Source organism: Saprospiraceae bacterium (assembly GCA_016713025.1).
GTDB lineage: Bacteria > Bacteroidota > Bacteroidia > Chitinophagales > Saprospiraceae > OLB9.
In genome coordinates this window covers 1-57,671 of the sequence record JADJPZ010000002.1, presented here as the reverse complement: position 1 = coordinate 57,671, position 57,671 = coordinate 1, and the positions used below count along the sequence as shown (strand labels likewise).

The window sequence follows — 57,671 nt, the reverse complement described above, 5'->3', positions numbered from 1 at the left end:
ATACATCATTTACGGCAATAGACCAACCTGTGGAAGCCTACAAAAACCGATTGGGTCTCAGTTATTTCGGAGGTCTCTTTATCACAAGAAGTATTGACAGAGTGGGCAAATTTTATATTGCATTAAGAGGCAGATACATGCCGAATAGCTTTTCATCAGAATTTAACAGAATCAGGCAATCATATCATATTTTAGGATTGAATGCCGGATATGTGTACTCGTTTTGAGCCGATTTGCAGATAAATTAGCCTAAGTTATCTGAGAAAAAGAATTCCTGATTTTGATTTATCAGGATTACATGGTTTATTTCCTACTTTTGAGCCTGAAATAATATCAAATCCATCTTTGAGATACTTTGTCAGACTTTCTTATTGCGGGACAGCGTATAATGGATGGCAAAACCAACCACATGCCGGTACTGTGACCGTACAGGATGTCCTGGAAAAAGCCATGTCCACTTATCTCCGCACCACAATCCAACTTACAGGTTGTGGACGCACAGATACAGGTGTGCACGCACGCGACTACTATGCACATTTTGATGTAGAAGCGCAAATCACAGATATAAAACTTTTTGTATACCGCATCAATAAGATATTGCCAGCAGATATTGCAGTACACGATACCTTTGTGGTACAGGATGATGCACATGCCAGATTTGATGCCATATCCAGGTCATATGAATACCATCTGCATACATCCAAATCTCCTTTTCTTGTTCACTCTATGTACTATCATTATGACATCAATGACTTTGATCTGTTAAATCAGGCAGCAGCATTGATCAGTGAGTATCAGGATTTTACCACTTTTTGCAAATTGCATAGTGATGCGAAGACGATGGACTGCAATATAACTGAAAGCACATGGATAAAAAACGAAAATACGTATATTTACAGAATCACTTCAGACAGGTTTTTGCGTGGGATGATACGCCTTATCGTAGGTATGTGTCTGAATGTATCATCGGGAAAACTGACGATTGATGAAGTCAGAGAAGCTATGGAGGCCCGTAAAAGAACCGGCCATGACTGGAGTGTGCCTGCGGTAGGACTTGTGCTTTGTGATATTAAGTATCCTTATTTGATGTGAATGGAAAGCTATTTTTCATCCATATCTATTAAATCTCCAGCAGTTCAGCATAGTGGAAAACATCCTTTTCGGGAAATAAAACTAAAATTCTAATGTAAAAAATCAGAAATGTAAATTAAATGCTTTATTTTTACAAAACATATCAGCGATATAGAACTAAACTATTGTATATGAAATGGAGATCGCCGATAAAAATTTAATCATTTGAATAATTGAAAAGTTATGAAATTAACATTAAAGTATTTAGACAAGGTTAGGAGTGTTTTCTGAATTCACTCCTTAATAAAAATCAGTCAAACTACGATACTAAATTTATTTTGTAAAAAAAAACATAATGATGAAAAATTTAACTCCGATAATTATTATCATGCTTATTGCATTGACCCATTCATACTCTCAGGTATTTACACGACACTTGTCTGAAGAACAAAATATAAAAGACTTCGTACCATATCCATTGGATAAAGAAATTGAATACTATCGTCAACCCGATATCGATTTTAATCGGGTACTAGAAGATGACAGAAAAAATGGGATAACATTACTGAGAGTTGCTGTAAAAGTAAACAAAAACTACACTGTAGATGATGGAATTTGGACCCAATATGGTGATATCATGATATGGCAGATAGGGTTTTCAGCCCCTAAGGCCAGATCGCTTAATTTTTTGATAAGTGAGCTCAACTTACCAACGGGCTCTGAGATGTATATGATCTCCAAAGACAAAAACATAGTACATGGGCCCATCTTGCCATAGATGATATACGAAAAATTTTACGCATCAGATATTATACAATCGACAGATGTAAGTATCATGGTCAAAACTGATAAAGTGAATATGCAACTATTTACCATCCTCATCGACGCAGTATGTCAGGGAATCAAATATGGATCGGGTGATCGAAACGGGTTTGGATCTGCTGCTTCCTGCAATTATGATGTAAATTGTCCATATGGGATAACGCGACAGCCTGAAATTGATGCCGCTGTTTTAACATTAGTAGATGGTGCGTTCCATTGTTCAGCAACATTATTAAACAATCAGTGCCAGGATTTTAAACCATTTGTACTGACTGCTGATCACTGTGTGGCTCACCCAAGTTGGCAACAATATCATTTATGGACATTTAGATTTAAATACGAGTCGGGAAATCCATTATGTCCGGGAAAACAATCAGTTTATGGAAACCAGGGTACATGGTTTACTATGAGTGGTTCACAACTAAGAGCACGATATGCACCTACGGATTGTGCATTATTGGAAATAAACGGTAGTTTGCCACAAAGACCAGACATTTCGCTAGCAGGGTGGGACAGGAGTGGAATCACACCTACTTTTGGCTTTGGTATCCATCACCCTGTCAGTGATGCAAAAAAAATTAGTTTAGAAATTAATCCGTTCACACCATATGACCGTTTCAACATAGGCATACAAGACCATTGGAGAGTGGTGTTTGACTATGGTATTATTCAAAATGGATCTTCAGGCTCTGGATTATTTGATAATAACAAAAGGATAGTTGGTAATTTACGAGGTAACCCAAATAACCCATGTCCTCAAGGAAGCCCATCGTTTTTTGATGACAACTGTTGGTGTGTAAATAATCCATCTGTAGGAGCTTATGGCAGGTTTGACTATTCTTGGGAGGGCGGTGGCTCTAATAGTACACGACTTAGAAATTGGCTTAATAATTCAAACTCGTTAATGACTTTAAATACAATACGCACTTCGTGGATAAGCCCTTATGTGCCCAATAATGGGGTTGAATATGTTTGTACGACAAATAAACTATTTACACTGAATGATCAGATACCCGGCAGCACGGTATCCTGGTCGGTATCCAATCCATCTCTGTTTGCAATTTCAGGAGGGGCAGCTACCTCAGGCACTGGTTTTAATGCCACACTTAGAGCTGCGTCACCTCATGTATTTGGTAGTGCGATATTAACATTTACCATGGCTAATACTGGATGTAACAATACTTTAATTGTAACCCGGCAAATTTGGGTTGGCAAACCAGGTCTACCTATAACATCCCCTACAGGAATTCCAGCTGTTGAACTAATAGTGGGTAATACACATACAGTCTATCTCAGCTCTGCACCTGGAGCTACTACATTTACTGCAGACTGGTTTGGAGGTGGTGCAGTTTCCAGGGTCGATGGAGGGACGTACACTATGTCTGCTACTTTTCAGGGCAACTATGTTGGTAGTGGTAGATGGCAGGTAGTCACATCCAATTCTTGTGGTACCAAGATCAATACTGGTCAATACAATGTGGTACAAACGTGCCAAATATGTCCCAGGATAAATTTAAATAATCCAGTACAAAATGTATTGACGGCTATGGTGCCTGAAACTTATATAACTAAAGATGCCTCAGGTAATAGATTAAACATAGAAGGTGATTTTATCCTAATGGATCAAAATGGGTTGACGGTCAGATCAGAAAAATTTCAGGATGATCGGCATACTACTGATGTATCAAGTATAAAATCAGGTTTGTACATATTGAGGATGAAGACTCAAGACTATGATCTTACAGAAAAAGTAGTCATCATCAAATAAGTAAAACATTACAGAACCGGGGCAGGTTATTTAAACAAAGCCTGTTCCTGTTCTATATTGTTCTTTTCTTAAAAATTTTAAATACTCATCACCATGCAAAAAATCATAAATACCTTAGTCTTTTTTATGGTCATAATTTTTTTCATGACAACTTGTGACAAGGATGGACCCGTGGAAGATATACCTGTTATACCTGAAGATACCACTTTTTGCGGATATATCCATGCAGAAAAATTTGATAGTACTTATCGATTTTTAAATCAAATTTTGTCCAAAATTCCATTTGATGAAGACTCTATGAAAAAATTTGAAAAACGTCTTATTGAAGAAAATTGTGTAGTAGAAGTAGAGTGGATATGTAATTCATGTTTATTCTCGTTGCCGGCACAAAGTGAGGTACTCGTTAGAATCAAAACAAATCAAGGATTTATCCGTGTAGTAATTAGAGTTGTCATGATGGAACCTATGAAATCTAATGGAATGTATAAGCTGTAGCTTTATGAAATTGCAATTATCATTATGTACTGATAACTTCGATCGTCGCAGTTTGCAACTGCGATGCACTATTTTATGAATCTTTGATTCAATACGCACCTCACAAAAAATAAAGCACAAAACTATTTGCTTCTAGATTTTGTGCTTTATTGTATTAATATTTGTGTTGACGAATTTAAAATTCTTAAAAAATAGGATCGAAGTTGCAAACTTCGACCATCGTCTCCGAGCTTGGCTGAGTAAGAGTAGGTCTGGGCGGCATACTTCGGCAATCGGGGTTACAAACTTCGACCATCGGGGTATATAGACAGTTAATTTTGAATTTTAGAAAATAAACGATCGTCGCAGTAACGCCACGGCGTCACAAGTTATGCAACTGCGATGCACTATTTTATGAATCTTTGATTCAATACGCATCCGATCGTCGCAATTTGCAACTGCGATGCACTATTTCAAGCATTTTTAATGCGTTATCCACTAATTTCAATCGTTGCAGTGTCGCAACGGCGTCAACGATGCTAAGTTTTGTGCTTTATTGTATTATTATTTGTGGTGACGAATTTAAAAACTTGTCCAGCTTTAGCGGGATTCTTAAATAATAGGATCGAAGTTGCAAACTTCGACCATCGTCCGCTGCTGGCGCAAGTTTGTAACTTGTGCCTTTACTCTACACCTATCAATAACTAAACACATAACCTTCAAGACTCATAGGTCTTTCTAAAATCTCTACATCCAAAACACCATTTATTCCTAAATAATCTCTTGCACTACTATGTAAATAATGGTCGGGTTCGCTCACTATACCTGCCACAACAGGGTTATTATGCACATAATCTATCTTTTGAAACGTAACAGCAGGACTAAAAAGTTCAATAGGGTGATTGTCTTGTTGCCAAAATTGATATACCTTATTGTTGCTTTTGTTTTGACCAGCGTTTCTGAAAATGCTCATCATCCACTCTTTTCTACTTTCAGATGGATTGTTTTCAATAGCTTCGATAAGGTTTTTAGAAGTAAATTTTTTGAGATCACGTAAAATATCTGAATGACTATATTGACCTGATCTAGAAAATACCAAATGTGCATGATTGCTCATCAAGCACCAAGCATGGAGATTTAATCCTTTGTTTTGTTGACAATATCTTACACTCTCAATAAATATTTCCATATAGGTGAGCCTGGTAAAAACATCTACCCATGATACCGTTGCAAAACTTACAAAGTATATACCATTAGTATCTATAAACTTGTACTTAGTACTCACTCTCTTTTATAATTAGGCCGTATATAGAGATTATCAAAATTCTTACCAAAAAAGTTTATGGCACGAGTTGCAAACTCGCGCCAGCAGGGGATTTATCGATGTTTTTTGAATTCCATGTTTAGTTTTTACATCACAAATTGCCCAGGGAAATATTTCCATCTCATTATGTTCACTGTCATATATTTTATTTTAAAAAGATGAGCTTAATCACAAAAAAACAATAATTGGAAACCACCATTTTGCCTTCCTATGAAGTTTGTATTTAGGTTTAAAATTTATTGGTTTGGTCTCAAAAGCTTTAGTATCAATTGTACCAGTTAGGAAAAACTCATTAATCACTTTTCTATAATTTTCAGGCTGAGCATTTGACACATCTGAATGAGACATGTTTTTAAGAACAATTTGTTTTGAGTTGGTCATGTAAGGCAAGAGCTCTTTGTTTGTATAATCAACAGGTGTTGATACATCTAATTCGCCATTAAGAATCAAAGTTTCAGTTTCAGAGATCCGTAATTTTTGATATTCTATTGGGATCGATTCAGTATCCAAAGTCCCTGAGCTACCAAAGACTAGCAAGGAAACGTTTGCACCTAAAATAGTTTTATTATCAAAAGACCGAAGATATTCCCGATACTTTACTTCATTATCATAATCAGCACTATGCCCTTTTTGAAAAAAATCTCCCCAAATCATTCGAGGTGAATTAATATCAAATGATTTTTGCATCAAAAAAAGTCCGCTATAATCGGCATCTTCTGCAGCTTTAAAGTATGAATCAAAAGCCATCACTGCCGTTTCGGTAGAAAAAAGTAACAGAAATGTAGCAGCCTTTATTTTATCTTTATCTAGTTTAAAGATTGACCATTTATCAGGCATATTTTTGAATGATTTGTCCATAGCCTCTTTGATAGACCCTTTGTTATTGTTCTTGTAAATGGAATCCCATTTACTGAGAATTTCTTCGGTTTTTTCGGGATACCATAAAAAGTGACCTGGTGGATTTGACCCATTCATTACAGTTCGATGTATGATGCTCGGGTATTTGTAGCTATAAATCAAAGCTACCCTAGTCCCATAACTTTCACTTAACAAATTGATTTTTTTATAGTTTAGTGCTTTTCTTGCATATTCTATATCATCAATAACATTCAATATGGTATAAGAATTTATGTCAATGCCATTGCTCCTTATTTTTTCGAAGTATTCTTTTTTAATCTTTTGAATATTATCAAGCGAAGTATCACTTAGCAATTGATTATTTAGACCTTTCATAGCTTTTGAAAGCTCTTTAGACTTTAACTGTATGGATCCATCTACGCCACGATAACCTATGAACACAAAGTCATGGTTTTTAAGTAAGTCAGTATTAGATATTGTTTTGGGGATATTCGATTCTCCTGGACCACCCGACAATTTAAAGACTGGCTCCGAAGAATTAGAGTTGATAGACTTATAAATGACAACAGGGAGTTGAATTAATCTTGAATTTTTAATATTTCGGTTTTCAGGCACATAGATGCCTCCGGAAATTCGGGTAAACTTTTTATTTTGAATCTTGATTACTTTGGATTGTTCAATCACCATAACAGGCTTATCATTTAATTTTTGGCTATATCCAATATAATATAGGGATTTGCAAAAATTAAAGCGACCCATAATAAGCTAATATGGCTGACTATACTGTTTATTTTTTTTATTTTTGAATTCATGGAATTGATCATTAATGATTTTATTAAACTTTCCCTCCTGCCCAAAGGACAAGGGAAAAATTCTTGAAATACCCCATTTAGGCTTTGAAATTGAAATTAAAATCGCACATTTAAACCCAAACTAAGATAAAATGGCAACTCAGGCTCCGATTTAAAATCTTGAGCGATCACTTTGCCAATAGAAAGTGTCAAATCAAATTTGCTAATCGAAAAACCAGCTTGACCACCATAGTTAAAATTGCCTCCAGTAGCAGGTTCGTACCAGCCATCTTTTACTTCGGCATAGACATCTTTCTTGAATTTGTCACTATGCTTAAAGTGGGTCACAATGGCCTTATCAAAGCCAACGTCTGCAGCAATAAACCAGCTCTTTTTATAATATCCAATATTGCCCTTTAACTCAGAGCCAAAATTTTGAAGGCGCACGAAATCATTTTCATATTTTCGGTATATGCCATTGAATATGATAGCAGCTTTGAAAGAATTTTGATTTAAAAGTAAAACTTGAGCACCAATTTTAGTTTTAAAATCATCGATAATAGTCTCACCTGCAGGCTTTGAAAAATTAGCATTCACAAAGATGGGTATTTTACTATCAAGTTTGTAGGCATAGCCAAGACTATAAGCCACAGAATAATCTAAACCAAAACTTGCATGGGCAATATGTTTGGTGGTTTCTATATTATTCCAGTTTATGCTTTGAGCTCTAAGAGCATTTGATAAAATAAATAGGCTTAACACAAGGAGGATATATTTTGATTGTTTCATATTTTATTTTTTTTAGCATTTAGGAATTTTGGTTTATATTGATTTCAGAAATTGAAGTACTTTTGGTTCTGTAATGGTGATCCAGGTATTTCTTTGGTCAAAAAAGCCAGAGTGGCCCACACCTTGAACTTTGAAGAGTTCTTTGTTGGGGATACCAGAAGATATTTTTTGAGCCCATGAATCCGTATGTGATTTATTTTCACTGCTATAGATGTATAATGTTTTTTTCTTGTATTGCTCTATCCCCGCAGAAAAATCAACCTGGTATTTTTCTCCATTAGCTAATATAGCAGAGTAAACTACAGCACCAGCCCTGGTATTTTTGTAAAACACCGTATTATTACCAATATCCGGAGTTCTCTCGCCCACTATGTCATTTTTGGCAGAAGTTAAGCCCCATTGATAATCCAAGATTTCATGCTGATTTTCTTTCCCTGAAACAATCTGATCCTTAAATGTTATATCATTTAATGTTTCTCCAAAAAATTTAAATGCTATTGAATTTTTAACATAGGTTTCAATATCTGCCCATTTTAAGCCACCTGGTTCACCTACTATCAGACCGTCAATTTCATTAGGATATTTGCCAGCGTAGCCTACAGCCATTATTCCTCCCCATGAGTCGCCTAAGATTACTACTTTCTGTTTTGCATTTTGTTTGTAAAAATTTATTACACCTCTGAGTTCATCATAATAGACTTTGTTAAGTGCTTCAGCCTCAAATTTGGTATAATATTCATAAGGAAATCTTTGAGATAATCCAGATCCAATCTGATCATAAAAAACTACACGATATCCTTTATCTGCCAAGCTTTTACAATTGAGCATATACTTAAAATCACCACCTGGACCTCCATGAAGTATAACTATTATGGTGCTATCTTTATGACCAAAAGCTTGAGCATGAAGTTTTGCTCCATTGATGTTGATTGTAGGTAGACTAGGGTCTTCTACTACTGTTTTTGGTACTAAATTACCACTGTCTTTGATATCACGATCATCTGTGCAAGAAGACATGAGCAAAGAATAAAAAGCAAAAAATAAAATTACGTTTTTGTACATATAAAATATTTAAATTAAAAAAAATTATTTCTGATTATAAAAGTGTTCATCATTATGACAATTAGGCAAATTGCATTTGACTTGTATTTTTTGACCTATTTTGATTGACCCACCATGCAATACCTAGATTTGGTAGCCAAGACATCCACGCAATGATAGAATAAGCTAAAATATATTCAATTTCCAAAGCAAATGAAAGTGGTATATATATTCTTAATGTGACTGCTGCTAAACATGCCGCATAACTATAAGTCATCATATTTTGGTGGGCAACAATCTGTTTATTTCTTATGGTCAGATAACCCTGTAATGTAGTATAAAAGTAGACAATAGCAACAGAGATAAACCCACTTGCAGCTACCCAGCCACCTGTGGCATAAAAGCCTATATAAAGGCCTGAAATAGCACAGAGTAATGCAGCTACTACGTATACTTTACCTATCGTACGGTGCCATTGTGTATATCTGGTTTGCATCTTTTTACTAAATTGCATCCAGCCAATTAAGACAGCGAGAGAACCTGTGGCAATATGGGTATAAAGAAAACCCCACCACGTATTACTTCCTATGACTTCTTTAGATTTGAGTTCTAAAAACCCTTCAGAGACACCGTAAAATAAATACATTGAAGTAACTACTCCAACTAATAAAGCAAGAAGTACGATGAATATCCAAACTACCTTTTTCATGCAAAATTAATATTTTCTGCAAAGGTGATATAGATGGAGACAACTAAAGCTTTTCCTTGTAAGTTGGCACTCTATAAAAGCAAACTGATGGGCCCAACTTATAAGATAGTGACTTTATACAGCTGATTATCAACTGCTTAAAATAATTTAATGCTTTTAAAAATAAAAGGTCAAATTCTTTGAAAAAATGATTACAAGTCTTTTATGTTTTTGATTCCTTGTTCTTTCATATACTCAGTGGGAGATAGGTTAGTATGTTTTTTGAAGATACGATTGAAGGCTGATTTAGAATTAAACCCACATTCATAAGCCAAAGCTATGATTGTATATTTTTGATTTTCAGGTAATAGTAATAATCTTTTAAATTCTTCCACCCTGAGTCCATTGATGTAATCATAAAAATTGACCTCTTCTTTTTCGTTAATCACTTGTGATAGGTAGTTGGGATGAACATTTAAATAATTGGACAATTCGACCAAAGTCAATTCTGCTTCTTGAAAAAGTTGCTTCTCCTGCATTAGGCTTTTTAAGTTTTCATGTAATGAAAAAGCAGCGTCCTCGGTTAATCCTGATTTAGCATACTTTTTCTTTTCTTCTGTAGGTTCAATATCTTCTATTACTTCAGAATTGTTCACAGATTCCAGAGCAACAGAATTATTAGTAAATATACCCACTTGATTAATTCCAAAATAACCAAGCACAACAACATAAATGCTGGATAAGGAGAAAATCCACGGGTCGCTTTCACTGAAAATGATAAATATCCAAATGACAGCCATCATATAAATCAAAATACGCAACCAGTTGAGATTTATATTTTCTTGATTGGAAAACTGAGCCAAAACCCTTTTTTTATGCTCATTGAGCAATTTGAAATTCAAAAACAAGTAAATTAATCCAGAGATGCTCAATAGAATTTGCGATATCAATACGGCATTTTCAAAGCCTTTTCCACTATTTTTAAAAACAAAAATCTTTGCTTCGCTTTCTAACATAAAGAATGGAAGATCCAAAATTAAGATAAAAACAGGAAGAGCAGCATGAGTCAAAAACAACTTTAAATTTAAATCTTGTGGTTTCGTAAGTGTTACAATATAATAAAAGAGTAAAGGGCCATGTAAAAAAGGCATTATCAATGATATTCCCAACAGATGCGGATATTTGTCGATCTGATTATTGATAAATCCAGAAAACATCCAGATATGAAACCCAATCACAAGCAACCAAATACCTAAAATAATATCGGCAGTACTTTTACCCTTTTTCGTAAAGAGCAAAACAGCTAAAAAAAGCGAAACAAATACCCCAAGAATATAATGATTGAAGGAATTATCCATCTAACATGTTTTGATCAAGGACGCAAAGATAGACTTTTTAGTTGCATTTATCTGCCAGTAGGCAGAAACAGCGACGATCGTACGTGCTACGATCATCGGGATTCTATTCAATTTATTGAGCTTTTATTTAAGTGAAACTGCATGCAATTCAAAAGTTATATCCTATATTTAAGCCAGGCTCCGGAAAGATAAATTTTGACCATTTATCATCCAACTGTTTAAAGCCATCAGGTAATTGGGTATGATATGCACGATGTGTCACACAGATCGATGGTTGAAAGAAAAATCTATCATGAAAGAGCTTAATGTGATAACCCACACGGTATGAATTAAAAATTTGGAAACCATTATCTATTTTCTTTTTATTATCATTTACAAAAACTTGATGCGTAGGCATTACATCTAATTGTGTATATAATCCTTTCCACACAAATCGTTGATAAGAGACCGTCACACCATACTCACGTACGTACCCAGGAAACTTTTCTTCTGGCTTTCCATAAGCATCATTAAGAAATGGATGAATGCCGTTGGGCCATGCATATTTCCAGGTTTTTGGCGAAAATCTGATTACATCTTTTCCAGTAAGCCTATAACCTAAATCGAGTTGGACAAAATTGGGAGGATTTCCGCCGTCGGCTATATTACCAATTATGACAAATAGTGAAGTACCTACGAAATATTTTTTGTATTCGCTTTCATTTCCATAATACTGAGCTTTGATGTGGAGAGTACTAGTCATCATCAGAATAAGATTCACCATTAAAAATTTCTTTTGCATTTTTTACAATTTTTTATGATTATATAATGGTGCAAAGGTAAAGGCCCGGTTTAGTACCTAACGTTCACTTAAGTTAATAAAAGGATGTTCTAATAACTGACGTTTTTTGCTATAGAAAATGCAATTTTTATAACCACTTTAAAGATATATTTACTTCTTACTTTTGTCAACTATCCTTGCTCTCATTCTACTCAATGACTGAGGTTTGATACCCAGATAACTTGCTATTTGATGTTGAGGAACTCTTTGTATGAGATCAGGTCTTTTTTCAACTAAATTTAGATATCGTTGTTCCGGGGAAGATGTTTTGAACTCGTCAAAGTTGATTTGTTGCTTTGCCAATAATTCTTCTGAAACTTTTTTGCACATAGTATCAAATTTTGGGAACTTCTGATTCATTTCCATTCCCATTTTTTCATTTGCAATTACCAATAATGAATCTTCCAAGCAAGAAACATAATATTCTGATGGAGTCTTTGTAAGTACGCAAGGTGGATTAAAGCCTTCCATTTCTGTGTAAAAGGCCGTTGTTTTTTCTTCACCATCTATTATGTAGTACACTCTAATACAGCCTTTTAATACAAAAAAACTTCTATCTGTTATTTGACCTTCTCTCAGCAATATCTCGCCCTTTTTGAACAAATGAAATAAGTCTAAAGCTGTAAGTGCATTTTTCTCCTCATCAGTGAGAGTTATGTATGTGGAGATATAATCAAAAAGTAAATTTTGCATTTTTTGGATTAAGGTCTTAAATTCCTACAAAAGTATTTAGTTTTATCATTCTATTTCGAAAAACCCCTACAAATAAAAGATCGATTTTGGAATGATGCTTTGACAAATACAACTTTGGATGCAGAGCACCAACAAAGTGATTTTATATCACTATCATAATCACATTGATATCTTATCATCATCCAGCTAATGAATTCTAAACCTGCCAGGCAATAGGTTGGTTCATAAAATATTGTATTGCAGTTGCATTTATCTGCAAACAAACAGAAATTGTGAGTTTCGGGTGATTATGGCACAAGTTGATTTTATCATGTCTAATGTATATCACTCAGTTTTGATTTGTCTTGAAAAATTGCCATTCCGGATACATCAACGTTAGTAAACAAGCAATAAGTAACACATTAAACTCAATACCATTTCGACCGCCGCCAACTACAAACCAGCCATCAGGCCAATGTACCATAATGATACCTACTACAAGCACTGCAATAGTAATCCATCCCATGACTTTCAAAAATCTATCTGTCAAAATACTGAAGATAAGACCTATATGCGATAGCTTGATCATCCATGCCAGATAGATACCAAAGGGCGCAAAACCCTGCGTATCGAGATACATTTTACCAAAGCCATATACATCGCCTGTATATATGCTTGGGATGGAGTGCATGGCAAAGATGGCGATGAGTGCTAACTTAAGGATGGAGTATTGTTCTAATGATTTCATATTTCTACATTTTATTTTTAATTACTTGCTGATGAGCTATTTTTCTTCTTCAGATTGATGCAAATATAATTTTAAAACCAATATCATCCGTTAATCTTCCACAATAGTAAGCAATTATCAATGTAATGACAACAAATGTCTTTTCAAATGCTGTTTTCGCAATAAAATTACCTATGGTATTTAACCGAGAATTTGCAGTTGAATCTCTACTACAAGCAGAAATGCCTGCAAAGATTGGCACTTTCTCATATTTTTGTCTTCACCATAGCTCTGCTATGTTTGCGGGAAAAATACTCCGAGAGTACCAATCTTTATTGGCATTTCAGCTTTCGCAACGAATCCAACTTCAAAATCTCGGTTTAGGCAAAATATCCCAAAAAACATCCACAATATAATGGTGATAGTCCTTTCACTGAAGAAGTTTTTAACATAACTTCCTTTCTGTAAAAGAATGTAAATGAAGAAAGAATTGACAAGAATCGAAAATGCTTCAAAAACATACATCTCCTGGTCTGTCTTTAATCTTCCACCCCAAGTGATGTCGTAAGGGATGATTTTTAGCAATATCAGCATATGAAAAATTAAGGCCAATGATGTGATGCCTACAAGGATTTTGATATAAGTTGGTTTATTCATTATTTGTACTTAATTACCTTTTACGATCTACATCCTTGATTCAGCAAAATTCTTATTAGTACGGTATTTATGTTTATTGATTTATTTTTTGCTCCCAAATCAGTTTGCCTTCTGTGTTAAAATACTTAATTCCTGTGAAGGATTCCTTGTTCTGCAAGAGCTCTCCTGGTTTTTTAGCCATACCTATGCGAAGACTACCATGCTCATCACCTAAAATGATTGCTTTACTGCCATCTTCAAAAGTAATCATATGTATAGCTTCGCCAGATTCATCATCAACACCAAAGCCTTGTCTTGTTTTACCATTTTCAAGCGTATTTACCCCTGCTCCTATGCGTTCCCAACCTTCTTGGTTATTGACAAGTAGCCCGGAAATTTTATACATCCGGACTCCTACATTTGCATCTGCCAATTCTTCCCCGACAAGGACTTCATCAAAACCCTTATCATTCATAAATACGATGCCATTTGCAGAATTTTTATACTTTCTATACCAACCCATGTATTGGTCAGGATTGTCAAACTGACTTGCCCAATGTTTTCTTACTTTCGCTGTATCTGTTCTGACTCTATCTTTTGAATGTGGTATCGGTGCTCCAATAAGTATTCTATCTTTTCCCTTGACATCTTCAATCACAATGCCTTTTGCTCTGATGATATCAAATCTCTTGATTTCGGAGAATGAAAGGGATAGTATTCCTATGTTGATAATTAAGAAAATACCTAAAGAGACATTCTTAAATCTATGGTAAGACTTTTTTAAGTCTAAAATTTCTTGTTCTAAATTGACTTTCATATTTTTTGATTTAAAAATTTACCCTAAGAATAAAATCATTTATTTTTTTTGCAAATTTCAAATGGAAATTTATAATAATTAACCTTTGTTACTTAATATTGAATTCTCCTATTTCATTAGATGTAAATAGATTTTTTTAAACCTATTTTTTAGACAATATGAGATTTAAAATCTGCTTTTTAAAGGATAAACAAATAATACTATTTTATGCCATTATAAAAATCATAAGTCACTTTCGCTATATCTGCTATGATTTTAGCATTGGTTTCTTCACTCTCCATAGAATCAGTCACCAACACGCTTATCATAAAGTGATCACCATTGGGCAAAAATACAATACCAATATCATTAGTGGCAGGTGTAAGGCCTTCTGCATTTGTGCCCGAAGTGCCAGTCTTGTGCGCTACTACTGTATTTTGTGGCAATGCGCTTTTTAATCTGTCTGCACCTGTAGAAGTTTCCTTCATGGTTTGCCATAGAAAGTCATAACTTGTCTTGGATAGCAATTGGTTCTTATTTTCATAGAACAACTTTAACACTTCACTTGATGCTTTTGGTGTGATCCAGTTTAGAAACATATTCTCCCATTTGGCTTGCATGACTTCTTCGTTCACATTAATAGCAATGTCTGGAATATTCTGTTTCTTAATGTATTCTTCCACTGTTTTAGCTGTTCCTATGAGTCGTATAAGTACATCACATGCCACGTTATCACTTTGTGAAACTGAATATTGTATCAGCTTCGCAATCGTAAAACTGCCGCCATCAGGGTGCTCATCTCTCAGTGGACTATACAAATCAGGTAACATTTCATCTTTTTTGACTTCCACTTTATGGTCTAACGTAAACTTTCCTTTGTCAATTTCAGCTAAAACAGCCAATGCAATGTGAAACTTAAACACACTTTGTAGCGGACAATGCTTATTTCCATTAAATGATATGGTGTCTTTGCCATCATTTCCAATAATGGATATACCGACAGTGGCTTTCTTGTCAGAAATTATTTGTTGTATTTCTTTTCGCAATACATCCGTACTTTTGTCCGACGACTTACAGCCAATAATAAGTATAAAAAACACCGCTAAGTACAATAATCTTCTCATCATAAGTATGTTTTATTTGACCCTGCAAATATGCAACTTCTTTATGTTTTTGATAGGTTTATTCCCTTTTTATCTCCCATAATCAATAACCACAGACAAGTTCCTATTTCACCCAGTGATGCAGGCATGGAAACAAAGCTTGCAATGCCAAGTTTACCATAATCAGCTATCAATAAATCTCCAAATATATTGACACAATAACCAAAACATCCCAGCATTAAAAGGACACCCAACACCTTTGGTAAAAAGCCACTATGATACACCAGCCAGCCAAATGGAAACAACCACAATCCCCAAAAAATCGAAGCCATAGAAATGCCATTTTCATATTTATGAAGCAAGGAGAAAGTCAAATTCATTTTCTCATTTTCAGTATATAAATTTGAAAGTGTTGGGTTGGTCAATAAAGAAATGATATCAAGTTTGTTTGCTAAATTTGAAAAAGTAATGGGTATGCTTACCAGGACTAAAATAACCATTACTGCAGCAAAAGTTTTATGGACAGGTGACAATAGCTTGTATAATATCAAAGGCAGAGCAATGTAGGCTAAGTAGCAAATAATGCTTGTGAAAACACCAATACGAAACAAAGACAAATTATTCGAAATATTTTGATAGGTCAATTGTGGATCTTTCCAGGCTATGAGTTCATTGGGAATGTACATCAGAGTGATGATACCAGAAATTACGATAATGAGATAGCATAAACCTACCAGATGTGTCCATTGTTTCCTTTGATTCATGTTACTATGATTGTGTCTATATTTATTCGAAAATTCTATGTTTAAATAATTCCTTCATTTGGTCAAAATTTTGTTTAGGATTTTTACAAATGTATATTCTTTGATACAGTTCTTCTTCGTTTTCAGAGTATGGATTGTAAATTTCTCTGACCAGGGTTACTTCTTCAAAATAAGGTAAAAAGAAGTCTCCTACTCTATAGCTTAATGCGATAATTGTCCTGGGCATCTCTTCTCCTCTTGGTGCCCATCTGTAAAAACTCCCGTGATAAGAAAATGCTTTTGGCAAATTGTATTCTCTGCCAATCAGATTTACTGCTCCTGCTTGCCCATAATGTTTGCCCCAAATAAGTGTTTTTTCTTTTTCTTTGATTGGTAAACTATCATGCACAGTTTTTAATAATTGCATTGTTTCTTTCCATTTTTCTTTGGTATAATATTCATCATATTTTATTCCATACTTTCCGCCTTCTATGTCTTTTTTTTCAAATTTGTAAACGTATTTTAAATAATCGTCAAATGAATAAACTGGCATCCCGAAAGGTATCAATATTACACCCATAAAGATCAAGGCAAAAACAGGATACATCAACCATTTTCTTTTTTGAATGATCAGCTCTTCCCAAAACAATGCACCAAATGGTAAAATTGTCAAAATAATAGGATAGAAGTAATAGGATTTTCCATTCGTCAGTGATAATAAAGTAGCAGACAAAGAGATAGCAATTATTAGAGGCAGATTTGTTCTATTTTCTTTCCTGAACGAGTAAATGATTGCTGGAATTATTATCATCAGCGTTGTTAATGGGTTGACACTAATGAGGAGATCCTGAATAACTTCCAGACGAGAAAGTTGGTCCAAGTGTTTTTCATAAAGACGACTAAACATTTGAAATACAGGATATTCGTTGGAATATTGCCAAATTAAATTAGGTGTCAACAGTGCAAGGGCAACTATGATCTTTTGCCAAAATCGATGTTGAACCAATGCTTGTCGGGTTTCTTTAAACAAAAAAAGAGCAGATAAACCAAATATATAAAAAACGGCATCATACTTAACCGAAATGCCTAAAACAGCAAGTAATGTTAAGTACCAAAGACTTCTGTTGTCAGGATGTTTTACAAATCTTGTCAGTTGATAAAAACCCAGTACCCAAAATAATTGGCTAAATACAACGGGTTGAAATAGTTGCTGGGAACGTCCAAAGCTTGGAGCTATGATGATAGAAAGCAGAACAAGAATGATGGCCTTTTCTTTACCACCCAACTCTACGGTTATTTTGGCAACATAGATGATGATTATCAAACTTGCTAAATGAGAAAAAATATGGTGCACATATACAGAATTACTTCCAAATAAATTTTGAATAAATGCAAAAAGCCCAATCAATGGTGGAAACTCCATATAACCAAAAGCCAAGTGCTTTCCTGTTTCAATATGTAGCAACTCGTCACCTTGAAAGCCAGAATTACCATCTGCAATCAAATGAAGTGTCAATTTGATAATGCAGAAAATAGTGATAATCAGTATATTCTGTCTGCTCATTTTTGATTAATTTTCTTAACTTTCCGGTGACGCTTCTTTATTATATGTTAAGTAAGTCAATTATCTCCTTTGATCCATGTTTAAGATTCTGTTTGTGGCCAAAGATAAGCTTTTCTCGCAATGAGCGCAGCCAGCACTATTTCAATCGCTGCAAACATCATGTAGAATTTATACCATTCAAAATCCAACGAAGTCAATATGAGCGCTAAAAAAAGTGCAAAAAATACGCCAAATCCAATGTTCAATAATCTATTTATTTTTGGTGGAAGTGATATCGAGAGATAGATCATCATAGATGGGATAGCTAGTAACACCGAAGCTGCAAATAATTTCCAAGGATCGTTCAGCATGCTCGTACCCTCAATGATTTCTGATATTTTGTCAGGGGTATATAGTTCAAAATAATCACAATAGATATAACAAAACATCAGCGATGTCCACATGAAGGCCAATTGGATTCTGATGTCGATAGAGTTGACTTGATTGCTTATCATATTTTGGGATTATTAAATTCCAATGAGTATGACTACAAATCTGTTGATAAGGTTGTAAGAGGGGTGAAGAATTATTAAAATTATGTATAAAAATAGTTAAGTGTACCGATCTTCGCAGTTTCAGACCGTTATAGGTCAGATAAATTTTACCGTTGTTAGGTTAGATAAATGCAACTGCGACGCTTTATTTTAAGTATTTTTAATGCCTTATCTACTAATTACTAAAAAACCGGCTATGTATACTGATCATTTTGCTATTGAATTACAAAATCATAAATACCAAGGATCGCAGTTGCACCTGTCTGCCGAATTAGGCAGAAACTGCGACCATCATCTCCGAGTTTGGCGGTATTAGTGCAATTCGAGTCGGTATGCTTCAGTGATAGGTATTTTGATCTACCTTATGTTAATGGTAACTCAAATTTCCAAAACAAACACCAAATATTAAAAAGCTATCATAATCAAATAATGTATAAATTTGCACAGGTAAATTTTCAAAAGCAGTAAGGATTAAGTACCAATGACATATTTTGAACATATTCCGACAGGACTTTTAAGCAAGTATATCGATAAATTTTGGTATTGTCAGGCAGATGATTTGACGCACACAACCATGACAATTCCGCTGCTATATCACGAATTAGTTTTCAATTTTTCTGACAATTATTCCATTTCACATGTTCCCGGGTATGACAATATCTTAAATAACACTACTTCATGGATTTGTGGCATCCAAAAAAGACCGGTTATCTCAAAAAGTGCTGGCAAACACGAAATGATGGGTGTACTCTTCAAACCTAATGGATTAAAAGCATTTACAAAATATCACGCAAGCGACTTTGCTTACAGTTTTATTGAAGCAGATCTGGTTTTTGATACATCTTTTGCGGGTTTGATCGATCAATTACAAAATGTTACTATTGCTAAAGACAAAATTTCACTTATTGAAAATTATTTGGTAAAAAATCTAAATCCAGACCATACTCCAGCTTATTTGACCAAATCCTTAGATCTTTTTGGAGTCCATAGCGACGAAAAAATTTATGTAAAAGATACTTGCAGTAAAATCTCGATTTCTAAAAACTCGCTAATAAAGTCATATCAAAAACATATAGGTATAAGCCCCGTTAAATATTTACAACTACTATCTATCAATAAAGCTTTAAGTAAATTGTCAATAGATCCGCAACAATCTCTGACAAAATTAGCTTATGACTTAAACTTCTATGATCAGGCACATTTTATTCATTTATTCAAATCCACAACCAACATTACACCTAAACAATATGCAGATTTTGTAGACAAAAATAAAATTGATGCAAGCTCTCCAAACTTTATTTCATTTCAGGGTTAATTTTTTACAATTTTATACTAAAATGGCCTGGTATCTTTGCATTGTTAAAATTAAAAATGAATGCGAACATTTCTATTTTTCATCTCGTTTGTCACCATATTTGGACTTGGATATGCAACAAAAAGCAGTATTTCTCATCACTTTAAAAACAATACTAAAATGAAAAAAGTAACAGGTATCGGTGGTATCTTCTTTAAATGCAAAGACCCCAATAAAATGAAAGAATGGTATAAAGCTCACTTGGGTTTGGACACCGATCAATGGGGTACAAATTTCGAATGGAGGCAAGGTGCGGATAGTACCAAAAAAGGATTTACGCAATGGAGTCCATTTACAGAAAAAACCAAACATTTTGAGCCATCTACAAAAGAGTTTATGATCAATTACAGAGTGGAAAACCTGGAATTGCTTGTAGCGCAACTCAAAAGCGAAGGCGTAACTGTAACTGACCAAATTGAGTCGTTTGAGTATGGAAAATTTGTGCACATCATGGATATTGAAGGCAATAAAATAGAATTGTGGGAACCTAATGACATCGAATATGATAAAATTGTAGAAGGAAGAACGAAGTAAATTTTTCAATATTTTTAAATCCACATAACAAAATCCGGAATGTAAGGCAAATCTTACTTCAATTTTAAAGACACAGCCGATATGCTTCTTGCAGAATTAAACTCTTTGACTAAAAAGTCGTTTGATTAATACTGATTATTAGATAACAATATAAAAGTCAAATGATAAAAGGACTTTTTGAAACTCATTTATTTGTTAAAAATCTGGAACGATCCATAGATTTCTAACCCAATATTTTGGGACTCAAGTTATATCTGTTTGATGAGGAAAACAGCTTCATTGTGTATTTGCAATGATAATGTATGCAGTGTAACTGTAAATGTTTTGGCTTGATTATCTTCAGGTAGGTCGGCATCGCTTTCGAATATTTCTTGAATTAATTTCCTGCGATTATTTTAAGTATTTTTATATACGGGTGTGATTATATTCTTTATGTCTACCAACTAAAAAAAAGAGGGTTTTACCTCATTTCATCTTTATCAATTGGCTTTAATGAATTTAACTGAAACTGATTGTTCAGATTCAATGATTCTCATTAAATAAACACCATTGGGGATACTATTTAAATCAATACTTTTGTCTGATCCTATTAATGTAGTATGTATAACCTCCTTTCCGCCCAGATCATATATAATAATTGAAGGATGCCTGTTTAATGTTGAAGAGATATTAATTGTATTTCGGGCTGGGTTTGGAAACACTTTATACCCGTTTGCTGCAAGTTCGTCTGTTGCAACAGAAATAATCACATTATCCCGTATGTATGTCCAATTGAAATATTCCCAGGCTTGAGCTGTTTTTCTGGTACACGGCATGCCTGTTGTTGCCCCATTTTCTGAAGAAACGTAAAGATTATTAAACCCTTTAAACGAAAGCGCCCCGGATAAATCTTCCATGGTAAATTTTTCCTTTGTTCCAATTGCTGATGCGCTGCAATAAAGGAGATTATCAGAACCAACACTTACAAATTTATTATTACTTCCTTTTAAAGCCACCAAACCATTGCCTGCATCAACTATGGTAAACTCTTCAATAGTACCTTGGGTTGATCCTGTACAGGATATCAGATTGGCAGGACCTGAAAATGTCACATATTTACTGTTGTTTCCTTTAAGACTGATTACTTTTTGAGATGGTGGAATAGTCACTTTTGCGGGTAAAGAAGAGTTCTCAAATACAAAATTGATAGAGTTAACATTAAATTCTCCAATCGTATTAACCATTCTGATTTCCTGCAATCCGGATGTTCGGAAAACTCCGTTAACACTAATAGATGTCCAGGTGCCCCACCCACCCGTCGGTGGAACTGTTGCTGTTGCCAGAAGTTCTGTTCCATCACCATTTTGTATTTGTACTATGCCGTTTTTAGAAAATCCGTTGGCAACCCTGAATTGAAGCTTATAAGTGCCCGCTTCAGCTACGTCTACCGTATATTTTAACCATTCACCTTTATTAAACCATCCCACAGTGTACCCATTTGATCCTGGGTCAAAAGTCCTTTCCAAATCCACGCCATTATTACGGTATACCCAACCATTATTCCAGGCAGTATAAATACCTGTTGTTAATCTCACGTCTTCCCAGGACTGATCTGAATAAGCATATCCATTCATTCCTTTATCATAGTTCGGAGTGAACAATTTACCTGGTATCTGATTGTTTGAAAATGGTTCTGTTTTTCTATTACCAGATTGTGTAAAAACAGATCGCAGTACTTCAGTTTGAATGGTACAATTAGCCAATTTTACATTTTCTGCCAACTGCATTAGTGTATTAAAGGCCTTTGCGGGATCAAGCCCGGGATTAGTCCCTCCCATATAATTCAAAAGTTCGGTATAGCCAACCGGAAATTTTGCATCTGCAAAATCATTTATACTCTCAAATTTTTTCATCGGCCACCAGCCAAAACCAGTACCATTTGCTGTAAATGTTTCAACAATTTTTGTAAAATGATCATTGCTGTTCTCTCCATGTTCTCCGCACCATATTGGCCTGTTTTGTGCATCTCTAAAGTCAGTAATCCATTTTATATCCTCAGTAGTAGCATTCGACCAGTACTTGTGAAAAGAATAAACCATATTTGTATCCCACGCGGGTGTAAGTCCTGTAAAATCATTTGCATACCAGTTTCCTTCAATAAACAAAATATGACTATCGCCCGTTGATCTGATGGCGTCTGTTATCCTTCCATATAGATTTCTCAGGTCTGTCCCATTAGGTAAATTCCATGCAGGTTCGTTTAGTAAATCATAACCTGCTACCCAAACTTCATGCTTGTACCGTTCAGAAAGCCGCCGCCAAAGGTTGATTGTCTTTAATTTGTTGGCCTCACTTTCCCATAAAGAAGGTTTCGTACTGTCATAATCACTGATGGCACCATTACTTTGCCCTCCGGGTGCAGCATGTAAATCAATGATAACATAAACACCTGCAGCAGTGCACCAGGAAATAATATTATCTAAAAGATTAAATCCCTGGTCATCCCAGACATCAGGTGAGCCCGCATTAACAAAATATTCGTAGTGAATAGGTAGCCGTACTGAATTAAATCCCCAGGACTTAATCTGATTGATGTCGGCCTGAGCAACATGATTTGTCAGCCAGGCATTATAAAAAATAGTTGTATTTGAACTTCCGATCAGATTTGTTAACTTATTTTTCCAGGTATGTTGGTCAGGTGCCTGATCGGATGAGTTCATCATGTAGCCTTCCATGACCATCCAGTTTCCAAAATTCACAGCATTCAAGATGACCTCCTGATTAGTCGAAGAGTTTACTATTTTTTTACCGTTTACTTTGAGAAGTTGTGCTTTTGCATTTGTTTGTAACAAAAGGAATATTACTGCTAAGAACAGATTTAGATTAGTTGAATTTTTTTTGATCATTATATTTAATGGCTTTGTTACAGTATATATATGATAAGTCAAATGGATGTAAATGAAGGATTTATACCAAACAGAAAATTGATTGCGAAAATTTACAATCATAATTATTTAATTTACAATACATTATGAATTGGTTTTTTCGCAGAATATTTTCTGTCTACTATAAGTTACCTATTGGTAAAATCTTAGTTCAAATCTCCTTTAACAAAGCTTTTTAATTTAATTTGTTATTAAAATATATAATTGTATCTCCTCAGCAAAAGTATAACAATACTTTTATTTTGCAGTTACTTTTTAACTTCCTTAACTTTGTAGCTTTTAAAGATTTAGGAAGATGGGCTATAAATTCAGAAGTAAATGTCCGTTTACTTCAGCCCTTGACATCCTGAGTGATAGATGAATGTTGGTTATCGTGAAGCAAATACACATCGAAGGCAAAGAAGCTTTTAATGGTATGGTAGCACGTCGATGCGGTTTTTATGACACCAATGGTAAATGAGCAATAGAAGGAGTGGGCATCTCACCCGACATCCTGATCGAACAAACACCAAAAGATGTCACCAATGAAAGGAGCGAAATGATGTAAAAAAATGTTCTTTGCATGCAAACGGAGCTAAAAAATGGCACAACATTAAATATTTTTTTATATTTGACTGTTTGTACAATAAAGTAAAATTCAATATAACCAAATGAAAAAATTAATAATTTGCTTATTTTCCATAATAATGATTCAGGGATGTCATATTCCATTCCCACAGTTCAAAGGTAAATATGTTCAATTTTTGGATAAGGATGAAAAAGAAGTATCTTCAGAATACCACACCGTACTTTCCAAAAAGCCAGATGGAAGTTTCGTTTTCAGACAGTTTTTTCCTGAGACAAATCAAATGACAGTAAAATTTTCTGTATCACCTGATAAAAAATATAAAGTTGGACTATATCAGGAATGGTGGGATGACGGCACGCTCATGGCCGAAGGACAGTTCGAAAATGGAAAAGAGACAGGTGAATGGTATAAACATACATCAGGAAGGGGAAATTACGTAAATGGGAAAATGGAAGGTGAGTGGAAAGAAAGTAACCAGAAAGGTCAGTTGACATCTGTCTATAACTACAAAAATGGAATAAGAGATGGTGCATTCATTAAGTACGATTCTCTGGGTCGAATATACAATGAAGGCATCTACAGAGCCGATACTATTTTTTCTCAATTGGAAGAAAAAAGAGAATTATCCGAAAGTGAAATCATGCCAATGTTAGCTTCATGTACTTCAGATGATCGTAAGGAAAGACAAGAATGCTCAAATTTAGCTCTGCTGAATTATATTTACAAAAACCTTAAGTATCCTCGTATGGCGAGGGAATATGGCGTACAGGGATCAGCAATAGCTAGTTTTGTCATAGATAAAGATGGAAGTATCGCTGATATATATATAAAAAGAGGCCTCTGCCAGGACATTAAAAATGAAATTATAAGACTACTTCATAATATGCCTGTCTGGAATCCCGGCATTCAGAGGGGTAAACCTGTACGGGTTTTATTTACCTTGCCCATTAAGTTTCGGCTGAAAGGTTGAGAATATGGTATACAACGCCATGGCGCATTTGGCAATATCCAACACAACAAGTAAGCTATAGTGGAAAATAAATGCCCAAAAAGTAGTTATAATGGAAAATAAGTGACTATTTTTGTGCATATTTAGTTTATAATGGAAAATAAAAGATTGTTGAAACTTCCGGAAGTAATTTTTCCTGAACAAAACAGTAAGTGGATTTCAAACCTTATGAAAAAGGGGAAAATACGAAAAGTAGCTCCCAGGATCTATACATCCAATTTTGAGGAAGAAGATAGTGAAATAGTTAAAAGAAATATCTGGCAAATTATTGGAAAATTATACCCCGGTGCCCTTTTAAGTCATAGATCAGCTTTGGAATTTAAACCAACGTCAACAGGAAATATTTTTATTACTTACTCTTATACAAAGGCTATAAAACTACCTGGTGTAAATATAAGATTTTTAGAAGGTAAGGATCGTTTGCCTAATGACAATTTGCTAACAGAAGGTCTTTATGTATCCCAACTCGAACGTGCTCTACTCGAAAACTTACAAGTTTCAAGACAAACAGGACCTGATTCCAAAACACTTCCGCTGCCAACCATAGAGGAAAAACTGGAAGAAATTATTAGGATAAAAGGAGATGTGGCCTTAAACGAAATACGAGATAAAGCCAAAACAATTGCTGCAGCTACAGATATGGAAGTTGAATTTCAAAAGCTAAGCAAAATCATCAGCTCAATATTAGGCACAAAACCATCGAAAATTCTTACATCACCACAATCTGTGGCAAGAGCAAAAGGGCTGCCTTATGATCCTGATAGGATTAATTTGTTTCATATCCTTTTCTCTGCATTGCAACAATTGACATTCCCGGATCTGAGAGACCAAAATGTATCGAAACAAGCTATCAGAAATTTTGCGTTTTTTGAAGCTTATTTTTCAAATTATATAGAAGGAACCATTTTTGAAATTGATGAGGCAAAACAAATAATTCAAACAGGCATTCCCATACCTAATAGAAGTGGTGATTCTCACGACATAACAGGAACTTATAAGATCGTATCTGATATAGTAGAAATGAGCATTGTTCCCGAAAGACCACAAGAACTTCTGGATATCATGATGTATCGTCATGCAATCATCATGGGAGGCAGACCAGACAAATTGCCCGGATCGTTTAAAGATAAAAACAACAGAGCAGGCGAGACATTCTTTGTAGACCATACGCTTGTAAAAGGTACATTGATCCAATCTTTTGATTACTATAGAAATCTGGAACATCCGTTGGCTAAAGCCATGTATATCATGTTTGTCATTAGCGAAGTTCATCCATTTTTGGATGGAAATGGCAGGGTAGCCAGGATCATGATGAATGCTGAACTGATGCATAAAGGCCATTCAAAAATAATGATTCCTACTGTGTATCGGGATGACTATATGGGAGCTTTAAGGCGCCTCACTCGTCAGAGAGATACCTTACCTTATACAAAAATGATGAGCCGCATCCACAACTTTAGTTATAGTATTTATGGGGAAGATATAGATGCAATGGAATCAAAACTCAGAGAATGTAATGCCTTTAAAAATCAGGATGAGTCACGTTTGATTTTCTGAAAAAACTTTTATAATGGAAATTAAATGCCTAATAAGTAGTTATAGTGGAAAATAAGTGGCCAATTTAGTCAATAATGGCCGTTATAGTGGAAAATACAGTTTTAGACAATTCAACCCCAGTCGTCAGCAACGCATATTGAAGTGCATCAAACAATCCAACCCAATAGACAGTTAGACAAAGACACAAACAGATATCAATAATGGACGTCCACGATCCGACTACCCGCTCCTACAACATTAGCCGCATCAAAGGCAAAAATACCCAACCGGAGATGTTGGTGAGGAAGTTTTTGTTTTCTTAGGGATACCGATATCGGCTAAATTGGATGTAAGGTGATCAGGGTTAATGAGAGCGCATTGTGACTTATAGTCTGTTGTTTGCAAAATGACTTCTATATACCTTTGTGTGAAAAAAATGATCAACTTTCATCAGGTTTATGATTTATCGGACCAACATACCACTTGCCCAAAATGTTGAATAAGGACTGAAATACTGTTAGAATTGAAATTATTGACGAAAGTAATCCAAATTCATCGATGTATAGGAAAAAATTGTACATTTGAATTCTCAACAGAATACAATATTACAAAAATGACGAGGGATGATTTTATGGCATTCTTTAGAGATACTGATTGTCTCAATATCTTAAGTGTGGATGATAGGATTGAAGTGTTTTCAACTATTTTACTGGGCTCAAGTGACTTTAAAAAATCGTTGCTTGATGAAATATTTTCAGATTATGGAGTGGAACATCTTGAAGTTATAGATCATGGTGGTTGAAGTGGTTTGTGGTGTGATTTTCAGCGACAATAGAGTGCTTTGTGTGCAAAGAAGTGAAAAAATGTCATTGCCCCTTAAATGGGAATTCCCCGGCGGGAAAATTGAAGAGAATGAAACAGCAGAACTTTGTTTACATAGAGAATTAAAGGAAGAGTTAGGTATATCCACTGAAATTATGCAAAAATTATCAATAAGCTACTATGACTACGGGACTTTTGAGATTGTTTTAATTCCATATCTTTGTAAGTATCTTGGAGATGAAATAATTCTAAATGAACATAAAGAATTTCAATGGCTTCTATATTCCCAACTTTTATTGTTGGATTGGGCACCAGCAGATGTACCGATTGTAAAAGAAATTATAAACCTAAAAACAAACTATGATAGAAGGGCTATATGAGCAATTGATTAATAAGTTAGTAATATCAAGATTAAATGAACTTGATAAGAATCATTTTTATATAAAGAATACGATTCTGGATAAATCAGAAGCAGCAAAAATTCTAACTCAATATTTGGCTGATGTTATTAAAATTGGCCTTGGTATTTATTCTGGTGAAGAAACTGTGGAAAAGCAAATAGAACTTTCCAATAAAATCATCTTTTTATTAAGGGATGAACTCAACAATGCCGATTTTAATGATGATATTATCGATACTGAAGGTAAAATATTAACTGCCATCTTTAATAAGGTTGATTCAAGGTTTGGTGATTTTGACAAACACATAAAAGAAATAACACCATACACTAGATTGTCTCACAGTGAATTATTTACTGGAAGTAATGCTGGTATTTCTTTAGAAAGTGAATTGAAAAAGGAAATCCTATCTGCAGATAATATTTATTTTTTGGTTTCATTTATTAAGTGGACAGGTATAAGAATATTTGAAAAAGAACTGTTTGAGTTCACAGAAAATGGTGGAAAATTGAACATCATTACAACTTCATATATGGGAGCAACTGACCTAAAAGCAGTTGAATATCTTTCAACCTTAAAGAACACAGAAATAAAGGTTTCCTATAATACTGAAAATGAGCGATTGCATGCAAAAGCATATTTATTCCACAGGAATACAGGCTATCACACAGGATATATTGGATCTTCAAATATTTCTCGATCTGCACTTACTAGCGGATTAGAATGGAATATGAAAATTACAACTAAAGAAATTAGCCATATTATAGATAAGTTTAAGAAGACATTTGACACATATTGGCAGGATAAAGAATTTGAGTCCTATAATTTAGATAGACATCACGAAAAATTAAAAAGTGCGCTAAAAAGAGGTTCAATTAATAATCAAGGAATTAATACTTATTTTGATTTAAAACCATTCCCATTTCAAGAAGAAATATTAGAAAAATTAGAAGTAGAAAGAACTGTGCACAATCGCCATAAAAATTTGGTAGTTGCAGCTACAGGAACGGGAAAAACAGTCATTTCTGCATTTGATTATAAGAGATTTAAAAGTACAAATACCAGATCAAGAATACTTTTTATAGCTCATAGAAAAGAGATACTGCAACAAGCACAGGCAACTTACCAAGGAGTTTTAAAAGATAATAATTTTGGTGAATTATGGGTAGATGGCATTGAACCGCAAAAATATGACCATGTTTTTGCCTCGGTTCAGACACTTAATAACCAACTTGGAAAACTAAATTTGACCTCGAATTTTTATGATTACATTGTTATTGATGAAGTACATCATATTGCCGCATCAAGCTACAGACCGATAATAAATCAGTTTGAGCCAACAATCCTATTAGGCTTAACTGCTACACCTGAAAGAATGGATGGTGAAGATATATTATCGGATTTTTGCAACACAATTGCAGCTGAAATAAGGCTTCCTGAGGCATTAAATAGAAAATTATTATGCCCTTTTCAATACTTTGGAGTAACTGATAGCATAGACCTAACCAATGTTGATTGGAAAAATGGAAGGTATGTACCAAGTGAATTATCTAAAGTATATACTAAAAGTGATAACAGAGTTAGAGAGATCATTCAAAATCTTGATAAATATTTAAGGGATTATCAAGATGTCAGGGCTTTGGGTTTTTGTATTACTCAAGAGCACGCACAGTTTATGGCTGAAAAATTTTTATTGGCTGGATTGAAGGCAGACTATTTAGTTAGTAATAGAAGTGTGTTGAGAAAGGAAATAAGGGAAAGGCTAACAAATAAAGAAATCAATTATTTATTTGTTGTCGATATTTTTAACGAAGGAGTTGATATTCCAGAGATTGATACTGTATTGTTTCTTAGGCCCACAGAAAGTTTAACTGTTTTCTTGCAGCAGTTGGGAAGAGGCTTGCGACTAGCTGAAGGAAAAGATTGTTTGACTGTCTTAGATTTTGTTGGCAATTCTCGACCAGAATATAATTTTGAAGGTAAGTTTAGAGCATTAATTGGAAAAACCAATACACCAATCCAAAAAGAGATAGAAGATGAGTTTCCTCATTTACCATTGGGATGTAGTATTATTTTAGAGAAGAAAGCTAAAGATTATATTCTTGACAATATCAAGAAAGCAACAAGATTAAATATCAATCAACTCATTGCAAAAATTAGATTTTTTAAAGAACAAACAGCTTTGCCATTAACCCTGAAGAATTTTGTAAAGCTAAATAATATTCCTTTACAGTTAATCTATAAAAAAGATAGCTGGTCTAGACTTTGTGCTCGAGCAGGACAATTGGAAAATTTCTCTGATAGTTATGAAAAAGAGATATTGGGTACGATTAATAATAAATGGTTGTCATGCAGTTCATTTTCATATTTTAGTTTTATTCTTAAGTTAGCCAAACAAGCTTTTCAAATAGATATTGACCGTTTGGATGAAGTTGAAAGGTCAATGTGTTTAATGCTTCACTATGATGTATGGCAAAATGCGGAAGGATTTGATTCTTTGGAAAGTAGCATTAGTAGTATTGGTAAAAACAAAGTTCTTATTCAAGAAATTATTGAAGTTCTTGAATTACTCAGTGACAAAATTGATTTTGAAGAGAAGGAAATATTATTACCATATAAACAACCATTAAAAGTTCACGGTAGGTATACTCGAGATCAAATACTTGCTGCTTTTGGAGATAGTACTTTTAACAAAAAATCCAGCAATAGAGAAGGTAATGCTATTATAAAAGATAAGAATACAGATATTTTGTTTATAACACTGAATAAATCTGAAAAAGACTTTTCTCCTACTACACTTTATGAAGATTTTGCAATAAGCGACACATTATTTCACTGGCAATCTCACAATGCTGTAAGGAGTGATCGTGGGAGAGGATTAGATTACATTCACCATGATGAAATAGGTAGAAAGATCCTTCTATTTGTTCGGGAACAAAATACTGATGAATTCGGCAACACCATGTCTTATGTTTTCATAGGTGAAGGTAAACTTGCAGAACACTATGGTTCAAAACCCATGAGCATAAAATGGGAACTGAACGAGCCGATGCCACCATATCTTTGGAAAGATTCAGCTAAGATGGCGGTTGGATAAAGAATCTTATCTTTTCCAACCATGATCAATAAAGAACCTCGTCAAAAACCTTTCTACTCCCGCACCCAATACACCCGCTCATTCACTCCCAAAGCCGTGACGAGCCCTTTGATATCATGGCTCAATGACGCGATATGTTTATTGTACACCCGTCTGATCGCCTTTGTTTTGCTGCCGTCCATATAGTCGTTTTCCAGATACCAATCCCTGTTTTCCATGATGATGCTCAGGGCAAAGGCATTTTTGATACGTGTCAGTATGGATTTTTCAGGCGATTCTTCCAGTTCTTCCAGTTTTCTTACCATCATACGATAGGCGAGCCGCTCTATGTATGCCCGGCCGGCATCGATCATATGGAGTTGACATTTCAGGAAAGCTTCGTTGGGTTCCATCCTTTTGTCTATGTAGGATTTCATTCGGTCTGCAAGCGCAATGAGCACTTTCTTTTCGCGGTATTTGAGTGCATCGGAGAGAAACTCATCACTCTCCAGGTGTTCCACAGAGGTATTTCTGGTAAATAAAGGATTGTATTCCGATAACCTGAACTGGATCTTTCCGCCTATATATCGCAATACAGCTGTAAATCCGGCCTCATGAAACTCCTGATTAAATTCTGTCAGCAATCCCTTGGCTACCAGCTGCATAAGTACTGTATTATCACCTTCAAAAGTGGTAAAAATATCCGCATCTGCCCTCAGGCGACCGAAGGTATTTTCGCTAAGATAACCCTTGCCACCGCATGCTTCGCGGCAGGTTTGAATGGTTTCTGAACTCAGCCATGTTGCCAGTGATTTCAGTCCGGCGGCTTTGGTTTCTATTTTTCTGATTTCTGATTCATCAGGTTGTGAGGCAAATTCTTCTGCCAGGAAAGACAAGGCATTATGGAAAATAATATTTTTGACCAATTTGGGTATCAGCCGGTGTTGATGCGTCGGATAATCCATAATGACGGTTTCAGGTAATCCATCCTTAGGAGAGAATTGCCTTCTTTTTGTTGCATAGTTGATGGCAATACTCAGGGCAGTTTTTGCGGCACTCAACGCCCCCAATCCCACACATATGCGCCCACCCACGAGCGTACCCAGCATCGTGAAAAATCGTTTGTTGGGATTTTCTATCGGGCTGATGTACTTTCCGGTTTGTGCTATATCACCGAATCTGTTGAGAAGATTTCGTTTGGGGACCGAAACCCGGTCAAACCATATCCGTCCATTATCCACGCCGTTAAGGCCGATTTTATGACCGCAATCCATTACCCTGATGCCCGGAAGGAGATTATTTTGAGCATCTCTGATCTGCACCAATACCGTATGGATGCCATGATTGGTACCATCTACTATCAGTTGGGCAAATACTGCTGCAAAGTGGGCATGAAGTGCGTTGCCTATATATTCTTTACCTGAGCTTTCGGTGGGCGAATGGACGATGATATTTCCGGTGGTATGGTCATATGTGGCTGTAGTCTCCAGATCTTTAACATTGCTGCCATGGCCTGTCTCCGTCATCGCAAAACAACCGAGATATTCGCCAGTGCCCGTTTTCGGCAGGTAGGTATCGTGGTGATATTTTGTACCCAGGTTGAGGATGGCACCACCAAAAAGACCGAACTGTACACCGAATTTGACACTCAGACTCAGGTCATGGTATGCCAGTGTCTCAAAAACTGCCATGTAAGCGCCTATATCATTTCGCCCACCGGTTGCTATCGGGTATGATAAAGCGCCAAATCCCTGTTTTGCCAGTGCCTGAACTCTTTCCAGTGTTTTATCACGTAATACATCCTTGTCTACCAGTGACTCATCAATATTAAACAAAGGATCGAGCAGTAGATTTTTAGTAACTTTTTTGATTTTGAGTTGGTAAGAATTTGTGATATCGTGCAGTTTTGCCGGATCAAATAAGTAATCATGATCGGTGTCTGCTATTTGTGACCATCCTAACTGATTAAATAATCGCTGATGAATGCCCGGATCGTCGATACCCATTGCTTTTTCAAGTGATGTGATGGCTTCTATCATATCCTGCGCATCTGAAGAAGACGCGTTGGGTAACAGCAGCAATGACATCTCTGCTCCGAGTTGTGCGAGACCCGACTTTTCGCGATGACTGAGTTGTGCAGCCTGAGATTTGATGGCGTGAAGCCATTCTTTGTACACTTCCGGTTTGGGTGGATGAGCGGGATTAGTATGTGCTATCAGATATTTGACATCTTCTGCTGTCAGGTGGTCCAGTTTTTTAATCCGCTCGTGGATGAGTTTCATTTCTGAGGGGCTAAGGATGCTGTCTTTCCATCCTACATAAAACAAGGGCAACATGCTGATGACTCCGGGCGAAAAGGTGGGTGGCATAAGGCTTATTTATATATTCAGCACAATTTACAAATTAATTGTTTAATTACTTTTACTTTTGCCATGCCTTACATAAATATACTCTAAAAATCAATAGTATGAGTCGGTATCTCACCCGACATCTTGGTCGAATTTGTTAGAAATATTCCCTTTTGGGGATTGTAATCTAAAATAGTTATACGAATTTATGATTAATCTCCTACATGATAAATAGTGCACTTATTTGAAACTATCGTGGTGGTATTTTCATTAGATCATAATAGGCATGCATACTGTCTTTTTTCATATCAATGTCTTTATATAGTTCTTTCAACTCATTAATAAAAATCCTTAATGGGACAGGTTCATTATCAAATCCATATACAGATGTTTTTATTATTTTGTCTTTGAGCCTAATAGAAATTTTACACGTTTCATCATCAGTCCACATAGCTTCATAATGCTCATCTAGTGTTCAAAAATTCAAATAACTTAGGTTTCTCTTCACGAAATTCAATTGAGTACCTGTGAGTTTGCCGGAGTAATAACCATTCTTTTCAGTGTAATCTATTCCTTCAAAGGACACTGCACCAGTTTTATTGATTTTCAATTTCATTTGAGGACATGTACCATAACAGCCGGTTGTCTCAAATTCTATCGACTCAAAATTACCACTATTTTTAGGATAAGTTCTGGAAAATACCAATGTATCACGTAGTTGTCCATTGATAAGACCGAACCATCTTTTTAATATTTTGGGCCCAATAAGAAATAAGCTATCTTTATTTTCAGAGACTACCGAAAAGTTTATCTCTTTTGTTGCAGATTTTATTTTTTTATTGGCAGGGTTGATAAAAACATACGATGTATCAGTTACTGCAAATTTTTCAAAATGTCCTATCGGATAAAGATAAGGGTTTGCTTTTTCAATGTGAAACCAGATTTTGTGATTTTCAGCTGACAACCACAACCCGTATGATTTACTGCAATTCATTCTATTTGGAACACATGAAGAAACAAAAATGATAGTTAAACTTGCTGTTGCAATAAAAATTCTGAACATCTTTGAGTTTATTATAATAGATGTTTTAATATTTTTTTGGTGTATTTTATATTTTTAATGCCAAAAAACTCACTTTTTGAGATCATAATCGCAAATAATGATAAAAAGAGCGCTTTTCGAAATTATTAAAGCAAAAATTGATTTTAAGAAAGCCATTATTTTGCTAGGGCCAAGACAAGTGGGCAAAACTTTTCTTATTTAAAAAATAGCAGAAGAACTGAAGCTGACTTTCTTAATGGTCAATGGAGATAACCCTGCAGACAGACTCTTATGGTCCAATCCGGATTTTCAGTTGATTAAATCATTGATTGCAGTTCTCTGTCCGGCAGTTATCTCTACAAAGACATTCTGGAGTCAGGAGGTATTCGAAAACCGGAAGTAGATTATTACAAGCATTGGCATGGCAAGTGGGAAGCGAAGTCTCCTACAATGAACTTTCAAAAACCGTAGGTATAGATAAGGAAACGGTAGTGAATTATATCGATTTGCTTGAAAAGAGTTTTGTCGTCTATCGGTTAAATCCATTATCACGAAATGACAGAAAGGAGATCTCTACCTCAAGGAAATTTACTTTTATGACAATGGTATCCGCAATGCAATTATCAATAATTTTAATCCTATAGGACAGCGTAACGATATAGGGGCATTGTGGGAAAACTATTTTATCACAGAAAAACTGAAGTTTAACAGCTACCAAAAACTACCGGTAAAAAGTTGGTTCTGGCTTAGTAAAATGCATGCAGAAATTGATTATGTAGAGGAAGGAAGAGATGGTATCAGTGCTTTTGAATTGAAATGGAACGAAAAAAAGAATGCTAAATTCAGTACAACATTTACTGATTTTTACCAGCCCAAAGAGACATTTATTATCAATCGCAGTAATTTCTGGAATCAGTTGTAAAAAGCTTGTTTTTTTGACCAACACTCGCTTTTGGCGATCGTAATCGCCAATAAGTATATTTATTTGCTATTATGATCGCTAAAAACGATATGAATTGAGTTTTAGAGTCAATCCTTCTCCTCAAAAAACTTTATATCTGCTTCATACTCTCCTTTTTCAATATCTTCTTTCTCCACCCAATAGCGGGAAGTGATGATCTCATACGTATTTTTCTCTTTTTGGTTGTATGTCCAAATGATTTTTTCAGCATCTCCGAAATCAGCTTGTCCCGTCACCTGATCTTCATAGAGTCGCTGTATGATACTTCTTTCGCTCAGGCTTTGTGCCAGCGCTTTGGTCAGGATTTCCTTATTGACTTCAGTGTTTTCATCTGCGGTCAGTTCCATCATGATGACAGAAGCCTCAGTATTGGGAAATTTGCCTTTGTATGCCCTATACAATAGCTGATTGATATTGAACAGATCATAATGAAATGAAGGATTAGCATAGGTTTCAGCTACTTTTTCATCCTCCATATCGTGGCTGATGTCTTGTATCTGACCTGCTGTAAGCTGGCCACCGAGCTTGTAAGTCAAGATGATTTCTGCAGCTTCACTGGGCTCAAAATCTGTAATGGCCATATAGAGCAATTCTTTGAGTTCTTCAGGTTTCACTTTGTCCGCATCGGGCAAATCCATTTTGTCCAGCAATTGGATGAAATCATCATTAGTCCAATAACCAGGAAGTTCATTGACTGTTTTAATATTGAGTATTTTTACTTGTATTTTCATGTGCTGTAATAATTTAGCATTTTATCTTTTTGATCGTTGGCATTAGACTTTCCATACAGTTTTTGTAAAGCTGCAAAAATAATGTTTCTCCTACAACTCATCCTCCATAATCCACAACTGAGTCCATTTATTTTGCCTAAAGAGCAGGATGTCTCCACTTTTGCTTCATAAATCAAATAAAATGAAGCAAATATTCAACATTCTTTTCCTTTTAAGTAGCATATCGATCTGGTCTCAAAATAGTATTAATGGCCGTGTCGTTGATCAGCAAGGCATAGCCATCATCGGCGCCAATGTATTTATCGAAGGTAGTTATGATGGATCTGTCACAGATGAAAATGGTGACTACCAATTCAAAACATCAGAAACAGGTGTACAAACGCTTGTGATCAGCTATCTCTCTTACGAAACATTCAAAAAAACAGACGATGTGTCTGCTTTGTCAGGACTTACCGTCAAGTTAAAGGAAAGTGTCACATCACTGGATGCTGTTGTCATTACGGCAGGAACTTTTGAAGCCGGTGATAAAGCAAGAGTATCTGTCCTGAAACCACTCGACATAGTCACTACGGCAGGTGCTGCAGGAGATATCATAGGTGCATTGACTACTTTGCCTGGCACACAGACTGTCGGTGAAGATGGAAGATTGTTTGTCAGAGGTGGCGAAGCCAATGAAACACAGACATTTGTTGATGGCATGCGAGTAGCACAACCTTACGGACCGACAGCCAATAATACACCCACACGAAGTCGTTTTTCACCTTTTTTGTTTAATGGCGTGTCTTTTTCTACGGGTGGATATAGTGCCGAATACGGTGAAGCATTGTCTAGTGTCTTATCATTGAATACCATAGCAGAACCTACTCAAAATCAAACCGATATATCTTTAATGACAGTAGGTCTAGGACTCGGTAAAACCCAAAAATGGGACAATCAGTCCGTTACACTTAATTTGTCATACATCAATCTCGGGCCGTATCAGAAGATCGTACCACAAGACTTAGACTGGAATAAACCGGTACAATCTGGTGGTGGAGAAATCGTGTATAGATATAAATTTAAAAATGGTCTATTGAGAGCCTATGCAGCTTTTGATGGTTCTCATTTGGATATCAATGATGAAGATATCAACCGTCCGGAGAAAGTAAGATTTGCACTCAAAAATAAGAATACTTATGGCAATATCACTTATAAGGGTACCTTAGGAAAGGATTGGATGATTCATACAGGTGTAAGTTATGGTCAGGGAATCAATAGGATTTCTATAGACAAAGACCAATTAAACAATACTGAAAATGCCATGCATACTAAACTCAAACTCACACGCACTATCTCTGACAGAATCTCGATTTATGGCGGATTGGATTACTTTTATACTGATTTTGACGAGAAATACGCAGAAGCTTCAGGTATGGAATATCCTCTAGGTTTTACCAATCACATTGGTGCAGCTTACATCGAATCAGACATATTTTTAAGCAAAAACCTAGCATTCAAAATTGGTGGAAGGGCTTCAAGAAATGACTTATTGGACGAGATTCACTTTAATCCAAGGGCGTCTATGGCTTACAAAATATCTAAAAGTAGCCAGTTTTCCTTTGCTTATGGAGATTTTACCCAAATGCCCAATTATGAAGTCATCAAGTTCAATCAAAACCTAAGCACAGAGCGTGCTAAGCACTACATTCTCAATTATCAATACAATAAGGAAGGCCGTTTACTTCGCACGGAAGCCTACATCAAAGATTACAGCAATCTTATAAAGTACAATACTGTGCGTCCACAATTCAATGCCATGTACAACAATAACGGTAGTGGATATGCTCGTGGTTTCGATGTTTTCTGGCGAGATAGCAAAACTGTCAAGTACACAGATTACTGGATTTCGTACTCATATATTGACTCTGAGCGTGACTACCAAAACTTTCCTGTCCGAGCCACACCTTCATTTATTGCAAATCATACACTTTCCATCGTCACCAAACACTGGATCGAAAAACTCACTTCGCAAATTGGCTTTTCTTACACCGTCAACTCAGGCAGACCATACAATAATCCCAATGAAAACACCTTTATGAATGGTAAAACCAAAGCTTTCCAAAACCTAAGTTTCAACTGGGCCTACTTGATTACGCAACAAAAGATTTTGTACTTTTCTGTATCCAATATCTTAGGCACCGACAATGTATTTGGGTATCAATATGCCAATACGTCTGACATGGATGGACAATTCCAAAGACGTGCCATCGGACAGCCGGCAGATCGGTTTGTATTCCTAGGATTTTTCTGGACCATCAGTGCCGATAAGAACAAAAATCAATTGAATAATTTGTAAAAGTGGTAAATCCACATATCAGAATTATAGTGAATAGAAAATATTCTGCGAAAAATTTAAATCACAATTAATTAAAAATCAGATTATTGTGATTTTTAATTTTCGCAATCAATTTTCTATTAGGTATAATCCTTAAAATTTTCGATTATGGACCTTACTTTCCCAGCTGCATAGACAGGTATATTTATAAGTGTAAATGGTTTTCCGTTTATTGTTTTTACATCCTCTACAAAGTATTTATTTGTACTAATCCTTACTGCGAGATTATGGTCAACTCTATCCATGAATTCAAACAATGATCTAAGCCGCCCTGTTGGACCGGCTTTTACTTCGATCGGTATGATTCTGTTATTATGATTAATTACAAGATCAACCTCTGCGTTGCTATCTTTTGATTCTTTAACCCAAAACATGTATTTTTCTATTAGAGAGTAAGAATGAGACATCACTTCTTGAAGGCAGACATGGTTATAAATTGCTCCCCTAAACTGATCGTTCATGTCTTCATTTAAGATTAAGTCCACAGCCTTATTATTAACATAAAGCAACAAACCTGTATCTAAAAACTGAATTCTAGGTCTTTTTTTGAGATCAACCATGGTTGGAACTTTAAGAGATGTCGTAGGATATATTAATTGAAGAATTCTTGCTTGCTGGAGTTTACGGAAGCTTTCTGATATCTCTTTACCTTTATACATGGATTGACCAAATGAATTAAAACTAAAGCGATCCAATACATAAGGAGCATTTTCTATGACATAATTCAAAACTTTTTTTTCTGAATTATTTTTTCCATATTTATTTATATCTTCTAAATAATTGAACCAAATATTTTCATAAATAAGATTTAGACCTTTCATTGACTCATTATCATCCACATATGTCTTTATTGCTTCCGGCAAGCCTCCTACTGCCATATAGGATCTAAAGTATTTTAAAAACATCTGATGATAATTACTATCAAAATTTAGTGAATCCCACTTTTCAAATAACACATCCTGACCGATGGCTTTCAAAAACTCATCAAATGATAGTGGATGCAATAATACTTGTTCTACTCTACCTACAGGCATAGCAGTGATATCACCTAATACAAATTCTAATAATGATCCCGCAGCAATAACATGTATTTTAGGTAGCTCTTCATAAAAATACCTCAATAAACCAATACACTCGGGCATTTGCTGTATTTCATCAATAAAAAATAAAATATATTCACCCTCTGATATCTTTATCTTTCTATCTATTATTATCAAATCAACGATTAGACTGACGTTATCTTGATTCTCAAAATATTTTCGATCTTCCTTTTTTTCCAGGTTTAACTGAATAAAATGATCGAAAGACCTACTTACTTTCTTTACCAAGGTAGTCTTACCTACTTGCCTGGCACCTCTTATGATTAAGGGCTTCCGTTGGCTTCGATTTTTCCAATCTTCAATATACTTCTCTAAATTTCTGTAAAACAATGTATTATAATTATTATTTTGACACAAATATAATACAAAATATCATATCGTTACTTATTTTCCATTAATATTTACTCATATCGGCACTTAATTAATGTATTTATTTACTCATATCGTAACCTATTTGTTGTTATTATTAACTCATAACGGCACTTAATGTAGAAAATTGCAGTGAATTGTCATTACCAAAATAGTACACTTGGAATTTTTTCTAATTGCATTAAAATGTTTACAAGACTATGCCTTTCCAGCATTTAACTTATCTTATTGGATAGTTAAAATGCACCCACTGAGCGAAATCTATGTTATTTTGACTACATTTCGCTCAATAACTCATTCTTTTATAAAAATATCAGCGTCCAATACCTAAGATAAAAGAGATTTTATATTAAATTTATCAAAAATCAACGTATGTATCCAAAAAAACGTTTAACATAAGTATAAAATGGTAGCTTATGAAACTTGTTGTATTTAGTCTTTTATTATTGTTTGCATTTTCTTCCACTTTTGGACAAAATACCGAGCCTATTCCCAATTTGCTATATGAAAATTTTGTCAAGGCGTATGATGAGTTGGATGCAGAGAAACTCGCAAATCTGTACACAATCAATGCAGAAGCACTCAACCTATACGACAGAAGCAATCCGAACTCATTGAAAGGAAAGGAAGATATAAAAAAATATTTTGCTAAATTCTTTCAAGCTATTAAAGACAATAATCAGAAACTGCAACTCACATTTAAGATTATTGACAGAAAAAAAGTAGGTGATAATGTATTGGATAATGGATTTTACAGGCTTGAAGTATTAACACCCAATAAACCATCTTCATTTTCATTTGGCAAAATATCTACTGTCCTTGAACTGCAAGATGGTGTATGGAAGTTTAAAACGGATGCCACTACCAATACCGACTTTATAGAATATGAAAATGCGGGCCACAAAACCATACCCGAAAGGGAAGAATTGCTTTATCCGCAATATTATGATGAACTTTTGGGAGATTATGTCACTGAAACCAACCAAATCATCGTCATAGGTCGGTCGCAAGTTAGATTATATGTCTATTTTGAAAAAACCAATGAATATCGTGGCCTAGGCAAAGTAAATGCAACGACCTGGACTGTTGGGAATGCTGTCAGATCTGATGAAGTAGTACAAACATTTAAGTTTAAAGACGACAAACTAGAAATTTATGAAAAGGAAAAACTAATAGCATCAGCTACCAAAAAACCATTTTATATAAATGAAAAAGTGACTTATTTAAACATTAAGGGTATAAAATTGGGCGGTACTATATTTATTCCGCAAAAACCAAGTGGAAAGGCAATTGTATTGGTACACGGCTCGGGTCAACAAGACAGAAACGGATATGTATCTATCATAAGATTATGTGCTGATATTTTTGCAAGAGAAGGCATTACAGTTCTGACATACGATAAGCAAGGCGTCGGACAATCAGAAGGAAATAGCGAATATGAAAGTTTTGCTGAGTTGGCAGATGATGCTCTTGGTGGGCTTGACTATCTAAAGACTAGGAAGGATTTGAGATTAACTAAGATTGGCTTAGGAGGTAGTAGTCAAGCGGGATGGATCATCGCAAAAGCCATAGAAAAAAGGAAAAACGATATTGGTTTTGCTTTGACGATAGGTGCAGCAGGTAGTGGTATCAATGTGATAGATCAAAACTTATACAACACAGAAGTCTCAATGAAATGTGCAAATATTTACGCTAAAACCCAAATAGAAAATGCACTTACCCAACAGCGGTACTTTTTTGATTATTTACAAAATCAATCTCATGCTGCAAAATTGGACGATTTTACCAAGAAGATTGAAAAAGACACGCTTATCAGAGATTGGCTATTTCCTAGAAGTTATCAAATCGATTTGAACAATAGAAATCAATGGTTTACGGCATTGGAAATAAACTTTAATCCATTGCCCATTTGGAAAGGCTTTAACAAACCTACATTGATGCTATTTTCTGAACATGACGATTCTACACCATCCAAAGATGTAAAATCCAAAGTAGATAACTTACAAAATAAAAACATAAAAACTATTTTGCTAAACAATAGCCAACATATCGGCCTTGAGACCAATTCAGTGTGCAGGAATGACTTTGCAGACCTGACAAAATTTCATAAAGATTTTTTTGCAAACATGAAAAGTTGGCTGAAGGCACTTTAAAAAAAATTGAAAATGAAAAATTGGTTCCAAACAGTAACAAAACGCTTTTTGGATCGTCCTTCTTTTGATCAATCGATATGTTTAGCACTCATACCTACAACTTATGTTAAGCTCGATGGTATGGTCAATACATAATTGACAAGATTGAAGATTCTGAGTACAAGCATATGATCATCAGTGAGTGTGAAGATATCAGGAAATTGGTTAATTGAAATTGAAATGTCAATAAAATACTGACTTTTAAAGACTCATCTAACGTAAGTCGTAGTTAAACCAGTCGTTGATTTAATACCTTAAAATTTCAATTTGGTCATATACATTCAAAATAGTTACTTTAAAATTGCAACCTTCATTACATTAATTTCGTCCTTATGCCATATTGCTTAATACAAAAACAATCTGACATGACGCTTAAATTTATACATCTAATAATATTTTGCTCGTTTACTTTACCTATATTTAGTCAAACTCCTACCCAGGATTTAGAAGTATTGATGATTGGAGCATCGCACAGTTACGATCCAAACTCTAATCAGGACCTAACGAGAATACACGAAAAAATTAGGATTTTCAAACCAGATGCTTTTTTTGGTGAGTGGCTCTCTCCTGAGGATGAGAAGAGTATCAAAAACTATTGGAATAAGGCTAACGTTTTGAAACGAACATCAAGATTAATGAGTCGTAAACCGATAAAAGAAAATGACCTGAATTCAGAGATTAATCAACTTGAAAACCATGAAAATCACAATCCCGATGACATGAAGGCACATATAGATTTAGCCTTTGCATATTATCTAAATTTAGATGCTGGCAATGGTTATTTTCAAATGTGGCAAGTAGCTAAATATCTCAAGTCAAACCAACAAGATACTGCTGTTTTTAATTATGCTAGAAGGTTGTTTTTACCTGTTTCTATAGATTCTCTTCATAAAATGATAAATTATTATAGTGATGACGAGTATGATTATATTGCTCATCCGATGATGATCAAATTTGGCATGAAAAAAATGTATCCTATGGACTCACAAAGATGGGACGAAAAATGGAATAAGGCTTGGGCGGAAGCAGATTCAATTTTTAAAACTAGACTTGAAGTTTACAAAACTGATTCTTTGAGCCAAACTGGGATCAAAGTAAACCAATTGAATAAATTAGTGCAAAAACGAATGGATTATCTAATGGAAGATGCAGTGAAAAAATATGGTGAAAATCATTTTACAGAAGTCTTGAACAGTCCACAAATTACAGAGTGGATTTATAGGATTAATTTTGTCTCAGATGAATACAGACAATTAGATTTTTTCCCAGCTGACTTCTATGGATGGATGCTCCATTATTGGTGGCTTAGGAATAATGATATGTGTGACAATACAATTAATAGAGCAAAATCAAATTTATTTAAAAAAGTAGTTATAGTAGTTGGTACAAATCATGCAGCTATAATGACGAAACTTTTCAAAGAAAAAGGAATTAAAGTTACTAATATCAATGACGCACCTGAAGAATAACCACATTTAGCTGTTGTTTTTTTGCTCCACAAAGATTTTTGTGCAAGCATAATAAGTTGGCTGAAGGCACTTTGAAAAAAGAATGAAAATGAAAAATTGGTTCCAAACAGTAACAAAACACTTATTGGATCGTCCTTCCTTTGATCCATCGATATGTTTATAATTTATTTCAGATCAAAGGTATTTTATATGAAATCAGAATCAATTCGAAAAGCATCATCCTTTGGGATATTTTTCATAATTATGTTTTACTGCCAATTTTCAATAGCTCAAGAAGATTTAGTAAAAGTACAGCAGTTTGAAAATAGTTTGTTAAGTAATCAACAGATTAAAGATAGTACTAAGCAATTATTCAATATTGAAGAGCGAATGAAATTCAGAAAAGTACCTGCTCTTTCAATATCTGTTATAAAGAATGGACAGATAGTACTATCCAAATCTTACGGCAATGCAAACATTACAAAAAATATAAAGTCCGATAACAACACTCTTTTTCACTTTGCATCGGTTAGTAAGACTGCGAATGCACTTTGCATCATGAAATTAGTGGAAGAAGGTAAGCTCTCACTTACAGCGGATTTTAGAGAATATATTAAAGACGGAAGTTTTAAAGAAAATAAATACTCCAAAGGACAAAAAATAACGATTGCCAATTTATTGAGTCACACAGCAGGGATCAATAGAGATGATGGACCTTCGGGAGATTATAGCCATGATAAGCCTTTGCCAACAATTATACAGATCGTAAAAGGGGAAAAACCGGCATTAGGAGATGGAGCTTACTGTGTGACCAAACTCAATGAAGCCTACCAATATTCCAATCAAGCGATCTGTATCTTGCAAAAAATACTTCATGATAATTTTGACAAAGATTATAATCGTCTCTTAACTAGTACGATTTTCAATCCTTTACAAATGAGCAATAGTACTTTTGTATTGAAATTGGATGCTACAAAACAATCTAATCTTGCATGTGGCTACGTCTTTGATTACCAAGTGGTTCCGCAATGGGTATTTCCATGCCAGGCTGAAGGTGGATTGGTCTCAACATCTCATGATATTGCAAAGATGGTAATTGCCATCCAAAATTCTTTGCTAGGAAAAGATAATGCTTTACTCAAGAAAGAAACAGTAGATAAAATGGTGAACCCACAGCTGGAATCGATCACTTATACCGGCAACCTTGATCTTCCATATAAAAATGGATTGGGTCTTATGCTTTTTGAAAAAGGTGGACGAAAATATTTTACACATACAGGAAGCATAGATGGATATACATCAATCTTCATAGGCAGTATAGACGGAATCGACGGAGCAGTCATCACTTTAAACTCATCGTATGCTGGTATCATACCCGAAGTGATCAATAGCGTTGCTACTACATTTGAATGGGACAAATTTGTAGAATTCAAATACAATCATGCTATACCAACACAACCATTACCAAATAGCGCTTTTATAGGGAAATATAAATTGCCATCATCAAAAAAGGAATACTCATTTTCAATAACCCAAGACAAAGATCATTGGTACATACAGACTATCAATGATGGCCACGCTGAACGACTTTATTTTTCTTCAGAAAATAATGCTTTTGTACTATCTAGAGGATACACGCTAGAGTTTACCAAAGGAAATAGTATTATCTTAAAAAACAACGGAGAATATTCTGGTGAAGTAATCAAAACTAATTGAATATGGCTTCAAAACTCTCAACTCTCTTTTTTTAAGTTATAAATCGAAAAAATGGATCTATATTGTTTGTTTTTATTGATATATCAATTATATTTGCATCAAATAAATCAAATATATGAAAAGTTTAGACCAAGTAATATTTTATAGTATAGAAAAGACTATCAAAATGTACAGACAATTTGCTCAAAAAAGCATTAAAGATGCTGGTTTCGACATCACTATTGACCAATGGTTGGTGCTTAAAACAATCCAAGAAGATGCCACTATCAGTCAGCAACAGTTGGCAATAAAAGTATTTAAAGATTTTGCTTCAATCACAAGAATGATAGAGTTATTGGTAAAACATGGCTTTTTGAACAGAGATTTTCACCAAGAAGACAGGCGACGATTTAAACTATCACTAACCGAAAAAGGAATACAAATAATTGAATCTCTTGAACCAATTATTAGTGCCAACAGAACAAAGGCTTTGGTTCAAATATCAAGTGTTGAAGTTGAGCAATTACAGGCTATTCTTTTAAAAATAACAACTAATATTAAAAGTAAATAATATGAAAAAGTACATCCTGTTATTCGTATTCGTAATCGTAACCTGCAATGGGTTATTTGCACAAGACAAATCTGCTTTTCAAATAAATTCGGCATCAAAAAATACTTTGATTACTAATCTTTGTAAAACATTGAATAGAAACTATGTCTATCCTGAAAAAGCAAAGTCAATGATTGAGTTTCTGGTGCAACAAAACGTAAAAGGCATTTATGATTCACTTAGAAATGAAAACGAATTGGCGAATAGGGTAACCAAAGACCTTCGCTCAATTTATGGTGATAAACATTTGCGGATAGAGTACAATCCAGAACTTGAAAAAGAAATTTTGGAATTTTTATCTTCTAAAAAAGGATCTAAAAAAATTACTTCCGAAGATATTGAAATTGATAAGAAAAAGAATTTTCATTTTAGAAAAGTAGAAATTCTCTCATCAAATATTGGCTACATAGAATTAAATGGATTTGCCGTTCCAAGTCAATCTACGAGTAAAACCATTCACGCTGCCATGCAATTGGTGGCAAATACTGATGCCTTAATAATTGATTTGAGGAATAATTTTGGTGGAAATGGGAAAGTAACGGGTGAAATTTTAGGTTATTTTTTTAGTGCAAAAACTTTGACAGGCAGGAGTTTTAATAGAATTGAAAATAAATGGACGGATGAATATGTAAAAAATAGCAATGACTTGGTTTTGAACATGCCTATCTATTTGCTAACAAGCCATAGAACTTTCTCTGCTGCTGAGTCATTTGCCTATAATTTACAAAATTTAAAAAATGCAGTAATAATTGGTGAAAACACAAGAGGTGGGGCTCATTTAACCAGAAGTTTTAGTTTGGGCAATGGTTTTGTTGGTTTTATCCCTTTTATGCGTGGAGAAAATGTGATAACCAAAACAGATTGGGAAGGAACGGGCGTAATTCCAATTTTTAAGGTAGAGGAAGAATACAGTTTGGCAGCTGCCAAAACGAAAATTTTAGAGGCAAAACTAAGTAAGGCAAAATCAGATGATGAAAAAAGGCAAATCAACTATTTAATTAATTATTCCAAATCAAAAAATACAAAGTTTAACCCTGATTTGTCAGTAATTTCATCTTTTGTAGGTGAATACGAATATTTTGAAGTTACACTCAAAGATAATCAGGTGCATTTTATGGATAAGAAAAACCATAAAATGCCAATAAAAACAAAGGCAATCACTGATACACTTTATCAAATAGAAGATGATTATCAGATTGAATTTGTAATGGATGAAAAAGGTAAATGCACTGCCTTCAAAATGTATTGGGACGATGGTTATGAAGAAACTATATTGAAAAACAAAAAATAATCGATGACATACGCTATAGAAATAAATAATCTTAGCCACTATTTTGATAATAAACAAAAGGTGCTCAACAAAATCAATATCACAGTACCTGAAAGCAGTATTTACGGCTTCCTAGGTCCGAATGGTGCAGGTAAAACCACATCATTGCGATTGATGCTCGGATTGCTTCAAAAGCAAGATGGGAAAATTAATATTTTTGGAAAATCATTCGATAAAAATCGAATAGAAATATTAAAACAAACGGGTTCATTAATAGAATATCCTTCCATTTACGGTCAACTCTCTGCAAAACAAAACTTACTTGTTTGGCAAAAAATATACCAATGTCCAATCCAGAGTATAGAAAATGTGCTTAACATCGTAGGCTTATCAGACACAGGAAATAAAAAGGCTACAGACTTTTCGCTGGGAATGAAACAAAGATTAGGCCTAGCTATAGCCTTGCTAAATAATCCAAGACTTTTGATATTGGACGAACCAACCAACGGGCTTGATCCCAACGGCATCATCGAAATCAGAGATTTACTCATTCACCTAAATAAAGAACGAGGAATTACAATATTGATCTCAAGCCATTTATTGAGTGAAATTGAAAAATTAGTGACACATATCGGTCTTATTAATAAGGGAAATATGTTGTTTGAAGGTACCTATCATGATTTGCTTATCACCAATAAAAAAACAAGTGGTGTAATGCTTCAAACTTCACAAAATGAAAAGGCCATGTCGATTTTGAAAAACAGCTATGAGGTGACTATGATAGATAATAAGATACAGATTGCAGCATACACAGATGAAGAAATTGGGAGTATAGTGCAGTGCATCGTCCAAAACGACATCAGGGTCTATGAGGTGCAGAGAAGAGATACCGATCTGGAAGATATTTTTATGAATTACATCAATTGAGCTACCTATGAATTTTATAAATAGTTTTCAAAGTGAATGGATAAAAACCAAAAATAGTGCAGTAATGTGGTTGACTATTGCCGGTGCTTTATTTGTTCCCGTTATCATTACTATTAGTAGATTGGTACAACACAACCAAACCTTACTTGTCAATTCATCTCAAGGTGCCTGGATGAAAATATTCAATCAGAATTGGCAATTTATGGCAGTTTTGTTATTGCCGATGGGTATCATTTTAGCGAGTAGTTTACTTGCTCAAATTGAGTTTCGAAACAATACCTGGAAGCAGGTTTATACCACTCCACAAAAAATATCGACGATATTTTGGGCTAAATATGCCATCGTCTTTTTTGTGCTCATTCAATTTTTCTTTTTGTTCAATCTAGGTATTTACTTATCAGTCGTCTTGCCTTCATTTTTACTTAAGGATGTCCCTTATCCTACAGATGCCTTTCCTTATCTGGAATATATAGAACGAAGTTCATATTACTTTTTATGGTGTCTGCCTATTGTTGCCCTACAATACTTACTTAGTTTACATATTAGAAATTTTATTATCCCAATGGGTATTGGTTTGGCATTGACGGTGGCGGCACTCATTGCGATCAACAATCAGTATGGATATATTATGCCATACACATATGGAGGCATGAAGTTTCTTGTAGCGGACAACAGAATAGACGAAAGCATTAATATATCAAAATGGGCATTGGGGTATTTTTTATATTTTAGCTTGGCCAATTATTTGATTTTCTTTTGTAAAACGCAAGTCACACAATCTAAATATTTGCGAGTAAAACCATTGATTTTTGTTTTGTCTGTAGGATTAGTTTTAGCTTTGTTTTTACTACTCAGTTACAATAAAAATAACAATAAAAAATCTTTCTCAAGTCATAATCCCGAAGAGATAGAACAACTTATAAGACAGGTAGAAAATAATTTAGGTGCACATGACCTTGATGACAATAATGATAATCCTGAATGGACTCTCACTGAAAGAATGAAATTTCACAAAGTAAAAGGACTCAGTATCGCTGTTATACATAATTATAAAATAGAGTGGGCAAAAGGCTATGGCTTGGCCAATGAAGAAGAGAACGTACCTGTAACCACCAATACTTTATTTGAGCCAGGCTCTTTGAGCAAATCAGTAAATGCATTAGCTCTTATGCACCTGGTACAAAATAAAAAAATTGACTTATTTGCAGATATAAACCTATACTTACATACCTGGAAGTTTCCCTATGATCAACAATACAAGGGTAAAACTATCTCACTTGCAAATTTATTAAGTCATACCGCAGGCTTAAGTGTAAGAGGATTTGAAGGATATAGACAAGGAGATAGTTTACCGAACATGCTTCAAATATTAGATGGTCAAAAACCTGCAAATTCCAAAGCAGTAAGGTCTATCTTTGAGCCCAATAAAAAAATGGAATATTCTGGTGGTGGTACGATGATAAGTCAATTGATGATGATGGATGTTGCCAAAAGTAAATATGACAATTATATGGCTGAACATATTTTAAAACCACTACAAATGACTAACAGCTTTTACTCACAACCTATTCCGGAAAGTAAAAAACCAATAGCTGCTACAGGTTATGACAGTCTGGGTAAAGTCTTACCATATAAATATCCTATCATGGTAGAACAAGCAGCAGCTGGGCTTTGGACGACACCCACAGACATGTGTAAATTTATAATTGAGATTCAAAAATCTTTAATGGGTACTTCCAATAAAATCATTAATCAAAAAAACACAGAACTTATGTTGACACCATACATAGACGAAAGATCAGCATTAGGCTTTTTCGTAGACGATATCAAAGGGCACAAATATTTTAGTCACGAAGCAGGTAATTGGGGCTTTAGCGGTGCCTATTATGGCAGTATGAAGGATGGCTATGGCGTAGCAATTTTTATCAATTCTGAAAATGATCAAATTATTAAAGAACTAGGCAACAACGTGATTGAAGTGTATAATTGGGGTGGTTTTGATAAAAAGGAAAAAAGAAAAACTGTAGTTGTTCAAGATAACACATCAAATCAATATCTTGGTGCTTATGAAGCAAAAGTGGAAAAAAGAAAGCTCGAAATCGTGAAAGAAAACAACACTTTATACCTTGTAACTAATAAACAAAAAATGAAAATATATTTCGTAAGCAATAGTGAATTTGTAAATATGGAAAACCCGAGTATAAAAACATTCCAATTTGAAAACAAAAAGGTTAGAGGTTTAAAAATTAAATTCAGACATCATGAAACATACTTTGCAAAGACCAGATAAGTTATTTATTCTGAGCACAAGATATTCACTGTTAATGCTACTTTGTTCATTATTAATACCTTCTATGTTTTTGAGTTGTCAAAAACTTGAAGGCAATTTCCCTATAATAATCAGAAATAATACTCTATATACACTGAAAGAACTCAAGGTTGAATGTGGTGCTGATCCAATATTTTTTGATGTAGGACCAAATGCATTGTCAAAGGAAAAATTACTCGAAATCGGAGGGCGAGAAGTAGTGAATGAGATATTCGTTTCTATAAGTTTAGCACACTACCAAATAGATACCCAAAAGGTGATATATAATAAAGGGAATCTAGAAAAAAGAAATAAGTTAAAAAGTAATAGTGTAAATTACATCAAAGCAAGGATAGATAGTAGTGCACTACCTATTGTAAATTTTAGATTTTCAATCGAAGAATAGAGTGAAGCTTGGGAGTGTAAGAAAGATTGTGTAAACTAGTATCAAGGAGTTAGGCTTCCATCTGTGGGGGGTACCCCCCACAGATGGAAAATTTTTTAATATGTTTGTGCGACCAAGTACAGACACATTTTTTAACCTAACAAATTTAATAGTTATGCAAAGTAACAAATTTAATCTTAATCTCTCTGAATTTCTTCAGGATGTCAAGTCTCTTAATGATTTTGACAATGTTATGAATGGTCTTTACAAAGATGGCATTCAAGAACTTTTAAAAGCTGAACTAAGTCATCATTTAGGCTATTCAAAACACTCGCCCGATGGGATTAATTCAGGTAATTCCCGGAATGGGTCTTATAAGAAAAAGATACGCACTACACAAGGACAGGTAGAGTTGGATATTCCACGGGATCGTAACGGTGAATTTGAGCCTATCATGTTCCCAAGGGCCAAACTACCACTGAGAAAGTAGAATCTGTCATTACATCTCTTTACAGCAGAGGTATGAGCACCGATGACATAACAGCTCAAATTCAGGAAATTTATGGCTTAGACGTTTCTAAAACCTTTGTTTCAGATATTACAAACAAAATGATTCCGGCTATCCAGGAATGGCAAAACAGACCTTTGGATAATACTTATTACATCGTTTGGATGGATTGTATTTGTTTTAAAATCCGGCAGGATAATAAAATCATCAACAAGAGTATTTATATCGTTATAGGACTGAAAACCAATGGGATCAAAGAAGTTTTGGGCATCTGGATGAGCGCCAACGAGTCTGCCGCGTTTTGGCTTTCTGTCTTAAATGAGCTCAAAGACAGGGGCGTTAAAAGATGCTCATTGCATGCACTGACAATCTTACAGGATTCACTCAGGCCATTCAAACTGCTTTCCCCGATACCGTATCCCAGCTTTGTATCGTTCATCAAATCAGAAACTCTATGAAGTTTGTCCCATGGAAAGATAGAAGGGCCTTCCTGGCTGATTTAAAAACTGTTTATGCCGCTTTAAATATGGAAACTGCTCTCATTGCTTTTGAAGCTTTTAAAGCAAAATGGGGGTCTAAATATGCCTATGCCATTAAAAGTTGGGAAGCAAACTGGTCAAATCTATCTCCCATGTTTCAGTATCCTACTAACATTCGTAAAATTATGTATACCACTAATACCATTGAAGGCCTCAACAGAGCCATCAGAAAATTTACCAAAACCAAAACACTTTTTCCAAATGATCAGGCAGCCTTGAAATCTGTATATCTTGCTATTCAGCAAATTCAAGTTAAATGGACAATGCCAATTCATAACTGGCATATTACTCATAATGAAATTTTAATTATCTTTGAGGATAATTTGATTCAGCCATAATTCTTTGAAGTTTTGTTTACACAAAATATTTTACAGCCTCGGAATTTTACCTTTCCACTCTGAAAGCTTCAACAGGAATTTCTGTTTTTTCCTTCTGGACAATTTGTTTTACCAATAATCCAGTAGCTGCTGCCAATGATATGCCCAACATGGCGTGGCCACCCGCAATAGTTACATTTTGATGATGCGGGCTGTTGCCTAAATACGGTAATCCATCCGGCGAACAAGGACGAAGTCCACTCCATACTTTTTCCACTTGTGCCTCCGGGAGGTGTAAATCAGGATAATAATCATTTGCCGCATCTACTATAGGTTTGACCCTTTTCATATTGATATCGCTATTGATGCCTGTCAGCTCCATAGTACCACCTACCCTAAGTGAATTGCCTAGTGGCGTCATAGCTACTCTCGCATCTACTAAAATGGAAGGATGGGCCAAATTATAGGGCCTGTTATTATAGGTGACACTATATCCTTTTCCAGCTTGAAGCAAAAGACTGATACCAAGCTTAGCAGACAATATTTCCAGCCAAGAACCTACTGCTACTACCAAATGATCGCAAGTGATTTTGCCCTTATCGGTTATTACCGCTTTAACTTGTCCTGATTCTACTGAAATCCCGGACCTCATGTTGATATAAAATTTTTACACCTGCATAGGTCAGCCATTGAGTGATGGACGCCATCATGTAATGGATGAAGATGACAATCGATAGGAAAATAGACGCCCCCAATTACATCTACCGTGACAGCCGGTTCCATCTTTTGTATTTCTGACTGAGACATCACCGTCGCTTCCATTCCGTATTTTTTTGCTTCTCGGGCTAGTTCGGCTTCGTGGTGGCCGGTTTCTTCTGTTTTGTACAACATAAAGCAACCTTTGGTCTCCAATGAAAAACCCTTATTAAGATCATTGTTGAGATCGATAGTCAGTTTTCTGGATAGTTGCAAGATATTATTGAGATGCGGAGCATTTTTTGCAACAGTTTTTTCGTTGGCATTGGAGTAAAACTTTAGTCCCCATTTTACTAATGATGTGTCGAGCCTGGGCTTGATATAAAAAGGACTGGAGGAACTCAGCATCCATTTAAGCCCCTGAGCCACTATCCCCGGTGATGCCAAGGGTATAAAATGACTGGGAGAGATATATCCTGCATTTCCAAACGAACAATTGTTAGTGCCATCACTTTTCTCGATAATGGTCACTTCATGTCCTGCTTTAGTGAGGTAGTATGCTGTTGTCATTCCTATGACTCCGGCTCCGATTATGGTAATGTGCATTAAGTATTCTGTGTATTATTCATTAAAAAAGAAAGTGCTGATATATTATTATTTTATATCAGTAAAGATTTCTTCCAATTTGTAAGTCAAGTCAGGGTGTATATGATGTCACCTCATCATCCTGCGCGTAGGTTTTGATACGACGGTATTTATTGTTTTCAAGGATAAATACTTCGATGAGCTTTTCCTGAGGCATAACTATCCAATATTCCTTTACGCCTGCTTCTTCATATACATCATATTTCAGTTGAAGGTCCTTTTTACTGGTATGTGGAGACAGGATTTCTATAATCCAGTCCGGCACTCCAAAACAACCTGCATCCTCAACTATTTCAGGATTACAAATCACACAAATATCAGGTTGAACCACTGTAGTGGCTTTATCTCTTTCTTATTGGCGATAGGTAGTATGACATCAAACGGAGCTATAAATGCCCTGCATGTCGACTTTCTAAGCAATTGCCACATAGGCCCATGCAAATTCCCGGCAGCAATCTGGTGTGATGACCTTGGTGCTGGGCTCATTCTGAAGATCTTACCGCGTATAAGCTCGACCATTTCTTCAAATTCAAATTTCATATAGTCGGCATAAGTATATTCAATACCATATTCACCCGCAGGCTCACTGACAACATTTTCTTTAATATTTTCAGACATATGTTTAAGATATTTTCTGAACACAAATATAAGACTGTTTTACATCTCACAAGATAGATATCCGGTTTATAGGAAAATATATTTTTCAAATCACCTGAAATCCACCGGCATATGGATCGTCTTCAGGGTCAACAAGAATGGTATTGTACCCATATATTTTTGCCCAGCCTTCGATACCGGGAATGATGGCATCAAATGGTCCAACTTTGGTGAGTCCTTCGATTGTACCTGTAAACTTACTGCCAATAAAACTTTCGTGAACAAACTTATCGCCTTCTTTCAGTTTTCCTTTGCGTACCACTGTGCCATTCTCGCCGAAGTACCTGTGCCACATGGTGATCTGTCGATGGCTTTATCACCATAAAATACCGCATTTCTGGCGGTAGAAGTTGGATCGATCGTGGCACCCGTCCACAATACATGGCTACACCAGTTGATATCGGAAATCTCGGGATGCTGAAATGTATATTTTTGGTTGATATCTGTACGTATTGCCCTGCTCCAGGATATGAGTTGATCGGCTGTATATTTTTCAAATCCGGGATAATTCTGCTGCGGATCTATGATAGCATAAAAATTACCTCCGTAAGCGACATCAGCTGTTAATTCTCCAAGATCCGGGCAAACTATTTTTAAGTCTGCTTTATACAAAAACGAACCAACGTTCGTTAATTTGACAGATGTCACTTTACCCTTTTCATTTTGGTGATATACTATATGTACCAACCCTGCCGGGGTTTCCATTTTTATTTTGCCAGGATTACGAGGAGTGATAAGTCCTTCTTCAATGGCTATGGTGATAGTACCGATAGTACCGTGTGCACATAGGCAGACATCCACTGGTTTCTATGAATAGGACAGCAACATCATTTTTGCGGGTCATGGGGTGGATACAGTATACTTCCGCTCATCATATCATGACCGCGGGGCCTCGAACATGAGGCTTTTTCTGATCCAGTCATGATGTTCCAGAAAATAAGCTCTTTTCTCCACCATATTTTTCCATTCAGGTCCGGACCACCTCCTGCTACCACACGTACAGGATTGCCACATGTATGGGCATCTATACAGAAAAACCGCTTTTTTTGCATCATTTATTTTTTATTCAGTTCAGGGTATATTTTTTTGCCGGGCAGTGATCGCACCAGGCCCTTAAATTCGAGTTTGAGCAGCAGGCTTGACAGAGGGATGGGGACATTGCCATCTTATAAGTAAGTACATCCAATTGTGATCTCTCTTGCATCTCTGATGATGGTCATCATTCTGGACTCGTCTTCTTCCAATTCGATAAACAATTGTTGTTGAACTACTTTTTGGCATCCAGTTCTTCCCATCTCATGACATAAGCAATATCAGAGCGGATTCTATCAGATGCGCTTTATTTTGCTTGATGAGTTTGTTACATCCTTCCGAACGTTCATCATTGACAGGTCCGGCAGTGCAAAAACATCTCTGTTAAAATCATTGGCAAATTCAGCTGAGATGATTGATCCGCCTTTTCGTTTAGACTCTATTACTACTACAACATCGCTCATGGCAATGATTCTGTTGCGCATAGGGAAATTTTCTCTATCGGGAAGGGTGCCTGATGGAAATTCTGTGATGACACCTCCGTGATGCTGTATCATTTTTTTAGCCAAAGATGTATGATCAGAAGGATAAACCGGTCAAGACCATGACCGAGGACACCCACAGTAGGTATGTCTGCTTCAAGGGATTTTATGCGCTGTAACGTCTATTCCATACGCTAAACCACTGATCAGCAGGATATCATAGGGTTTGAGTCCTTCGACTATTTTTTCACACATGACTTTCCGTAGTCTGAAGGCTTTCTGGTACCGACAATGGCTACTGTCCGGTGATGGTTGAGTACTGCGCTGCCTTTATAATACAATATCAATGGACATGATTCGATTTGAAGCATACGTTTTGGATAGTTCTTATCCAAGTAAGATAAAAGAGTTATGTCATTTTTAGCAATGAACTCCATCTCTTTCCTGCTTGCAAACCGACAGGATCGAAATTTTCAGCTATGATAGGTCCTATACCGGGTATTTTATCAGATTTTTTACTTTCTTTAAACACTGCTTCTATGCCTCCACAATAAGAAATAAGGTTTTTCCCTATGACAGGTCCAACTTTGGTGTTTTTGTAAGTGCTATGAGGTATAAATACTCCTGACTGGTCATTGTAGAGACTGTGCTGCGGCTTTAAATCTTGCGGCTTCTGCTGCGTTTCCGTTTATTTCATACGCTTGCCCAGGGGCTATATTTACCTGCTTGTTTGCTGGTTGAATTTCATAAGCATATTTGAGAAAATCAACTGAATACCTCCTCCTCATATCGTTAAACTGCATCAATTCCTGACCCACTTCAAGATAAAATGGAAATAACTCCTCGTTATGGCTTCCTTTTAAATAATCACTAAATTCTTTAATAAAACCAATATCAGGCCGACGCAGGATAACAGGTCGAATGCCTTCAATGTACTTTTTGATATCTTTGTCAAACTTGTACCGCTCAGATACTACACCCAGTACCATCAGATTGCCATTGATATATTCCGGAAGTATATCTACTGCCTTTTGAGCATATTTTTCTGTCCTGTCTATAAGTTTTTCTTTTTCTTCAATATTTTCTGTCACCTTGAATTTTTCAAAAGCGCAGTTGCTAAAAATGAATTAGCGCGAGCACTATTAGAAGGATATTGCTACGGCGGCCTCATTGAGTGAAAGTGCATCTTTCCACACTGGCACCCTAACAAATGTCTTGGCACCATACCCCATAATTGCAATTAAAGCTATAGCCAGTCCTGCTTTGTAACCATACTTAGGAGACAAAGCCGGGAGATGTTCCATTAAAAAATAGGCAACAGCAATACAAAACCCTGCTGAGGCCATAAATATGAATCGTTCATTCATAAATGTGCCAAGGTTGATCACAAAGTTGGACACGATCGTGAGAGCAAACAAGTAAAACCAAATGGAATATGAGTAAACCGTCTTTTGTCTCCATCCCTTGAATGCCAGGATGGCCACAAACTAATATAAGTAAATAATGAAAGTAAGGGAATAGGTTTAAATACGCTGATCTTCGGAATGGCATATGGATAATAATCATGAGACAGTGGATGTGGCCAAACCATGAGTTGAATGTACTTGAGTAACGTGTACATGATACTCCCCAGTTTTTGGTCAGGTTTCATGCTCAGAAATGGGTTATTCATGATGTCTTTGATCTCCTGACTGAATTTTGGGACACCTGCCATATTGAATCGTAGCACAAGATACAAGACTGTAGTGACTATAGCTACATTACTAGTTTCCTGAGCTTGTTCCAGTCAGGTTTCCTAAAAAGTAATGCCAAAGTGAATGATAGCCAAAAAAGGTGGGCATTCTTTGATAGTTAAACCTAAAAAATACATTCCATGCTTATCGACAGCCATTTTAGGCTACTATTGTCTATAAACCTCATTGCTCCATAAAGAGCCCCCAATGAAAACAACATGGCCATGATTTCATCTCTGCCTTGATATTTGCTACAGCTTCAGTATGTATGGGGTGAGCGATAAAAACAATGCACCAACAAAGGGACAGAAACCACCATTTGTTACTGCAGTAAAATTTCTAAACATGGGCGCCAGCACCATCCATAAAAGAATGCCCGTCAAACCATACAGCTGTAAATATTGATAAAGTGACTGAATACCGGGTTTTCTTTCCGAAAAGAATACCATATTCAACTGCAAAAGTGGCAATTGATAAAGGACGATACCGGTTACCTTGACCAA

The 57,671-nt window shown here is 35.3% G+C and carries 50 protein-coding genes and 4 pseudogenes (1 of these 54 running past the window's edge); 24 read left to right on the top strand and 30 right to left on the bottom strand.

Annotation, left to right across the window (positions count from 1 at the left end; genetic code table 11):
• From IPK35_00490 to IPK35_00470, 5 genes are all read left to right on the top strand, one after another.
• A protein-coding gene (locus IPK35_00490; protein MBK8051775.1) for a hypothetical protein crosses the window boundary here: on the top strand, positions 1 to 227 show its 3' portion. Its footprint begins 1,171 nt before the window's first position; the window shows 227 of its 1,398 coding nt (coding positions 1,172–1,398); the start codon falls outside the window, past its left edge; it ends in the stop codon at positions 225 to 227.
• 118 nt (positions 228 to 345) lie between these two features.
• A complete protein-coding gene (truA, locus tag IPK35_00485) occupies positions 346 to 1,092 on the top strand; it encodes a tRNA pseudouridine(38-40) synthase TruA (protein ID MBK8051774.1) in 747 nt (248 codons plus the stop codon).
• Between the two features lie 334 nt (positions 1,093 to 1,426).
• Positions 1,427 to 1,849 (top strand): hypothetical protein, encoded by a 423-nt coding sequence (locus IPK35_00480; protein ID MBK8051773.1) that lies wholly within the window; start codon positions 1,427 to 1,429, stop codon positions 1,847 to 1,849.
• Positions 1,850 to 3,661, top strand: a complete 1,812-nt coding sequence (locus IPK35_00475; GenBank protein ID MBK8051772.1) for a T9SS type A sorting domain-containing protein — start codon at positions 1,850 to 1,852, stop codon at positions 3,659 to 3,661.
• Between the two features lie 144 nt (positions 3,662 to 3,805).
• The gene (locus tag IPK35_00470; protein ID MBK8051771.1) at positions 3,806 to 4,156 is read left to right on the top strand and encodes a hypothetical protein; all 351 of its coding nucleotides are present in this window, start codon (positions 3,806 to 3,808) and stop codon (positions 4,154 to 4,156) included.
• Positions 4,157 to 4,832: 676 nt separating this feature from the next.
• Here the strand turns inward: IPK35_00470 and IPK35_00465 are convergent.
• From IPK35_00465 to IPK35_00395, 15 genes are all read right to left on the bottom strand, one after another.
• Positions 4,833 to 5,420, bottom strand: a complete 588-nt coding sequence (locus tag IPK35_00465) for a transposase (GenBank protein MBK8051770.1) — start codon at positions 5,418 to 5,420, stop codon at positions 4,833 to 4,835.
• Between the two features lie 207 nt (positions 5,421 to 5,627).
• A complete protein-coding gene (locus IPK35_00460; GenBank protein MBK8051769.1) occupies positions 5,628 to 7,004 on the bottom strand; it encodes an alpha/beta fold hydrolase in 1,377 nt (458 codons plus the stop codon).
• A 221-nt stretch (positions 7,005 to 7,225) separates the two neighbouring features.
• The gene (locus tag IPK35_00455; GenBank protein ID MBK8051768.1) at positions 7,226 to 7,897 is read right to left on the bottom strand and encodes a hypothetical protein; all 672 of its coding nucleotides are present in this window, start codon (positions 7,895 to 7,897) and stop codon (positions 7,226 to 7,228) included.
• A gap of 33 nt (positions 7,898 to 7,930) precedes the next feature.
• On the bottom strand, positions 7,931 to 8,959 hold the full coding sequence (locus IPK35_00450) for an alpha/beta hydrolase (GenBank protein ID MBK8051767.1): 1,029 nt from the start codon (positions 8,957 to 8,959) through the stop codon (positions 7,931 to 7,933).
• Between the two features lie 61 nt (positions 8,960 to 9,020).
• Complete coding sequence (locus IPK35_00445; GenBank protein MBK8051766.1) at positions 9,021 to 9,647, bottom strand: DUF2306 domain-containing protein; 627 nt, start codon at positions 9,645 to 9,647, stop codon at positions 9,021 to 9,023.
• A 191-nt stretch (positions 9,648 to 9,838) separates the two neighbouring features.
• The gene (locus tag IPK35_00440; GenBank protein MBK8051765.1) at positions 9,839 to 10,795 is read right to left on the bottom strand and encodes an AraC family transcriptional regulator; all 957 of its coding nucleotides are present in this window, start codon (positions 10,793 to 10,795) and stop codon (positions 9,839 to 9,841) included.
• Positions 10,796 to 11,132: 337 nt separating this feature from the next.
• Positions 11,133 to 11,765, bottom strand: a complete 633-nt coding sequence (locus IPK35_00435; protein ID MBK8051764.1) for a hypothetical protein — start codon at positions 11,763 to 11,765, stop codon at positions 11,133 to 11,135.
• Between the two features lie 150 nt (positions 11,766 to 11,915).
• Positions 11,916 to 12,497 (bottom strand): Crp/Fnr family transcriptional regulator, encoded by a 582-nt coding sequence (locus tag IPK35_00430; protein ID MBK8051763.1) that lies wholly within the window; start codon positions 12,495 to 12,497, stop codon positions 11,916 to 11,918.
• Positions 12,498 to 12,825: 328 nt separating this feature from the next.
• The gene (locus IPK35_00425; protein MBK8051762.1) at positions 12,826 to 13,224 is read right to left on the bottom strand and encodes a DoxX family protein; all 399 of its coding nucleotides are present in this window, start codon (positions 13,222 to 13,224) and stop codon (positions 12,826 to 12,828) included.
• Positions 13,225 to 13,497: 273 nt separating this feature from the next.
• The gene (locus IPK35_00420; protein MBK8051761.1) at positions 13,498 to 13,860 is read right to left on the bottom strand and encodes a hypothetical protein; all 363 of its coding nucleotides are present in this window, start codon (positions 13,858 to 13,860) and stop codon (positions 13,498 to 13,500) included.
• A 73-nt stretch (positions 13,861 to 13,933) separates the two neighbouring features.
• Entirely contained in the window at positions 13,934 to 14,656 is a 723-nt protein-coding gene (locus tag IPK35_00415; GenBank protein ID MBK8051760.1) for a hypothetical protein, read from the bottom strand.
• Positions 14,657 to 14,856: 200 nt separating this feature from the next.
• Positions 14,857 to 15,759 (bottom strand): class A beta-lactamase, subclass A2, encoded by a 903-nt coding sequence (gene bla / locus IPK35_00410; GenBank protein MBK8051759.1) that lies wholly within the window; start codon positions 15,757 to 15,759, stop codon positions 14,857 to 14,859.
• Positions 15,760 to 15,800: 41 nt separating this feature from the next.
• Positions 15,801 to 16,502 (bottom strand): DUF4386 domain-containing protein, encoded by a 702-nt coding sequence (locus IPK35_00405; GenBank protein ID MBK8051758.1) that lies wholly within the window; start codon positions 16,500 to 16,502, stop codon positions 15,801 to 15,803.
• Positions 16,503 to 16,524: 22 nt separating this feature from the next.
• Positions 16,525 to 18,045 carry a glycosyltransferase family 39 protein gene (locus IPK35_00400; protein MBK8051757.1) on the bottom strand — a complete coding sequence of 507 codons (1,521 nt, stop codon included), beginning with the start codon at positions 18,043 to 18,045 and terminating at the stop codon, positions 16,525 to 16,527.
• An 80-nt stretch (positions 18,046 to 18,125) separates the two neighbouring features.
• On the bottom strand, positions 18,126 to 18,539 hold the full coding sequence (locus IPK35_00395; protein MBK8051756.1) for a hypothetical protein: 414 nt from the start codon (positions 18,537 to 18,539) through the stop codon (positions 18,126 to 18,128).
• Positions 18,540 to 19,059: 520 nt separating this feature from the next.
• Here IPK35_00395 and IPK35_00390 point away from each other — a divergent pair.
• Positions 19,060 to 19,893, top strand: coding sequence for a helix-turn-helix transcriptional regulator (locus IPK35_00390; protein MBK8051755.1), 834 nt, complete (start codon positions 19,060 to 19,062; stop codon positions 19,891 to 19,893).
• 159 nt (positions 19,894 to 20,052) lie between these two features.
• Positions 20,053 to 20,466 (top strand): VOC family protein, encoded by a 414-nt coding sequence (locus IPK35_00385; GenBank protein ID MBK8051754.1) that lies wholly within the window; start codon positions 20,053 to 20,055, stop codon positions 20,464 to 20,466.
• A gap of 479 nt (positions 20,467 to 20,945) precedes the next feature.
• Here the strand turns inward: IPK35_00385 and IPK35_00380 are convergent, their stop codons facing one another.
• Positions 20,946 to 23,351, bottom strand: a complete 2,406-nt coding sequence (locus IPK35_00380; GenBank protein ID MBK8051753.1) for a cellulase family glycosylhydrolase — start codon at positions 23,349 to 23,351, stop codon at positions 20,946 to 20,948.
• Between the two features lie 689 nt (positions 23,352 to 24,040).
• Between IPK35_00380 and IPK35_00375 the strand changes: the two genes are divergently transcribed.
• From IPK35_00375 to IPK35_00350, 6 genes are all read left to right on the top strand, one after another.
• A complete protein-coding gene (locus IPK35_00375) occupies positions 24,041 to 24,928 on the top strand; it encodes an energy transducer TonB (GenBank protein MBK8051752.1) in 888 nt (295 codons plus the stop codon).
• Positions 24,929 to 25,060: 132 nt separating this feature from the next.
• Entirely contained in the window at positions 25,061 to 26,524 is a 1,464-nt protein-coding gene (locus IPK35_00370; protein ID MBK8051751.1) for a Fic family protein, read from the top strand.
• A 197-nt stretch (positions 26,525 to 26,721) separates the two neighbouring features.
• Positions 26,722 to 26,826, top strand: coding sequence for a hypothetical protein (locus tag IPK35_00365; protein ID MBK8051750.1), 105 nt, complete (start codon positions 26,722 to 26,724; stop codon positions 26,824 to 26,826).
• Between the two features lie 290 nt (positions 26,827 to 27,116).
• A complete protein-coding gene (locus tag IPK35_00360; GenBank protein ID MBK8051749.1) occupies positions 27,117 to 27,305 on the top strand; it encodes a hypothetical protein in 189 nt (62 codons plus the stop codon).
• A complete protein-coding gene (locus IPK35_00355; protein MBK8051748.1) occupies positions 27,295 to 27,705 on the top strand; it encodes a (deoxy)nucleoside triphosphate pyrophosphohydrolase in 411 nt (136 codons plus the stop codon). Before IPK35_00360 ends, IPK35_00355 begins: the two co-directional genes overlap by 11 nt.
• Positions 27,686 to 30,820 carry a DUF3427 domain-containing protein gene (locus IPK35_00350; GenBank protein MBK8051747.1) on the top strand — a complete coding sequence of 1,045 codons (3,135 nt, stop codon included), beginning with the start codon at positions 27,686 to 27,688 and terminating at the stop codon, positions 30,818 to 30,820. The genes IPK35_00355 and IPK35_00350 overlap by 20 nt, the downstream gene beginning before the upstream one ends.
• Positions 30,821 to 30,873: 53 nt before the next feature.
• Here the strand turns inward: IPK35_00350 and IPK35_00345 are convergent, their stop codons facing one another.
• The gene (locus IPK35_00345; GenBank protein ID MBK8051746.1) at positions 30,874 to 33,168 is read right to left on the bottom strand and encodes an acyl-CoA dehydrogenase family protein; all 2,295 of its coding nucleotides are present in this window, start codon (positions 33,166 to 33,168) and stop codon (positions 30,874 to 30,876) included.
• Positions 33,169 to 33,622: 454 nt separating this feature from the next.
• Positions 33,623 to 34,210: a hypothetical protein gene (locus IPK35_00340; protein MBK8051745.1), complete on the bottom strand. Its 588-nt coding sequence runs from the start codon at positions 34,208 to 34,210 to the stop codon at positions 33,623 to 33,625.
• A 97-nt stretch (positions 34,211 to 34,307) separates the two neighbouring features.
• Here IPK35_00340 and IPK35_00335 point away from each other — a divergent pair.
• Positions 34,308 to 35,111 (top strand): annotated as a pseudogene (locus IPK35_00335) (DUF4143 domain-containing protein).
• A 107-nt stretch (positions 35,112 to 35,218) separates the two neighbouring features.
• Here the strand turns inward: IPK35_00335 and IPK35_00330 are convergent.
• Positions 35,219 to 35,881, bottom strand: coding sequence for a hypothetical protein (locus IPK35_00330; GenBank protein ID MBK8051744.1), 663 nt, complete (start codon positions 35,879 to 35,881; stop codon positions 35,219 to 35,221).
• A gap of 181 nt (positions 35,882 to 36,062) precedes the next feature.
• Between IPK35_00330 and IPK35_00325 the strand changes: the two genes are divergently transcribed.
• Entirely contained in the window at positions 36,063 to 38,216 is a 2,154-nt protein-coding gene (locus tag IPK35_00325) for a TonB-dependent receptor (GenBank protein MBK8051743.1), read from the top strand.
• A gap of 119 nt (positions 38,217 to 38,335) precedes the next feature.
• Here IPK35_00325 and IPK35_00320 read toward each other — a convergent pair whose 3' ends face one another.
• A complete protein-coding gene (locus IPK35_00320; protein MBK8051742.1) occupies positions 38,336 to 39,685 on the bottom strand; it encodes an ATP-binding protein in 1,350 nt (449 codons plus the stop codon).
• 455 nt (positions 39,686 to 40,140) lie between these two features.
• Here IPK35_00320 and IPK35_00315 point away from each other — a divergent pair, with 455 nt between their 5' ends.
• The 9 genes and pseudogenes from IPK35_00315 (at position 40,141) to IPK35_00275 (ending at position 51,944) form a co-directional block, all read left to right on the top strand.
• Positions 40,141 to 41,877 carry an alpha/beta hydrolase gene (locus IPK35_00315; GenBank protein MBK8051741.1) on the top strand — a complete coding sequence of 579 codons (1,737 nt, stop codon included), beginning with the start codon at positions 40,141 to 40,143 and terminating at the stop codon, positions 41,875 to 41,877.
• A 404-nt stretch (positions 41,878 to 42,281) separates the two neighbouring features.
• Positions 42,282 to 43,385, top strand: coding sequence for a hypothetical protein (locus IPK35_00310; GenBank protein MBK8051740.1), 1,104 nt, complete (start codon positions 42,282 to 42,284; stop codon positions 43,383 to 43,385).
• Positions 43,386 to 43,574: 189 nt separating this feature from the next.
• Positions 43,575 to 45,080, top strand: coding sequence for a beta-lactamase family protein (locus IPK35_00305; protein ID MBK8051739.1), 1,506 nt, complete (start codon positions 43,575 to 43,577; stop codon positions 45,078 to 45,080).
• 115 nt (positions 45,081 to 45,195) lie between these two features.
• Positions 45,196 to 45,630: a MarR family transcriptional regulator gene (locus IPK35_00300; protein MBK8051738.1), complete on the top strand. Its 435-nt coding sequence runs from the start codon at positions 45,196 to 45,198 to the stop codon at positions 45,628 to 45,630.
• 1 nt (position 45,631) lies between these two features.
• A complete protein-coding gene (locus tag IPK35_00295; protein ID MBK8051737.1) occupies positions 45,632 to 46,960 on the top strand; it encodes a S41 family peptidase in 1,329 nt (442 codons plus the stop codon).
• A gap of 3 nt (positions 46,961 to 46,963) precedes the next feature.
• Positions 46,964 to 47,866, top strand: coding sequence for an ATP-binding cassette domain-containing protein (locus IPK35_00290; protein MBK8051736.1), 903 nt, complete (start codon positions 46,964 to 46,966; stop codon positions 47,864 to 47,866).
• Positions 47,867 to 47,873: 7 nt separating this feature from the next.
• Positions 47,874 to 50,156 (top strand): serine hydrolase, encoded by a 2,283-nt coding sequence (locus IPK35_00285; protein ID MBK8051735.1) that lies wholly within the window; start codon positions 47,874 to 47,876, stop codon positions 50,154 to 50,156.
• The gene (locus IPK35_00280; GenBank protein MBK8051734.1) at positions 50,128 to 50,580 is read left to right on the top strand and encodes a hypothetical protein; all 453 of its coding nucleotides are present in this window, start codon (positions 50,128 to 50,130) and stop codon (positions 50,578 to 50,580) included. Before IPK35_00285 ends, IPK35_00280 begins: the two co-directional genes overlap by 29 nt.
• A 154-nt stretch (positions 50,581 to 50,734) precedes the next feature.
• Positions 50,735 to 51,944: pseudogene (locus IPK35_00275) on the top strand (IS256 family transposase).
• A gap of 46 nt (positions 51,945 to 51,990) precedes the next feature.
• Here IPK35_00275 and IPK35_00270 read toward each other — a convergent pair.
• The 10 genes and pseudogenes from IPK35_00270 to IPK35_00225 form a co-directional block, all read right to left on the bottom strand.
• Complete coding sequence (locus IPK35_00270; GenBank protein MBK8051733.1) at positions 51,991 to 52,575, bottom strand: FAD-dependent oxidoreductase; 585 nt, start codon at positions 52,573 to 52,575, stop codon at positions 51,991 to 51,993.
• Positions 52,572 to 53,225: an FAD-dependent oxidoreductase gene (locus tag IPK35_00265; GenBank protein MBK8051732.1), complete on the bottom strand. Its 654-nt coding sequence runs from the start codon at positions 53,223 to 53,225 to the stop codon at positions 52,572 to 52,574. The genes IPK35_00270 and IPK35_00265 overlap by 4 nt, the downstream gene beginning before the upstream one ends.
• A 48-nt stretch (positions 53,226 to 53,273) precedes the next feature.
• Positions 53,274 to 53,882, bottom strand: a pseudogene (locus tag IPK35_00260) (Uma2 family endonuclease).
• Positions 53,883 to 53,967: 85 nt separating this feature from the next.
• Positions 53,968 to 54,973: pseudogene (locus IPK35_00255) on the bottom strand (4-hydroxyproline epimerase).
• A gap of 276 nt (positions 54,974 to 55,249) precedes the next feature.
• Positions 55,250 to 55,510 carry a DNA-processing protein DprA gene (locus IPK35_00250; protein ID MBK8051731.1) on the bottom strand — a complete coding sequence of 87 codons (261 nt, stop codon included), beginning with the start codon at positions 55,508 to 55,510 and terminating at the stop codon, positions 55,250 to 55,252.
• A 164-nt stretch (positions 55,511 to 55,674) separates the two neighbouring features.
• Entirely contained in the window at positions 55,675 to 55,872 is a 198-nt protein-coding gene (locus IPK35_00245; protein MBK8051730.1) for a DNA-processing protein DprA, read from the bottom strand.
• Between the two features lie 195 nt (positions 55,873 to 56,067).
• Positions 56,068 to 56,526 (bottom strand): hypothetical protein, encoded by a 459-nt coding sequence (locus tag IPK35_00240; protein MBK8051729.1) that lies wholly within the window; start codon positions 56,524 to 56,526, stop codon positions 56,068 to 56,070.
• Positions 56,527 to 56,577: 51 nt separating this feature from the next.
• Positions 56,578 to 56,802, bottom strand: a complete 225-nt coding sequence (locus IPK35_00235) for a hypothetical protein (GenBank protein MBK8051728.1) — start codon at positions 56,800 to 56,802, stop codon at positions 56,578 to 56,580.
• A gap of 17 nt (positions 56,803 to 56,819) precedes the next feature.
• On the bottom strand, positions 56,820 to 57,149 hold the full coding sequence (locus IPK35_00230; GenBank protein MBK8051727.1) for a DUF1736 domain-containing protein: 330 nt from the start codon (positions 57,147 to 57,149) through the stop codon (positions 56,820 to 56,822).
• A 270-nt stretch (positions 57,150 to 57,419) separates the two neighbouring features.
• On the bottom strand, positions 57,420 to 57,671 hold a 252-nt coding region (locus IPK35_00225), incomplete at its 5' end, for a hypothetical protein (GenBank protein MBK8051726.1).

What these genes read in the sequence shown, in the direction of transcription:
- IPK35_00315 (MBK8051741.1), top strand. Translation starts at nt 40,141, where the DNA reads ATGAAACTTGTTGTATTTAGTCTTTTATTATTGTTTGCATTTTCTTCC.
- IPK35_00345 (MBK8051746.1), bottom strand. Translation starts at nt 33,168, where the DNA reads ATGCCACCCACCTTTTCGCCCGGAGTCATCAGCATGTTGCCCTTGTTT.
- IPK35_00450 (MBK8051767.1), bottom strand. Translation starts at nt 8,959, where the DNA reads ATGTACAAAAACGTAATTTTATTTTTTGCTTTTTATTCTTTGCTCATG.
- bla (MBK8051759.1), bottom strand. Translation starts at nt 15,759, where the DNA reads ATGAGAAGATTATTGTACTTAGCGGTGTTTTTTATACTTATTATTGGC.
- IPK35_00300 (MBK8051738.1), top strand. Translation starts at nt 45,196, where the DNA reads ATGAAAAGTTTAGACCAAGTAATATTTTATAGTATAGAAAAGACTATC.
- IPK35_00230 (MBK8051727.1), bottom strand. Translation starts at nt 57,149, where the DNA reads ATGGCAGGTGTCCCAAAATTCAGTCAGGAGATCAAAGACATCATGAAT.
- IPK35_00370 (MBK8051751.1), top strand. Translation starts at nt 25,061, where the DNA reads ATGGAAAATAAAAGATTGTTGAAACTTCCGGAAGTAATTTTTCCTGAA.
- IPK35_00285 (MBK8051735.1), top strand. Translation starts at nt 47,874, where the DNA reads ATGAATTTTATAAATAGTTTTCAAAGTGAATGGATAAAAACCAAAAAT.
- IPK35_00470 (MBK8051771.1), top strand. Translation starts at nt 3,806, where the DNA reads ATGACAACTTGTGACAAGGATGGACCCGTGGAAGATATACCTGTTATA.
- IPK35_00250 (MBK8051731.1), bottom strand. Translation starts at nt 55,510, where the DNA reads ATGATACAGCATCACGGAGGTGTCATCACAGAATTTCCATCAGGCACC.
- IPK35_00290 (MBK8051736.1), top strand. Translation starts at nt 46,964, where the DNA reads ATGACATACGCTATAGAAATAAATAATCTTAGCCACTATTTTGATAAT.
- IPK35_00385 (MBK8051754.1), top strand. Translation starts at nt 20,053, where the DNA reads ATGAAAAAAGTAACAGGTATCGGTGGTATCTTCTTTAAATGCAAAGAC.
- IPK35_00340 (MBK8051745.1), bottom strand. Translation starts at nt 34,210, where the DNA reads ATGTTCAGAATTTTTATTGCAACAGCAAGTTTAACTATCATTTTTGTT.
- IPK35_00395 (MBK8051756.1), bottom strand. Translation starts at nt 18,539, where the DNA reads ATGATAAGCAATCAAGTCAACTCTATCGACATCAGAATCCAATTGGCC.
- IPK35_00355 (MBK8051748.1), top strand. Translation starts at nt 27,295, where the DNA reads ATGGTGGTTGAAGTGGTTTGTGGTGTGATTTTCAGCGACAATAGAGTG.
- IPK35_00415 (MBK8051760.1), bottom strand. Translation starts at nt 14,656, where the DNA reads ATGAAAGTCAATTTAGAACAAGAAATTTTAGACTTAAAAAAGTCTTAC.
- IPK35_00375 (MBK8051752.1), top strand. Translation starts at nt 24,041, where the DNA reads ATGAAAAAATTAATAATTTGCTTATTTTCCATAATAATGATTCAGGGA.
- IPK35_00360 (MBK8051749.1), top strand. Translation starts at nt 27,117, where the DNA reads ATGACGAGGGATGATTTTATGGCATTCTTTAGAGATACTGATTGTCTC.
- IPK35_00330 (MBK8051744.1), bottom strand. Translation starts at nt 35,881, where the DNA reads ATGAAAATACAAGTAAAAATACTCAATATTAAAACAGTCAATGAACTT.
- IPK35_00435 (MBK8051764.1), bottom strand. Translation starts at nt 11,765, where the DNA reads ATGCAAAAGAAATTTTTAATGGTGAATCTTATTCTGATGATGACTAGT.
- IPK35_00455 (MBK8051768.1), bottom strand. Translation starts at nt 7,897, where the DNA reads ATGAAACAATCAAAATATATCCTCCTTGTGTTAAGCCTATTTATTTTA.
- IPK35_00400 (MBK8051757.1), bottom strand. Translation starts at nt 18,045, where the DNA reads ATGAGCAGACAGAATATACTGATTATCACTATTTTCTGCATTATCAAA.
- IPK35_00325 (MBK8051743.1), top strand. Translation starts at nt 36,063, where the DNA reads ATGAAGCAAATATTCAACATTCTTTTCCTTTTAAGTAGCATATCGATC.
- IPK35_00420 (MBK8051761.1), bottom strand. Translation starts at nt 13,860, where the DNA reads ATGAATAAACCAACTTATATCAAAATCCTTGTAGGCATCACATCATTG.
- IPK35_00460 (MBK8051769.1), bottom strand. Translation starts at nt 7,004, where the DNA reads ATGGTGATTGAACAATCCAAAGTAATCAAGATTCAAAATAAAAAGTTT.
- IPK35_00295 (MBK8051737.1), top strand. Translation starts at nt 45,632, where the DNA reads ATGAAAAAGTACATCCTGTTATTCGTATTCGTAATCGTAACCTGCAAT.
- IPK35_00405 (MBK8051758.1), bottom strand. Translation starts at nt 16,502, where the DNA reads ATGAATCAAAGGAAACAATGGACACATCTGGTAGGTTTATGCTATCTC.
- IPK35_00445 (MBK8051766.1), bottom strand. Translation starts at nt 9,647, where the DNA reads ATGAAAAAGGTAGTTTGGATATTCATCGTACTTCTTGCTTTATTAGTT.
- IPK35_00475 (MBK8051772.1), top strand. Translation starts at nt 1,850, where the DNA reads ATGATATACGAAAAATTTTACGCATCAGATATTATACAATCGACAGAT.
- IPK35_00390 (MBK8051755.1), top strand. Translation starts at nt 19,060, where the DNA reads ATGACATATTTTGAACATATTCCGACAGGACTTTTAAGCAAGTATATC.
- IPK35_00270 (MBK8051733.1), bottom strand. Translation starts at nt 52,575, where the DNA reads ATGAGGTCCGGGATTTCAGTAGAATCAGGACAAGTTAAAGCGGTAATA.
- IPK35_00350 (MBK8051747.1), top strand. Translation starts at nt 27,686, where the DNA reads ATGATAGAAGGGCTATATGAGCAATTGATTAATAAGTTAGTAATATCA.
- IPK35_00480 (MBK8051773.1), top strand. Translation starts at nt 1,427, where the DNA reads ATGATGAAAAATTTAACTCCGATAATTATTATCATGCTTATTGCATTG.
- IPK35_00280 (MBK8051734.1), top strand. Translation starts at nt 50,128, where the DNA reads ATGAAACATACTTTGCAAAGACCAGATAAGTTATTTATTCTGAGCACA.
- IPK35_00425 (MBK8051762.1), bottom strand. Translation starts at nt 13,224, where the DNA reads ATGAAATCATTAGAACAATACTCCATCCTTAAGTTAGCACTCATCGCC.
- IPK35_00235 (MBK8051728.1), bottom strand. Translation starts at nt 56,802, where the DNA reads ATGAATGAACGATTCATATTTATGGCCTCAGCAGGGTTTTGTATTGCT.
- IPK35_00430 (MBK8051763.1), bottom strand. Translation starts at nt 12,497, where the DNA reads ATGCAAAATTTACTTTTTGATTATATCTCCACATACATAACTCTCACT.
- IPK35_00245 (MBK8051730.1), bottom strand. Translation starts at nt 55,872, where the DNA reads ATGGAGTTCATTGCTAAAAATGACATAACTCTTTTATCTTACTTGGAT.
- IPK35_00265 (MBK8051732.1), bottom strand. Translation starts at nt 53,225, where the DNA reads ATGCACATTACCATAATCGGAGCCGGAGTCATAGGAATGACAACAGCA.
- IPK35_00310 (MBK8051740.1), top strand. Translation starts at nt 42,282, where the DNA reads ATGACGCTTAAATTTATACATCTAATAATATTTTGCTCGTTTACTTTA.
- IPK35_00380 (MBK8051753.1), bottom strand. Translation starts at nt 23,351, where the DNA reads ATGATCAAAAAAAATTCAACTAATCTAAATCTGTTCTTAGCAGTAATA.
- IPK35_00305 (MBK8051739.1), top strand. Translation starts at nt 43,575, where the DNA reads ATGAAATCAGAATCAATTCGAAAAGCATCATCCTTTGGGATATTTTTC.